The organism is Mycolicibacterium sphagni, from assembly GCF_002250655.1.
In the GTDB taxonomy this organism is placed as follows: Bacteria; Actinomycetota; Actinomycetes; order Mycobacteriales; family Mycobacteriaceae; genus Mycobacterium; species Mycobacterium sphagni.
Genome location: NZ_NOZR01000032.1, coordinates 1 through 57,671 on the forward strand (window position 1 = coordinate 1; position 57,671 = coordinate 57,671).

Annotated in this window: 50 protein-coding genes (1 of these 50 running past the window's edge); 22 read left to right on the forward strand and 28 right to left on the reverse strand. The window is 66.2% G+C overall.

From position 1 onward, the window contains the following. From CG716_RS26365 to CG716_RS26375, 3 genes are all read right to left on the reverse strand, one after another. Positions 1–3,761 (reverse strand): type I polyketide synthase (locus CG716_RS26365; RefSeq protein ID WP_094484097.1); only part of this gene is annotated, 3,761 nt, incomplete at its 3' end. Positions 3,762–3,769: 8 nt separating this feature from the next. Continuing rightward, a complete protein-coding gene (locus CG716_RS26370) occupies positions 3,770–5,380 on the reverse strand; it encodes a PfaD family polyunsaturated fatty acid/polyketide biosynthesis protein (RefSeq protein ID WP_094484098.1) in 1,611 nt (536 codons plus the stop codon). 335 nt (positions 5,381–5,715) lie between these two features. Further along, positions 5,716–6,021: a hemophore-related protein gene (locus CG716_RS26375; RefSeq protein ID WP_234818051.1), complete on the reverse strand. Its 306-nt coding sequence runs from the start codon at positions 6,019–6,021 to the stop codon at positions 5,716–5,718. 330 nt (positions 6,022–6,351) lie between these two features. Between CG716_RS26375 and CG716_RS26380 the strand changes: the two genes are divergently transcribed. From CG716_RS26380 to CG716_RS26385, 3 genes are all read left to right on the forward strand, one after another. Next, entirely contained in the window at positions 6,352–7,677 is a 1,326-nt protein-coding gene (locus tag CG716_RS26380) for a flavin monoamine oxidase family protein (protein ID WP_094484100.1), read from the forward strand. 303 nt (positions 7,678–7,980) lie between these two features. Beyond that, on the forward strand, positions 7,981–8,130 hold the full coding sequence (locus CG716_RS30380) for a hypothetical protein (protein WP_165774314.1): 150 nt from the start codon (positions 7,981–7,983) through the stop codon (positions 8,128–8,130). A 64-nt stretch (positions 8,131–8,194) separates the two neighbouring features. Continuing rightward, entirely contained in the window at positions 8,195–9,631 is a 1,437-nt protein-coding gene (locus tag CG716_RS26385; protein ID WP_234818046.1) for an MFS transporter, read from the forward strand. Here the strand turns inward: CG716_RS26385 and CG716_RS26390 are convergent. The 3 genes from CG716_RS26390 to CG716_RS26400 are packed head-to-tail and all read right to left on the reverse strand — an operon-like array spanning position 9,576 to position 12,382. Then, positions 9,576–10,253: a pyridoxamine 5'-phosphate oxidase family protein gene (locus CG716_RS26390; protein ID WP_094484101.1), complete on the reverse strand. Its 678-nt coding sequence runs from the start codon at positions 10,251–10,253 to the stop codon at positions 9,576–9,578. The genes CG716_RS26385 and CG716_RS26390 overlap by 56 nt on opposite strands. 4 nt (positions 10,254–10,257) lie before the next feature. Beyond that, the gene (locus CG716_RS26395) at positions 10,258–11,427 is read right to left on the reverse strand and encodes an alpha-hydroxy-acid oxidizing protein (RefSeq protein ID WP_094484102.1); all 1,170 of its coding nucleotides are present in this window, start codon (positions 11,425–11,427) and stop codon (positions 10,258–10,260) included. 52 nt (positions 11,428–11,479) lie between these two features. Beyond that, complete coding sequence (locus CG716_RS26400; RefSeq protein ID WP_234818047.1) at positions 11,480–12,382, reverse strand: LLM class flavin-dependent oxidoreductase; 903 nt, start codon at positions 12,380–12,382, stop codon at positions 11,480–11,482. A gap of 71 nt (positions 12,383–12,453) precedes the next feature. On the opposite strand from CG716_RS26400, the gene CG716_RS26405 reads away from it, so the two are divergent. The 3 genes from CG716_RS26405 to CG716_RS26415 all read left to right on the forward strand — a co-directional run bounded on the left by CG716_RS26405 (position 12,454) and on the right by CG716_RS26415 (position 15,978). Beyond that, positions 12,454–12,867, forward strand: a complete 414-nt coding sequence (locus CG716_RS26405; protein WP_094484104.1) for a VOC family protein — start codon at positions 12,454–12,456, stop codon at positions 12,865–12,867. 181 nt (positions 12,868–13,048) lie between these two features. Further along, the gene (locus CG716_RS26410) at positions 13,049–14,884 is read left to right on the forward strand and encodes a nitrilase-related carbon-nitrogen hydrolase (protein ID WP_094484105.1); all 1,836 of its coding nucleotides are present in this window, start codon (positions 13,049–13,051) and stop codon (positions 14,882–14,884) included. Between the two features lie 44 nt (positions 14,885–14,928). After that, the gene (locus CG716_RS26415; protein ID WP_094484106.1) at positions 14,929–15,978 is read left to right on the forward strand and encodes a cupin domain-containing protein; all 1,050 of its coding nucleotides are present in this window, start codon (positions 14,929–14,931) and stop codon (positions 15,976–15,978) included. Positions 15,979–15,980: 2 nt separating this feature from the next. Here the strand turns inward: CG716_RS26415 and CG716_RS26420 are convergent, their stop codons facing one another. Beyond that, entirely contained in the window at positions 15,981–17,105 is a 1,125-nt protein-coding gene (locus CG716_RS26420; RefSeq protein ID WP_094484107.1) for a TDT family transporter, read from the reverse strand. Between the two features lie 72 nt (positions 17,106–17,177). Between CG716_RS26420 and CG716_RS26425 the strand changes: the two genes are divergently transcribed. Continuing rightward, the gene (locus tag CG716_RS26425) at positions 17,178–17,564 is read left to right on the forward strand and encodes a VOC family protein (RefSeq protein ID WP_094484108.1); all 387 of its coding nucleotides are present in this window, start codon (positions 17,178–17,180) and stop codon (positions 17,562–17,564) included. 8 nt (positions 17,565–17,572) lie between these two features. Here CG716_RS26425 and CG716_RS26430 read toward each other — a convergent pair whose 3' ends face one another. The 9 genes from CG716_RS26430 to CG716_RS29975 all read right to left on the reverse strand — a co-directional run bounded on the left by CG716_RS26430 (position 17,573) and on the right by CG716_RS29975 (position 25,861). Continuing rightward, complete coding sequence (locus CG716_RS26430; protein ID WP_094484109.1) at positions 17,573–18,043, reverse strand: Rrf2 family transcriptional regulator; 471 nt, start codon at positions 18,041–18,043, stop codon at positions 17,573–17,575. 24 nt (positions 18,044–18,067) lie between these two features. Continuing rightward, entirely contained in the window at positions 18,068–19,093 is a 1,026-nt protein-coding gene (locus tag CG716_RS26435; protein WP_133067026.1) for a hypothetical protein, read from the reverse strand. Between the two features lie 193 nt (positions 19,094–19,286). Then, positions 19,287–20,426, reverse strand: coding sequence for a hypothetical protein (locus CG716_RS30385; RefSeq protein WP_165774315.1), 1,140 nt, complete (start codon positions 20,424–20,426; stop codon positions 19,287–19,289). A 318-nt stretch (positions 20,427–20,744) separates the two neighbouring features. Next, entirely contained in the window at positions 20,745–21,347 is a 603-nt protein-coding gene (locus CG716_RS26445) for an isochorismatase family protein (RefSeq protein ID WP_094484112.1), read from the reverse strand. Positions 21,348–21,356: 9 nt separating this feature from the next. Next, positions 21,357–22,085, reverse strand: coding sequence for a 3'(2'),5'-bisphosphate nucleotidase CysQ (locus CG716_RS26450; RefSeq protein ID WP_094484113.1), 729 nt, complete (start codon positions 22,083–22,085; stop codon positions 21,357–21,359). Further along, positions 22,082–23,932 carry a sulfate adenylyltransferase subunit CysN gene (gene cysC / locus CG716_RS26455; RefSeq protein ID WP_094484114.1) on the reverse strand — a complete coding sequence of 617 codons (1,851 nt, stop codon included), beginning with the start codon at positions 23,930–23,932 and terminating at the stop codon, positions 22,082–22,084. Before cysC ends, CG716_RS26450 begins: the two co-directional genes overlap by 4 nt. Further along, complete coding sequence (gene cysD / locus CG716_RS26460; RefSeq protein ID WP_410430789.1) at positions 23,932–24,894, reverse strand: sulfate adenylyltransferase subunit CysD; 963 nt, start codon at positions 24,892–24,894, stop codon at positions 23,932–23,934. The genes cysC and cysD overlap by 1 nt, the downstream gene beginning before the upstream one ends. Before the next feature lie 114 nt (positions 24,895–25,008). Further along, positions 25,009–25,500 carry a beta-class carbonic anhydrase gene (locus tag CG716_RS26465; protein ID WP_094484116.1) on the reverse strand — a complete coding sequence of 164 codons (492 nt, stop codon included), beginning with the start codon at positions 25,498–25,500 and terminating at the stop codon, positions 25,009–25,011. Between the two features lie 157 nt (positions 25,501–25,657). Then, positions 25,658–25,861 carry a hypothetical protein gene (locus tag CG716_RS29975; RefSeq protein WP_133067028.1) on the reverse strand — a complete coding sequence of 68 codons (204 nt, stop codon included), beginning with the start codon at positions 25,859–25,861 and terminating at the stop codon, positions 25,658–25,660. A 110-nt stretch (positions 25,862–25,971) separates the two neighbouring features. Between CG716_RS29975 and CG716_RS26470 the strand changes: the two genes are divergently transcribed. From CG716_RS26470 to CG716_RS26485, 4 genes are read left to right on the forward strand one after another with little or no spacing between them, the layout of a single operon-like run. Continuing rightward, on the forward strand, positions 25,972–26,961 hold the full coding sequence (locus CG716_RS26470; protein ID WP_094484146.1) for an oligopeptide ABC transporter permease OppB: 990 nt from the start codon (positions 25,972–25,974) through the stop codon (positions 26,959–26,961). Further along, a complete protein-coding gene (locus CG716_RS26475; protein ID WP_094484117.1) occupies positions 26,958–27,881 on the forward strand; it encodes an oligopeptide ABC transporter permease OppC in 924 nt (307 codons plus the stop codon). Before CG716_RS26470 ends, CG716_RS26475 begins: the two co-directional genes overlap by 4 nt. After that, positions 27,878–29,719 (forward strand): oligopeptide ABC transporter ATP-binding protein OppD, encoded by a 1,842-nt coding sequence (locus CG716_RS26480; RefSeq protein WP_094484118.1) that lies wholly within the window; start codon positions 27,878–27,880, stop codon positions 29,717–29,719. The genes CG716_RS26475 and CG716_RS26480 overlap by 4 nt, the downstream gene beginning before the upstream one ends. Before the next feature lie 49 nt (positions 29,720–29,768). Next, positions 29,769–31,415: an oligopeptide ABC transporter substrate-binding protein OppA gene (locus CG716_RS26485; RefSeq protein ID WP_420093229.1), complete on the forward strand. Its 1,647-nt coding sequence runs from the start codon at positions 29,769–29,771 to the stop codon at positions 31,413–31,415. Here the strand turns inward: CG716_RS26485 and CG716_RS26490 are convergent. Next, positions 31,405–32,676, reverse strand: a complete 1,272-nt coding sequence (locus tag CG716_RS26490; RefSeq protein ID WP_094484119.1) for an alpha/beta hydrolase — start codon at positions 32,674–32,676, stop codon at positions 31,405–31,407. The two genes, CG716_RS26485 and CG716_RS26490, sit on opposite strands and share 11 nt — an antisense overlap. A gap of 128 nt (positions 32,677–32,804) precedes the next feature. Here CG716_RS26490 and CG716_RS26495 point away from each other — a divergent pair, with 128 nt between their 5' ends. Next, entirely contained in the window at positions 32,805–34,016 is a 1,212-nt protein-coding gene (locus tag CG716_RS26495; protein WP_094484120.1) for an acyl-CoA dehydrogenase family protein, read from the forward strand. A 216-nt stretch (positions 34,017–34,232) separates the two neighbouring features. After that, complete coding sequence (locus CG716_RS26500) at positions 34,233–36,221, forward strand: molybdopterin-containing oxidoreductase family protein (RefSeq protein ID WP_094484121.1); 1,989 nt, start codon at positions 34,233–34,235, stop codon at positions 36,219–36,221. A 22-nt stretch (positions 36,222–36,243) separates the two neighbouring features. Here CG716_RS26500 and CG716_RS26505 read toward each other — a convergent pair whose 3' ends face one another. Both CG716_RS26505 and CG716_RS26510 read right to left on the reverse strand, forming a co-directional pair. Beyond that, on the reverse strand, positions 36,244–38,865 hold the full coding sequence (locus CG716_RS26505) for an AAA family ATPase (protein WP_094484122.1): 2,622 nt from the start codon (positions 38,863–38,865) through the stop codon (positions 36,244–36,246). Next, on the reverse strand, positions 38,862–40,013 hold the full coding sequence (locus tag CG716_RS26510; protein ID WP_094484123.1) for a metallophosphoesterase family protein: 1,152 nt from the start codon (positions 40,011–40,013) through the stop codon (positions 38,862–38,864). Before CG716_RS26510 ends, CG716_RS26505 begins: the two co-directional genes overlap by 4 nt. Positions 40,014–40,160: 147 nt before the next feature. Here CG716_RS26510 and CG716_RS26515 point away from each other — a divergent pair, with 147 nt between their 5' ends. After that, a complete protein-coding gene (locus tag CG716_RS26515) occupies positions 40,161–40,637 on the forward strand; it encodes a SixA phosphatase family protein (RefSeq protein ID WP_094484148.1) in 477 nt (158 codons plus the stop codon). On the opposite strand, the gene CG716_RS26520 is transcribed toward CG716_RS26515, so the two are convergent. After that, positions 40,638–41,156, reverse strand: a complete 519-nt coding sequence (locus CG716_RS26520) for a DUF3558 domain-containing protein (protein WP_410430792.1) — start codon at positions 41,154–41,156, stop codon at positions 40,638–40,640. It lies immediately after the preceding gene. A 26-nt stretch (positions 41,157–41,182) separates the two neighbouring features. Continuing rightward, the gene (locus CG716_RS26525) at positions 41,183–41,740 is read right to left on the reverse strand and encodes a DUF3558 domain-containing protein (protein ID WP_094484149.1); all 558 of its coding nucleotides are present in this window, start codon (positions 41,738–41,740) and stop codon (positions 41,183–41,185) included. A 165-nt stretch (positions 41,741–41,905) separates the two neighbouring features. On the opposite strand from CG716_RS26525, the gene CG716_RS26530 reads away from it, so the two are divergent. Further along, positions 41,906–43,651: an ABC transporter ATP-binding protein gene (locus tag CG716_RS26530; protein WP_094484125.1), complete on the forward strand. Its 1,746-nt coding sequence runs from the start codon at positions 41,906–41,908 to the stop codon at positions 43,649–43,651. Between the two features lie 11 nt (positions 43,652–43,662). Then, positions 43,663–45,555 (forward strand): ABC transporter ATP-binding protein, encoded by a 1,893-nt coding sequence (locus CG716_RS26535; protein WP_094484126.1) that lies wholly within the window; start codon positions 43,663–43,665, stop codon positions 45,553–45,555. Between the two features lie 42 nt (positions 45,556–45,597). Here the strand turns inward: CG716_RS26535 and CG716_RS26540 are convergent, their stop codons facing one another. Beyond that, positions 45,598–47,028, reverse strand: coding sequence for an APC family permease (locus CG716_RS26540; protein ID WP_094484127.1), 1,431 nt, complete (start codon positions 47,026–47,028; stop codon positions 45,598–45,600). Between the two features lie 37 nt (positions 47,029–47,065). Beyond that, complete coding sequence (locus tag CG716_RS26545) at positions 47,066–48,163, reverse strand: alcohol dehydrogenase catalytic domain-containing protein (RefSeq protein ID WP_094484128.1); 1,098 nt, start codon at positions 48,161–48,163, stop codon at positions 47,066–47,068. A 125-nt stretch (positions 48,164–48,288) separates the two neighbouring features. Between CG716_RS26545 and CG716_RS26550 the strand changes: the two genes are divergently transcribed. Then, entirely contained in the window at positions 48,289–49,743 is a 1,455-nt protein-coding gene (locus CG716_RS26550) for a PucR family transcriptional regulator (protein ID WP_094484150.1), read from the forward strand. Positions 49,744–49,775: 32 nt separating this feature from the next. Here CG716_RS26550 and CG716_RS26555 read toward each other — a convergent pair whose 3' ends face one another. Continuing rightward, positions 49,776–50,351, reverse strand: coding sequence for an ATP-binding transcription factor AbmR (locus CG716_RS26555; protein ID WP_094484129.1), 576 nt, complete (start codon positions 50,349–50,351; stop codon positions 49,776–49,778). 69 nt (positions 50,352–50,420) lie between these two features. After that, positions 50,421–51,539 carry an adenylate/guanylate cyclase domain-containing protein gene (locus CG716_RS26560; protein WP_234818049.1) on the reverse strand — a complete coding sequence of 373 codons (1,119 nt, stop codon included), beginning with the start codon at positions 51,537–51,539 and terminating at the stop codon, positions 50,421–50,423. A gap of 83 nt (positions 51,540–51,622) precedes the next feature. Between CG716_RS26560 and CG716_RS26565 the strand changes: the two genes are divergently transcribed. Genes CG716_RS26565 through CG716_RS26575 form a run of 3 tightly spaced genes read left to right on the forward strand, consistent with a single transcriptional unit; the run spans position 51,623 to position 53,808 of the window. Then, positions 51,623–52,543 (forward strand): sulfite exporter TauE/SafE family protein, encoded by a 921-nt coding sequence (locus CG716_RS26565; protein WP_337360779.1) that lies wholly within the window; start codon positions 51,623–51,625, stop codon positions 52,541–52,543. Between the two features lie 9 nt (positions 52,544–52,552). Continuing rightward, entirely contained in the window at positions 52,553–53,266 is a 714-nt protein-coding gene (locus CG716_RS26570) for a FadR/GntR family transcriptional regulator (RefSeq protein ID WP_094484132.1), read from the forward strand. Positions 53,267–53,310: 44 nt separating this feature from the next. After that, a complete protein-coding gene (locus CG716_RS26575) occupies positions 53,311–53,808 on the forward strand; it encodes a DNA-deoxyinosine glycosylase (RefSeq protein ID WP_094484133.1) in 498 nt (165 codons plus the stop codon). Here CG716_RS26575 and CG716_RS26580 read toward each other — a convergent pair. Beyond that, the gene (locus CG716_RS26580) at positions 53,805–55,196 is read right to left on the reverse strand and encodes an amidase (protein WP_094484134.1); all 1,392 of its coding nucleotides are present in this window, start codon (positions 55,194–55,196) and stop codon (positions 53,805–53,807) included. The two genes, CG716_RS26575 and CG716_RS26580, sit on opposite strands and share 4 nt — an antisense overlap. 36 nt (positions 55,197–55,232) lie before the next feature. Here CG716_RS26580 and CG716_RS26585 point away from each other — a divergent pair, with 36 nt between their 5' ends. Both CG716_RS26585 and CG716_RS26590 read left to right on the forward strand, forming a co-directional pair. Further along, complete coding sequence (locus CG716_RS26585; protein ID WP_094484135.1) at positions 55,233–55,664, forward strand: HIT family protein; 432 nt, start codon at positions 55,233–55,235, stop codon at positions 55,662–55,664. 10 nt (positions 55,665–55,674) lie between these two features. Beyond that, positions 55,675–56,112 (forward strand): nitroreductase family deazaflavin-dependent oxidoreductase, encoded by a 438-nt coding sequence (locus CG716_RS26590; RefSeq protein ID WP_094484136.1) that lies wholly within the window; start codon positions 55,675–55,677, stop codon positions 56,110–56,112. Between the two features lie 108 nt (positions 56,113–56,220). On the opposite strand, the gene CG716_RS26595 is transcribed toward CG716_RS26590, so the two are convergent. Continuing rightward, positions 56,221–57,264 (reverse strand): LLM class flavin-dependent oxidoreductase, encoded by a 1,044-nt coding sequence (locus tag CG716_RS26595; protein WP_094484137.1) that lies wholly within the window; start codon positions 57,262–57,264, stop codon positions 56,221–56,223. 108 nt (positions 57,265–57,372) lie between these two features. Then, positions 57,373–57,671, reverse strand: partial view of a uracil-DNA glycosylase gene (locus CG716_RS26600; RefSeq protein ID WP_094484138.1) — the end only. The gene runs 529 nt beyond the window's last position; the window shows 299 of its 828 coding nt (coding positions 530–828); its start codon lies off the right edge, out of view; its stop codon occupies positions 57,373–57,375.

Sequence of the window (57,671 nt, forward strand, 5' to 3'; positions counted from 1 at the left end):
ATGTCCACCGGATAACCCGTCTTCTCCGAAACAATCTGCAAGACAACATCACCCGCAGGCACAGACGGAGCCGCAACCGACGCCGCCACAACAGGCGCAGCTACCGCAGCAGGCCCCGCGAAATCGGCGACCGTGTCAACCACATCCTGCAGCGTGCGCAACGCCGACAGCTCAGAAGCCGGGATCTCCGGAGCACCCGGGAACTTCGACTGCAACGCAGCCAAAATCTCCACCTGCTTGATCGAATCAATCCCGAGCTCGGCCTCCATCTCCATGCCCAACCCGAGCATGTCCACCGGATAACCCGTCTTCTCCGAAACAATCTGCAAGACAACATCACCCGCAGGCACAGACGGAGCCGCAACCGACGCAGCCACAACAGGCGCAGCTACCGGCGCGGGCGCGGGGGCGGGGGCGGCAACCACGGGTGCAGCCACGGGCGGCGCGGCCACCGCGACCGGCGCAGCCACAGGTGCCGGCGCGACAGCGACCGGCGGTGTGACGACGGGCGCGGCCACCACCGGCGCCAACACCGGCTGAGGTGCCGCGCTCGGCAGGGCCCTCTGTGCCGGCGCGACGGCCGTCGGCTCGCCGACGATCTGCGCCATCATGTGGGTGGACATGTCCAGGAACGCCTGGTGGCTTTGCGTCACTACGTCCATATAGCGCTGGTGTTGCTCGGCGGTCTCTTTCTGGATGCTGTCGATGATGCTCCACACATCGCCCGACAGCGGCGCCGTGATCACCTCCGCCTGGTGCACGACCTCCGCCTGGTGGACGACCGGTGCCTGCACCTGTGCGACCGGTGCCGGCGCGGCCTGTGCCACCGGTGCCGGCGCGTGAACCGCGGGCGCCTCCATCCGCTGAACCGCCGGGGCGGGCGCGGGTGCTTGGACGACAGCGGCCGGCGCAGCGGGCGCACTCACCCGCGTGCGCTTGACCGTGATGGACGCCTTGCCATCGACGGGCGGGTACGGCTTGCCGAGGTTGGCTCCGCCGACCTTGACGGCATGCTTGGGAGCGGGAACGAACTTCACCGGCTCCGCGTAATGGTCAAACAGGGCAACAAGATCCAGCGCCACACCGTCAGCGGCCAGCGCTGCCAGCCCGCGATGCCAGCCACGCAGGTTGTCGGCCTTCGGGTCATCCAGCGCCATCGCGATATGCGGTGTCGTGCCGAGGATCTTGCCCACCAGTCCGGTCAAAACCCGGCCGGGCCCGACTTCGATGAACCGGGTGACGCCGTCGCGGGCCATCGCCTCGATCATTTCGCGGAACCGGACCATCTGCTGGACCTGGTCGCCGAGTTGAACCGCGACATCCTCGCTGTACGGCTGGGCAGTGGCATTGGCGTACACCGGGAAGTTCGGCTGCCCGATCTTCAGCGTCTTCAGGTAAGCGGTCAGCGGTGCGCTGCTCGCGGCCACGATCGGCGAGTGGAACGCCGACGCCACCGGGAGGCGCACCGAAGACCAGCCCCGAGACTTCGCGGCATCCTGTGCCCACGCGATATCCGACTCATTTCCGGCCAGCACCACCTGGGTAGGCGCGTTGTCGTTCGCGACGACGAGGGATCCCGAGTCCGGCTGGGTTTCCAACAGGGCCCGGATGTCCTCGGCGGTCGCGGTGACAGCCAGCATCGCGCCGTCTTTGCCTTGACCCGCCTCGTTCATCAGGGTGCCGCGAGTACGCGCGGTCTCGACGAGTTTCTCCATAGGCAGGACACCGGCCGCCGCCAGTGCGCTGACCTCGCCGAAGCTGTGCCCGGCGGCCGCATCTGGGCTCACACCGAGCAGGTCGAGCAGCGCGAGCTGAGCAAGACTGGTCGCCGCGATCGCCGGCTGGGCGTTCGCCATCGCGGTGAGTTCCGCCTTCTGGGCATCGACCGCCGCCGGCTCGAACACGGGCTCGGGGAACACGACGCCGGGCAGGTCGGTGAGGTCACCCTCGAGCCCGTCCCACACCGCGAGCGCCTCGGGGAAGGCGAGCGCGAGGTCGCCGCCCATCCCGACGTACTGGCTGCCCTGGCCGGGGAACAGGAATGCCGTCTTGCCTTCGCGGGCCGGCCCGAAGCCGACGGCGATGTTGGCGTCCTTGATGTCGCGGGCTGTCCCGTCGGCCAGCGCACTGCGCAGCCGTTCGGCGACTGTCTCGAGCGAGGTGACGTCGGTCGCGACCAGGCCGGCGCGCGCATGCTGCGATCCGTCGAACTCCTCGGCGGCATCGAACGCGATGCGGGCCAGGCTCTCACCGGAGCGTGCCGCGGCGACGATGTCGGCGGCCCGCTTCTGCAGATCGGTTTCAGACGCCGCGCTGAGCACGACCAGCTCGCTGGGCAGCGCACGTAGCCGCTTGGCGCGGTGCTCGCCCTGGTACTCCTCCAGGGTCACGTGGAAGTTGCTGCCGCCGAAGCCGAATGAGCTGACCGACGCACGCCGGGGCTGATCGCCCTTGCGCACCCACGGACGGGTCTGCGCATTGACGTAGAACGGCGTCTCGTCGATGCCCATCGCGGGGTTCGGGCGCTCCACCTTGAGGGTGCCGGGCAGCGTCGAATGCTGCAGTGCGAGAACAGCTTTGATGAGACCGGCGGCGCCTGCCGCGGCCTTGGTGTGACCGATCTGGGACTTCACCGAGCCCAGCGCGATGCGCGCCGAGGTGTCGGTGAACACCGACTTCAGACCGGCGAACTCGGCCACGTCGCCGGCCTTGGTGGCGGTGCCGTGCGCTTCGATGAGTTCGACAGTCGACGGCTCGTAACCGGCCCGTTCGTAGGCGAGGCGCAGGGCCTTGGCCTGCCCGTCGGAGCGCGGTGCGTAGACGCTGGATGCGCGCCCGTCGGAGGAGGAGCCCAACCCGCGGATGACCGCATGGATCTGGTCCCCGTCCCGCTCGGCGTCGGCAAGGCGCTTGAGAGCCACCATGCCCACGCCCTCACCGATGATCGTGCCATCGGCGCCGTCAGAGAACGGCCGACAGTCCCCGGTGGCCGAGAACGCCGGCGTCTTGGAGAAGCACATGTACATCATCACGTCGTTCAGTGCATCGACACCGCCGGTCAACACCACATCCGACTCGTGCAGGTACAGCCGGTGCAATGCCGACTGCAACGCCGCCAGCGAACTGGCGCAGGCGGCGTCGGTGACGAAGTTGGCACCGCCGAGGTTGAGGCGGTTGGCCACCCGGCCGGCGATGACGTTGCCGAGCAGACCCGGGAAGGTGCTCTCCTGCCACGGGACATAGTGATCCGCGATGTCCTGGCAGATCTCGTCGGTCTCGCTCTCGGATAAACCATTCTCCAACATCGCTTTGCGCCAGATCGGCCGCTGCATACGCGAGCCCATTTGGACGACGAGTTCGGTGGTGGACGCGACCCCGAGCACCACGTCCACTCGGTCCAGGTCGACCTCCGCGCCTTCGCGCGCCACCACGTCGAGCAGCTGCCTGGCCGCGATCAGGGCAAGGATCTGCCCCGTGTCGGTCGACGGTAATGCGTTGGGGGGCAACCCGAACTGCACCGGATCGAAGTTCACCGGGTCGATGAAGCCGCCGCGCTTGCAGTACGTCTTGTCCGGCGCCTTGGGGTCGGCATCGAAATAATCATCGATCAGCCAGTGCGAGGGCGGCACCTCGCTGATGGCGTCACGGCCAGAGGTGATGGTGCGCCAGAAGCCTGTTAGCCCTGACTCGCCCGGGTAGATCGCCGACATGGCGACCACCGCGATCGGAGTGGCGATGGGCTGGTGCGTGTTGTCAGTCAAGGTAACCCTTATCCGAGTGGACGTGGACGGAAATCGAAGGCGGAAGGCGGCATCGCGACGCCCGCGGCGCGAAGTTGCCCGGCGCGAGTCACGGTTGCAGCTCCCTCAAGAAGATTGAGCGCTATCTGTCGAACCGTGCGCGCCTCCACCGGCTCGAGAAAACTCCCCCGTACCCATTGGTTGAACGCCCCCATCGCTGGACCACACCAGATCTGGTAGTCAGCGCGTCGCGCGGTGTTGCCGTCGCGCGCCCACTGTGAACCGGTGAACAGATACCAGCGGAATACCAATGCCATGCGGTGTTTCGGATCCGCCGCGGCGCGCTCCACCTGATGCGGGTCGCTCTTGGCGAAGAATGCCTCGGTGTCGGCCCAGATATCGGCCACGCTGCGACCGAGCACTGTCGTCTCGAGGTTCGCGAGCACCTCCGGTGGGGCGTCTTCGAGCGAGGAGTAGCGGCGGTAGAAATCAGCCAGCCGATGGCCGCGCTGAGCGAACATCGTGCCGCGCTTGAGCACCTGAACGGTCACGCCCATCTCGAACATATCGGCGGCAGGTGCCATTGCCACGTCGGTGGACTCGGCCAGCGCCAGCAGCGTCCGTGCATCGGGCGACAGGCCGCTCTCCAGTGCCGACTGATTCACCGAGCCGGTCAGCACATACGCTGCACCGGCGGCATAGGCGGCCGCGATCGCGGCCGGTGTCCCGAGCCCGCCCGCGGCACCCACCCGAGGCAGGACCGCATAGCGATGGGCGGCAGCGATCTCGTCGCGCAGACTGATCAGACGCGGAAGCAGCACGGTCAGTGCGCGGTTGTCGGTGTGGCCGCCGGAGTCCGCTTCGGCGGTGATGTCTTCCGCGATCGGGATCTGGCTGGCCAGCGCGGCTTCCTCAGAGGTGAGACGACCGTCGGCGACCAGCGCGCGCAGCATGTCCTCGGGGGCCGGGAGCAGGAACTGCCGCGCGATCTCGTCGCGGGACACCTTGGCGAAGATGTGCCCGGCCCGGACGATCTGTCCATCCGCGCCGCGGCGCAATCCCTTGGCGGCATACAGGACGACCGCGGGAGTGAGCCGCATGAATGCCGAGGCCGACACGTAGCGAACACCGAGGCGGTGGAAGAGATCGACCGTCGCCAGTTCCATGCCGTCGCTCTGGACGTTGTGGATCAGGTTGGCGCCCCACCCGATGGAGTCCGGGCCGAGGGCACTCTGAATCTCGCGCACACCCGCTTCGACGGTAGCCAGGTCCAGCCCGGCGCTGCCGTAGAACGCCATCACGCCGGCGCGTACACCCTCGATGGTCATCTGCGGGGTGGCGATACCGCGGGCCATCTCGCCGACCACGTACGGAAACCGCACGCCATGCGACGCGGTGAAGCTGCGCTCACCGAGCCATTCGGGGTAGATCGGCGGCAAGACGGCGAGGACTTCCTGGCGTAGGAGCTCCTGCGTTAGCAGCCCTGCACCCTCGAGAAGGACGGCGCGCGGTCCGTGCACCGATCCCACGACGGCAACCGGCCTCCGGATTTCGGCGAGCGCCGCACCGACGTCAGGTCGATCGAGCAGCGCCAACGAGGCGCCATTTGTCGGATGAGAGTTAGCCAACGTGGCCTGCATGAGGAGCGACTCTAGCTTTACGCGCGCGACAAATCTGGGTTTTAGAACACGTTCACATGCCCGGCGGCCTACCAGCCGGTAACTCTGTGAGAATCTACGCTGCGGGACTCGTACCTCGTTGCCGAAATGACATGCCGACGGTCGTTTTTTAGTCACTTGGACAGACCCGGTGATCTGCGCGCAGCAACCGCAGATGCCGGTGCCCACAGCCGCGAAAGCCCGCGGCCACGACGTCGAATATTGCAAGCTACGGTTACGTAACCAGGATTATGGTGTGCGGTTGCGCCAGCACGGCCTCACCGCCGTGCTGGTGAGCCGAAACTCTAACCGGGCGTTCAGTAATTCATGCAGGTGTTGGCAACCTGCACGACCTGGGGTCCGATTTGCGCGGCGAGGATGGCCTGCAACTGTGGGTTGGCTGCTTGCTGCTGAGCGATCGACTGCTGGCGCTGGTCCACCGGCATGGCCAGGAACTGCTGGAGATTCCTCTGCATATCCGGCCGATAACTGAGCTGTTTGGCCAGGACCGGAGCTTGCGCATCCAGGGCAGCCGTGACCTGCGCGTAGCTGCAGGTCGTGTTAGCCAGCGCATCCGTGATCGGGTCGGCCGAGGCTGGTCCGGCCAGCGAAAGCGGAATCACCGCCGTCAAACTCGCCGCGATGACGACCCTTCGTAAGCACCATGCTGACTTCATGAACGGGTGCGCCTCTCTTTGCCAACGGCTTGCTGGAGACCAAGCCCGGGCAAGTTAATCACGGCGCCTTCAGGCCGTGCGGGAAACGCCCCATTTATCGTGCGGGAAACGCCCCATTTATATAGCCCTCCGCGGTCGCGGCCCAGCAGGTCGTCGGTCTCGTGCTTGGCCGATCGACGGACCGCGCCTCCTCCATCGAGTTCAGCACGTTGCCGAACCGGGGGCGCATCTGTGATTTCGCTGTGATCAACCTGGTGAAACGCTAGCGTCACCGCCATGCGTTCGGTCGGGCGGCGCGGGTTCATGCTGGGTTTTGGCGCGCTCGCCGCAGCGCCGCTCCTGCCGGGTTGCAGCGACGCGGAAGAAAAGAAGAGCAGCGAGCACGTCATCGTCATCGGTGCCGGCTTCTCCGGTCTGGCCGCGGCTCGGCGTCTCGCCGACGCCGGTCTGCGCGTCACCGTTCTCGAGGCCAGGGACCGAATCGGTGGGCGCACGCGGACCGACACCTCGCTGGGAGTACCGATCGACGTCGGCGCCTCGTGGATCCATGGCACCGAAGACAACCCGCTCACCAGGCTCGCTGCGGATGTCGGGGCCAAAACCGTAGCCACCGATTTCGAGGATTTCATCCTGATCGAGGACCACCGGATCGTCGATCACAAAGCCGCCGCCGCGTCGGCTGACGACTGGCACCGGATCGCCAAGAAGCTCGATGAGCTCAGTAGCGAGGCCGGGTCCGACGAATCGGTGGCCGACGGCCTGGCGGGGATCGCGGACCTCGACGACCCGCTGGTCGCCTGGAACGTGACGTCCCGCACCGCCGGGGACTACGCGGCCGACGCCGACCAATTGTCGCTGCGCTGGCTGGGCAGCGAAAGCCAGTTCAAAGGGCCCGACGTGCTGTTCCCCGGTGGCTACACACAGCTGTCCCAGCACCTCGCCAAAGGTCTCGACATTCGGCAGAAAACCAAGGTCAGGCGAATCGTGCACGGCGGCGAGCAGGTTCGAGTCGAAACCTCACAGGGGACCGTCACCGCGGACCGGGTGATCGTCACCGTCCCGCTCGGAGTGCTCAAAGCCGGAAACATCGCGTTCGACCCTCCACTGCCGGAGACCAAGCTGGGCGCCATCAAGCGGATCGGGTTCGGACTGCTGAACAAGGTGGTCGTCGCTTTCGACAGGCCTTTCTGGCCGGAGTCCACGCCGATGATCGGACTGGTCGGCGACAACCAGCCGGTCACGGATCTCGTCAACGGACTGTTGTTCGCCGATAAGCCGTTGCTCGTGGGGCTGCGCGGCGGGCAGGCGGCCTGGTCCCGCGAATCGATGTCCGACCAGGCGGCGGTGAGCGAGTTGATCAACGCGATCGACGCGCCAACGCCCACCGGATCACTCGTGACGCGCTGGGGTAACGACCAATATGCCTGCGGCTCATACAGTTTCATAGCCGTGGGATCCAGCCCCGACGACATGCACGCGCTCGGCGAGCCGGTCGGCGAGCAGCTGCTGTTCGCGGGCGAAGCCACCAACCCCGAGTGGTTCGGCACCGTCCACGGCGCCTACCTGAGCGGCCTGCGGGAAGCGGACCGGATCGTCGGCTAGTTGCTCCGCGGGCGCCGCCAACCGCCTGCCGGTGTCCCGAGCCGCTGGCACTTGGACTGCGTGTTTGCCTGACGTCGTCCCTGTAGTTCGATACGGTGAGGCACCGGTCGGTGGAAGCGGGGCGCATGCGGAATCCATTCGGGCGCTTCGTCGCCTACACCCTGGTGGTGGCATCTGTTCCGATAGCCGGAATATCCTGGGCGCCAACAGGTTCAGCTGACAACGGTTGCGCAGCCGGAAGGTATTTCAACGCTGAGTTCCGGCCCCATCGGCCCGGGCCGACGCTAAGCGAGGATGACTGGCATGGCTGAGCACGACGACTCCCCCGATCACGACAGACCCGGCGAACCGAACGTCAGCCCGCCGTCGCCGCGCAAGACCGAGGACGTCGTCTTCCCCGAGTCGTTTCGGAAGTTCTGGCGCACCTTGCTGGGTCCGTGGGGGCGGCGCTGACAGCACGCATCGTGCGGTGTCGTCGCATACGATGCACTCAATTGCTCTCTGAGGAGTGGCCTTTGTGAGTTCGCCTCTCGCGGCTCCGGCCGACATCGATTCTCTGTCCCGCCGACAGATCGTCCTGTTGGTGACGGCCCTCGTCTTTTCGCTGATGTCGTTCTCGCTGAACGCCACCATGCTCGCGCCGGCCGTCCGCGACATCAACCAGACACTCGGCCCGGGGGCATTCGTGGCCATGTCGACGCCGTTCTACCTGGCCGGCGCGATCGCCAATGTCGTCCTGGTCCGGTGGAGTGACTACGTCGGGCGCAAACGCATGCTGATCGGGATCGTGATCGTGATGTGCATCGGGACGGCGCTGTGCCTGAGCACGTCACTGCCGATCGTGGTGGTCGGCCGGTTCTTGCAGGGCGCCTCGAACATCACCTACGGCCTGGCCTTCCTGATCCTGCGGAACCGGCTGTCCGGCGCAACGTTCGGCATCTGCTGCGGGGTGATGGCATCCATCAACGGCGGTGTCGCCGGTGGCGACGCCTTTCTGGCCGGCATCATGACCGACACATGGGGCTACCGCTCGATCTTCGGCCTGATCCTGGTAGTCGGCCTCATCGCGGTCGCGTTCGTGTGGAAATGGGTTCCCGCCGACGAGCACAGCGCCCGCGCCGAAGGCCGGATGGATTGGATCGGTGCGGTTTTCATCGCGTTGACGGTCGGTGGTATCACGATGTTCTTGTCCAACGGCGGGCACGCCGGGTGGACGTCGACGCCGGCACTGGTGTGGCTGGCGGTGGTCGTCGTCGCGTTCATCGCCTTGGTCGTGGTGGACAACCGGGTGGAACATCCGCTCGTGGGGCTCAGGCACATCCGAACGCGAGAGGCTTGGCCGCTGATCGTCGTCACCGTCCTGGTCATGGCGTCGTTCATGGTGGTGCTCGGCTTCATCATCCCGAGCATGGCCGAGGACCCGGATTCCGGCTTCGGCCTGAACGCGACGATGACGGCGCTGTTGTTCCTCACCCCGGCCGCGGTTGTGCAGGTGCTCACCGCACCGTTCGTCGGCCGCATTGCCGTCCGCATCGGCTTCGTCACTGTGATGAGGATCGGCATCGTCGCCACCATCGTGGTGATCGCGCTGATGGCAGTCTTTGCCGACCATAAGTATGCGATCGTCGCACTGATGGTGGTCTTTGGATTCACCTGCTGCGCAACGGTTCTCACCCCACTTAGCTCACTGGGCGTGCTGCAGGCATCCGACGAGGCGCCGGGCGCGCTACCCGGCATCGCCAATGCCAGTTACGGCATGGGCTTCTCACTGGGATTCGCCTGGGCCGGCCCGATTGTGGGCTCCGGGACGGATTCCACTTTCCAACAGGCGTTTTGGACGTGCGTCGCAATCGGCGTCATCGCGTTGGGATTCAGCTTCGCCCTGCGGCCCAAACCGATCATGACCGGGGCAGCCGCCCCCGACGGTTCGACAGCTCACCAGACATCGCGCTGACCGAGGGCGGCACCGGGGTGCCGGGATCGCAGTCCGGCGCACGTTGCGGCTCGCCGTAGACAGTCGTCAACGGGACCACGCCCGCCCACGCCCCCGCGGCGACGTCGTCGTCGTCGTCCTCTGGCCAGCCGTCGCCGATCTTCAGCGACCAGTTCTCGGACGTGATCGGCATCCGCAACGCCATCGTCGCGGCGAGCTCCTTACGTGAGCTGGCGCGAAGCTCGGCGACCCGGCCGGGAATGAAGGTGTCGGTGAGCGTCTCGAGATAGCCGACCTTGTCGGTGTCAGGGATCGGCTTGAAAGTCCCGAAGAGTACCGCACTGCGGAACTGAAATGAGGATTCGAATCCACTGCGCGCCACCAGAACTCCGTCGAGTGCGGTCACCGAGACCGCGGCAGCCGCACCACCGGCGAGCAGACGCATCCACGGTGAACCTGTCGAGCCGTGGATGACCAGTTCGTCATCGATACGGGCGAAGCCGATCGGAAAGATCACCGGGTGTCCGTCGCGGATCAGGGCGATGGTCGCAAGCGGTGTCGCATCGAGCAACTCGTCGAGGCGGGTGCGAGAGGTGTTCTGCTTCTCCGGCAGGCGGCTGACCGCGGTGGATGGTTGCGACATGGGTTTACTGTCGCACGGGTCGCAACGCGTCACGAGTCAGGTCGGCCAGGGACGGGTAGCCGTCGACGGCCATGATCAGGTCGGCCTCGGCCAGCAGCGAGCGCAACACATGCACGATTCCATCGGTGCCGGCCAGAGCTGCGCCGTACGCATAGGGCCGGCCGATACCCACGGCGGCGGCACCCATCGCCAGCGCCTTGACGATGTCGGCACCGGACCGCACGCCGGAATCGAACAGCACCGGCACATCGCCGGCAGCGGCCACCACGTCGGGTAGGCAGTCGAGGGCGGGAAGTCCGCCGTTGGCCTGGCGACCCCCGTGGTTTGAGCAGTAGATGCCGTCGACGCCGGAGTCGATCGCGCGGCGCGTGTCTTCGGGATGACAAATGCCCTTGAGGATCAGTGGCAGCGACGTCAACGATCGCAGCCACGTTAAGTCGTTCCAGGTCAACGAGTTTCCGAAGTTACTGACCCAGGGCAGCACGGCATTGCGTGGGTCGGCGTCGATGTCGGTGTCGACCTTGGCGCGAAAGACCGGGTCGCTGATGTAGTTGGACAGGCACAGGCCGCGCAGCTGCGGGAAATTCGCCGTCGTCAGGTCGCGCGGCCGCCAACCCGGCACCCAGGTGTCGAGCGTCACCACGATCCCGGTGTAGCCGGCGGCCTCCGCGCGGTGGACGAAGCTTTCGGCCATCTCGCGATCGACCGGGGTGTAAAGCTGGAAAAGCCCCGGTGTGTCGCCGAATTCAGCAGCCACATCCTCCAGCGGATCCATGGTCAGCGTCGACACGCACATCGGCACACCGGTGGCCGCCGCGGCCCGTGCGGCGGCGAGGTCGCCGTGCCGGTCCGGGGTGCACAACCCGATCACGCCGATCGGCGCCATGAATACCGGGGCCGGCCAGCGTCGTCCCCACAGTTCCACGGACAGGTCACGATCGGTGGCCCCGACCAGCATCCGCGGTATCACACCCCACTGTTCGAAGGCGCTGACGTTGGCCCGCTGTGTTCGCTCGTCGCCGGCGCCGCCGGCGACATAGGACCATATCGAGGGCGAAAGAGCCTGGGCGGCACGGGCTTCCAATTCCGCGAACGACATCGGCAGGCTGGGCACCGTGCCGGTCAGGCCCTGGAAGTAGATCTCGATCTGGTAGTTGCCGTATGGCTGAGTCATGACTCCTCCTCCTGGCGCCAAACCGACGCTATGGCGACTTCTACTCGACTTTCTACGCCGAAACTCCTGTTTGGGCGGAGATCTCCCCAACAAGGTCCGCGACCCGCCGCAGCTGGCCGATGTCGGTACTGGTCGGAATCAGGTGCAACTCGCTGGTGCCGATCTCGGCGAACCCGCGTAGCACCGCGACGAGCTCCTCGTCGGTGCCCGCCCACCCGGTGGTCGGTGCGATCGAGTCGACGTACTGGCGCGGAATCCAATTCATGTAGTGGCGCAGATGCTCGATGACCTGCGTGCGTGGCGCCTCTCCTTCGCCGAGGGCGAACCAAAACGACGTTGCGAGATGCGGCGCAGGCTTGCCCGCCGTGGCCCACGCGTCGCGGGCGACGTCGAACAGCTCGTTCTGCTTGTCCGTGTCGAGGTCCATCGAGATCCCGGTAATGCCCTCGGCCCACTGCGCAGCACTACGCAGGGTCTTGGGTCCGGTGGTGCCGACCAGCAGCCGCGGTCCGCCGTCGCGGGCCGGCCGCGGGCCGACCGGCAGCACCGATTCGGTGACCTTCTCCCCCGCCCAGACCCGCTTCATGACGGCCACCCGCTCAGCCATGTCGCGCATGGTCTGGGTCTTCGGGTCGGCGCCGGCGGCGCGATAGTCCTCGTGGCGGCCGCCCACCCCGATACCGACCGTCAGCCGTCCCCCGCTGAGCATGTCCCCGGTGGCCAGCGCCTTCGCCAGCATCACCGGGTTGTGCAGCTGGGGAACCACCACGGTGGCCACCAGCGGCACCCGCTCGGTCCACCCCGCCAGGGCGCCCAACAGCGTCAACGAGTCGGGGTTGGCGAAGGCGATCCGCTCACCCCAGCACAACGAGGAGAACGGCCCCTCGTCGATGGTCCGGGCCCACTGCTTGAGGATGTTCGCGTCGACGTCCGGTTCCATCACCGGCAAGGTCATGCCAATTTGCACGTTCGCGATTCTGGCATGACGGGTGCGCGCCGCTCCGAGGTACTGACAGGATGAGGCGCATGCCCATCGCCACCACCGCCATCGCCCACGTGCGGCTGACCGTCACCGACATCGCCACGTCGCGCCGGTTTTACGACAGCGTGTTCGGCTGGCCGGTCTTTGCCGCGCTGCCGGACAACGCCGACGCCGCAACCCGCGAGCAGCTCTCGTTCCTGTTCGGCGGAGTCATCTACAACATCGGCGAGTCATTGATCGGCCTGCGGCCGACCGGCACCGGCACGTTCGACGAGGACCGGGTGGGCCTCGACCATCTGGCCTTCGTCCTGCCCGCGCTTGCCGACCTGGAACAGGCGGCCGCACACCTCGACCAGCTCGGTATCGCCCACGAACCGATCAAGGACATCGGGGTGGCCTACATCCTGGAGTTCCGGGACCCGGACAACATCGCACTGGAGCTGTCCGCCCGCAAGTAGGCCCAGATGCGCCAGAACAGTTGGCGGTCAGCACAATTGACGCTAGCCACGACCGAGTCTCGGCAGGTTCACAGGTTGGCCGGATTCCTTGCGGCACCGTCGCGGCAGCTGTTACGGTTTGGGCCGGGTTTGCTGGGGAGGGGAATGGCCAAGTCGGTCTCTGAGCGAATGACAGCGGACCATGCCTGCCCCCTTTAAGGTCGCCGCGGTCGAGTTCAATCCCGAACTGTTCGAGTTCGAACGCAACATCGAGCGCGCGTGCGCTCTCACCGAGGAAGCCGCCGCCAGCGGGGCGCGCCTGATCGTGCTGCCCGAAGCGGCGTTGTCCGGATACATCTATCGTGATCGTGCTCAGTTTCTGCCGTACATGGATACAGTGCCCGGCAAGGGCACCGAGGCGATCGCGGAGATCTGCGCACGACACAACTGCTACGTCGCGATCGGTATCGCCGAGATCGATCCCGCGACGGATCTGACCTACAACACGGGTGCACTCGTCGGCCCGGTCGGTTATATCGGCAAATACCGCAAGAACGGGCTGAACTCCAGCGACATCATGTGGTTCACCCCTGGCAACACCGGCTATCCGGTCTTCGACACCGAGCTCGGCAAGATCTGCATGATCATCTGTTACGACGACACCTACTGGGAACCAGCCCGGTTGCCGGCCATCAAAGGCGCCGACCTGATCGCGTACATCTGCTCCAGCGACAGGGTGCTCACGCAGTTGGGTGCCGAGGCCAAGGGAAACCATTCGACAATCGCTGCGGTGCAACAACTTTGCGCATGGAACGGGCTGGCGATGGTCGCCGCGGACCGCAACAACGTCGAGACCAATCCGACCACCGGCCTGTCGGTGATCTACGGGGGTTCCGCGTCGATCTGGCAGGCCGATGGCCGGCGCACGGGCCACCTGCCCGCCACCGACCAGAACCTCACCCTCACCAACCCCGGCGCCGTCCTGTACGGCGAGATCGATCCGGCCCTGTATGTCAACGACCAGAAGGCCACCTTGCAGCGCCGTCGTCCCGAGCTCTACGGCGAACTCGCCTTCTACCGGGCTCCGACCGATACCAAGGCTTCCGCCCAGTCGCACGCGATCACCGTCACCGCGGTGCAGTACGCCGTCGTCGCCGGCGACACCGACGGCAATATAGGTCGGGCCAACGAGCAGGTGCTCACGCTGCAGGACCGCGCGGGCGGCGACGGCATCGTGGTGTTTCCGGCGTTCACGCTCACCGGCGCTCCGGCCGATCCCGACGAGCCCGCCGCGATCGCCGAGTCCGGGCTGGGACGCACCGTCCAGGTGCTCAGCGACTTCGCGGTCAGGCTGCACCGGTTCGTCGTCGGAAGTCACGTCGAACGCGACAACGGCGCGCTCTTCCACACCGCGGTTTTGGTCGCCCCCGACGGAACCGTCACCGGCAGCTATCGGCAAACCCATCTGGACCCCGCATATTCCTGGGCGAGCGCCGGCGACGACCTGCCGGTCTTCGACACCTCGATCGGCCGCGTCGGACTGCTGCTGTGCGAAGACGTGCGATTCCCGGAAGCCAGCGGCGTACTGGCGGTGCGCCGCGCCGATGTGATCGCGATTCCCACCCGATGGGACGGCCGTTACGGCGGTGCGCTGCAGGAATCCAAAGGACTGTTCGCACACGGGTTTGCCCCCAACACCATGTGCCTCTGGTATGCCGTGGCCAAGACCAGCCAGGCCTACACGGTGGTCGCCAACGCCGTGGGTGACGGCTGTCAGGGCTCCAGCGGCGTGTTCACCATGAATCCGGTCGACGCCGAGGCACCCGTTGTCGCCGGCATCGACGACGCAGGGACGGTGAGTCTGGATATCACCACGCGCGGGCAGCCGGATTGGTGGATGGATCAACGGCGGCTGATCGCCGGCCGCCGCACCGATTTGGCCGTGCCGGTGACCTTGGGGACCGACTCGGCCGCGTTCCTCCGCTGGCGCGACACCCCTGGATACGACATGTCCGGCTGGACGGCGTACTCCCAATAATCCTGCTCTACTGCAATATTCGTCCAATGAGAGGATCACCGTAGATGACAAAGCTTGAGCGCAGCGAACATTCGGTGTCGTTGCTCGACGGTGAGATTGTCGAGGAATCTGATCTCGGTTCGATCCGCCGGATCACCGCCGACAACCTGCCCATCCTGTCCGGCCTGTCGATCAAACGCCTCGTGATCAACCCGGGTGCAATGCGAACACCGCACTGGCATGCCAACGCCAACGAACTGGCGTACTGCGTCTCAGGAACGTCGCTGGTGTCGATCCTCGACACCGGGAGCCAGTTCACGTCGTTCACGATTGGCGCCGGCGAGATGTTCCACGTCGACTCCGGTTCATTGCACCACATCGAGAACATCGGCGAGGAGCCCGCCGAGTTCATCTTGGCGTTCCGCCATGAGCGGCCAGAGGATTTCGGGCTGGGCGCCGCGTTCGGCGCGATGACCGATGCGGTGCTGGGCAACACCTACGACCTGCCGGCCTCGGACTTCGCGAAGATCCACCGCGACACAACCGACCGGAAACTGGCGGCCCGCGTCGGAGATGCCTCGGTGCCCAGCACCGCGTACTTCAACGATCCGCACAAGTTCGGTGTCGAGGCGCAAAGCCCGCCGGTCGGAAGTGCGGTCGGGTCGGCACGCCTGGCTCGAGTCGGGTTCTGGCCTGCGCTCAAGGACATGTCGATGTACTCGCTGCGGATTCGCGAGGACGGCATGCGCGAACCGCACTGGCATCCCATCACCGCGGAGATGGGCTACGTCGCATCCGGGAGTTCGCGGATGACGGTGATGAATCCCGATGGCTCCCTGGACACCTGGTACCTCGAGCAGGGCGACATGTATTTCATTCCCCGCGCCTATCCTCATCACATCGAGGTATTCGACGCGCCCGACCTGCATTTCGCGATTTTCTTCGACCAGCCGACCCCCGGCGACATCGGTTACCGGGCATCGGCGAGTGCGTACTCGCGCGAGGTGCTCGCCGCGACGTTCAACGTGCACATCGACGACCTACCGAATTTCCCGTTCACAAATGCTGATCCGCTGATCGTCACGCGGGTCAACCCGCTCGACCCGCGCGAATAGGGTTAGCGCGCGGGGTCTTTGTGCGCTTTGATCGGCCCGGCGGCCGGCGGGGGGTTCAGTAGATTGCCGTGCACGCTGCCCCTGGTGGTGCGGACCGCCACCAACAGCCAGGTGCTCAGCAGCCCGACGTAGGCGATCACCGCGGCGACCCTGAACGCAGGCAGTTGAGAGTGCACGGCGAGCTGCGTAGTGCCCGTGACGAATGTGCCGACCGGGAAGGTCAGGCTCCACCACGTCAGTGCGAACGGCATCCCGCGTCGCAGGGTGCGAACCGTCAACGAGGTGGCCAGCGCGATCCACAGCACGGCAAAGCCCCACACCGGCACCCCGAAGATGATCGCGAACGCATTCAGGTTCGCCGCGAGCTCAGGTCCCACCGCCAGCGCCGCGACGTGGCCGAGAAGTCCGGCCGCGGTGATGGATTGGCCCAGCGGGCCGAGCACGATCCATAGCGTGGGCACTCGGGCGGTACCCGACGTGCCATAGAGGGCGAGCCGGCTCCAGATCAGCGTGATGATGATGAATGCGGCCACCAGTGACAGCCCGAACATCGCGTAACAGCCGTAGAGCATGGTGGTGCGCCCGGTGCCCGGTGCCATGTGCGAGATGAGCAATGCGCCGTTGGCCGCCGAGACCATCGGGGGCACCACCGGCATCAGCCAGCCGCCGAACGCGGCGTCCGGCTCGACGTTGTGCTGAGTGAACATGAGGAACGGAATGCTCACCGCGGTGAACAGGCCGCCTATGGTGCCCGCGGTCCACAACACCCAGTCCAGGTCGACGGCGAGGCGCTCGCCGATGAGGTCTTTTCCGATCAGCACCGCACCGCCGCCGACGGTCAGCAGCGCCATCGGTGCCGCCCCGTAGAAGTGGGCCATCTGTGGGTTCCTGGCGTGGGTGCGCGCGACCGTCGGGTGCCGTAACCAGTGCACCCCGACCAGGGCGATCAGCACGATGAGCAATGCCGCGGCGACCACCCAGACCACCTCGGCGAATCCACGTAGCCCCCAGACATGCACGGGCAGTGTCGAGCCCGCGGTCGCAACGATTCCGGTGCCCATCACCGATGCGAACCAGTTGGGTCCGATGTTTCCCAGCACTTCGCCACGAGCCTGCGGTGTCGCCATAAGCCAGAGAGGGTACGGGCTCGCCGGCCTTCATTGCACGCGCTATCCCAAAGTGCTTGACTGATAACGGTAATGGCAATCGCGTTGAATCACACCATCGTCGCGGCGCACGACAAACACGAGTCTGCGCGGTTCTTGACGGAGCTATTCGGGTTGCCCAACGCGGTTCCCTTCGGACATTTCCTCCTCGTCGCCCTCGACCATGGGCTCAGCCTCGACTACGCGGACGTGGCGGCCGGCGAGCCCATCCAACCGCAGCATTACGCCTTCCTGGTTTCCGAAGATGACTTCGATGCGATCTACGCGAAGATCTCCGAGCGGGACATGCCCCACTGGGCCGACCCGCGTGCGTCCCGGCCGGGTCAGATCAATCGCAACGACGGCGGCCGCGGCGTCTACTTCCGCGATCCTGCCGGCCACTTCCTGGAGATCATCACTCGCCCCTATGGATCAGGATGAGGCTGGAATCAGCCGTGGCCGCGGTGGTCCTCTTGGCTCAGGTAGTCGCGAGCCATCACGGCCACATGCTCGGGCAGTTGTCCGCTGGCCACGTCGGCCAGACTGGTTTCCTCCAACACTGAGCGCATGCTGGCGCGCAGTGCCCGCCATACGTCGGTCAAGGCCGCCGTCGGCCCGCTGTAGGGCAAGTCCCCCAGGCCGATGTCGCGCACGCTGGCCAGCGGCCCGTCGATGCAGCGCAGCACGTCGGCGATGCTGATCTCGGCGGCCGGACGACCCAGCTCGTAGCCCCCGTCACGGCCGCGATGGCTACGAACCAGCCGGTCGGTGCGCAAGTCCGAGAGGATGTCGACAAGGAATTGCGCGGGGATGCCCTGGGCCTTGGCCAAATCCTCGGTCTTGACCAGCGCGCCGGTGTCGACGGATGCCAGCTGTGTCATGGCGCGGACGGCATACTCGGCCTTCGCTGACATCCGCATGCCGCGAATTCTGCCACTGTGCGGCTAGTGGTGATGCGGCCGATGTGGCGTGATCGCCTTGCGCAGGACATCGCCGAGGCGCTGCAGCGAGGTCCGCGCCTGGTTCAGAGATGCCGCGCCGCGCTGCCGCAACCCGGCGTGCGCGGCCTCCTTGCGCGGCACAGCCTTGTTGCCGTTAGTCAGATCGGTGCCGCCGTTGACCGTCGTCGGCTTGGGTGCGTCCCGTTCCGACGTGGTGGCCGCGGCCGGCTGGGTGGTGACCGCCGAGCCCCTGCGGTGCCCCAGTAGAGCCCGCGGCGACCTCGGGATTGCGCTCACCGCAGTCCGGACGGCCTGGGTTTTCGGCGGGTGCTGCACGGGCCGCCTCAGCAGATCGGCCAGCTCGGTGAGCCGCTGACGCACAGCCGCGCGAATCGCTTCGACGGTGGTCAGTGGCGCGCCGAGCGGTGTCGCCACCGCGCGCAGGGCTGCGCTGATGGCGGAGTCCACGTCACCGTGGGAGAGCAAGGTCAGGGTGTCCGACATGAGCTTGGGTTCGGCCGCGCCCATCGTGCCGGCCGCGACGGTTGCTTCGACGACCTCCGTGCTCACGTACCCGACATAGTCGGCGACCGACGTCACCGCGTGCTGCAACCGGAGGTCGTCGATGACGGGGGCGGACACCGTGGCGGCCGGCTTCGTCACCGGCTCAACGCTGAGCAGGTCGGCGACCGCCGCGGGCGACACGTGCGGCGCCGGGAGGGGCGTCGCGTCCACCGCCTCGTCCAGGAACGCTTTCTCCACCGCCGCGCCGCTGAACAGAGTCACGTCCGCCACAGCCCCGGCGAGCAATTTCTTGAAGGGGGTCGCCGGGCTCGACGCGGCGGAGTCTTGCGCGATCGCTTCCAACAAGGCCCGGTCAAGAGCCGCCGGGGACGCACTGCCGGCCGAGAGCTTCACCGCGGGCACACGAGCGTCCGACGGCGGTGCTGACACCGGATTGGCAACCACGACTGTCGCACCGACCAGCGCCACTCCGGTGGTGAAAATCGCACCAATCCCGCGCCGCAACGTGTGCTCCCTCCTGGCTATTCCAGGGCATTGCCAGCTTAAGAATACCTGAGAGAAAGCTAAGAGAGGAGTCCCAATTTTGGGACGGTGAATTCACCGAATTTGACGTGGATGAAAAGCGAAGTGCCCCTCCTCTTTGTACAAAAGGAAGGGCACCCGCCCGTGTACTGGATTACGGGGCAGACTTGCCGGCCTAAGACTTGCCAGCTGCCCTCTTGGAACCCGCAACACCATGGTTGCTACCGGTGTTGGTCGAGGCGCTCTTGGCGTGACTGCCTCCTGCGTTGCCACCGCCCGAGTTCCCGTTGCTGGCACCGGCAGCCGACGAATCCTGCACGGCCGCGGCCCGCAGCGCCGACGATGACGGGGAAGCGCTCTGCACGGCCGCGGACGGCGGCGGAACGGGCGGGGCCGATCCGGTCTGCGACAGCGCGTTCGCAATGCCCTTGACAGCGGCCTGAATCTCACCGCGAATGCTCGGCACAACCGTTGCTGGCCCGGTCTGCACACCAGCACCGACGGTCAGGTTGAGCATCGTGCCCGGGATCCCGTTCGGCCCAAGGAATCCGTCAACAGCGGCGTTCCACGCCTGCACCGCATTCCCGGCCGCCACGCCGGCGATCACGTTCTGGATGACCGTACTGAACGCGGTACCGAGCACCGTTGCTTGCCCAATGGAGCTCTGGACAACCAGGTTCACCAGCGTGGGAACCGCCGAGAGCAGGGCTGTTCCCCTGGCGACCGCGTTGTCCAGCATGTAGTTACCCGCAGCCAGGGCGGTCTGGCCAGCCGCCACGAACGGAGTCACGATCGCGGTTTGCAACGTCGTGATGGCGCCGGCGATATCCCCCGACAGTGCCTGCTGCGTGGCCGTGACGAATGCCCCGGGCAGGTTCCACAACGCTTCGCTGGCGATCAACGCGATAGTCGTCGCGGCGTTCGCCGTGCTCTCCAGCGAGGCCGACCCGTTGTAACCGAGTTGGCTGATGATCGGCAAGTGGTCGTTGATCACCTGCGGGAGCAAACCGACGGCGTTGAATCCGTAGCCTGCTTTGATCACGGCGACGCCGCCGGCATCGAGAATCCCGCCGAGGGCGGTGTAGCCAGCAGTCGTGTTATCGGCGCTGAGCACCCACTGATTGAGGGAGTTCAGAGTGCCGATGAGTTCCGACAGCGGGCTGTCGAAGCCCGCGATTGCGATGTCGGTGACCGACGAGATCCGCAGGTCGGGCAAGGCGAGATTGGCCGGAGTTACCGGCGTCATTGCGATGGCACTGGCGCCGACGACCGCGGCAGTTCCGGCAATAAGTTGTGAACGTAAGGAGATTTGCATTTCAACCCCTTCTGGGCATGGACAAATACTGATGAACCTGAACATACCTGAGAAAAACCTGAGGAAGGGCGATATTGACGCATTCGCCCGTAAATATTTCTTGGATGGCAGTCAAAATTCTGCTGGGTTAACTTCCAGTTAACTGACTAATTACCATCGAACTGGGCAAAGGCTGGCACACCGGGCCTGCCAGCAATTTTTGGTCGGTTCGCCACCGCACGGGTGCCACTTGGGTCAGCGCGCATTAGCACCGCTAGGACACGCGACTTTCTCAGATTGCGAGGCGATTTTTCTCAGGTAAGCCCTACGAAGTGCACGTCAGCTGGGGATTGCAGCCGAATCCGGCGCCACGACAGCGAACAGGTCCGCTATCCCGGCGAGGCTGGCTGCCTGCAACGCCGATGCCGGCACGGGCGCGGCCGGGTCGGGACCTGGCAACGACCGCGTGGCCGTGGCAGCGGCCACGACAGTCGGCGCGTAGCCCAGATTGAATGCTCCTCTGGCTGTCGAGTTCACGCACATGTGCGTCATGAAGCCGGCGATGATCAGGTTCTCGGTGCCGACATCCTTGAGGCGTTCCTCAAGTGGCGTCTGCACGAACGAGTTCGGGTAGTTCTTGACCACCACCGGTTCACCATCACGAGGCGCAACCCGATCGACGATGGCACCGCTCTCGCCGGTGATGTCGTAAAGCGAGCCGGGGCCGTCGTCGTGCTGGATGTGGATGACGGGGATGCCCGTCGACCGGGCGCGGTCCAGCAATAACGCGGCCTCGTCCAGCGCAGCCTGCACACCTTCGAGCTCCATGACACCGTGTGTATAGGTGTTCTGGCAATCGATCAGGATCAGGGTCGACGCAGCCAGGCTCGGCGGTTCGAGGGGCAGCCCCGCGATCGCGCGCAGGGTCGTGAGTTCACTCATGGCGCAACGCTACTGCGTTGCCGCCAGCACCGCCTCAGCGTATTCCGGCCGGCACACCACGACGTCAGGCAGCAGTGGGTCGGGACGGTTGTACTGGAGCGCAGATCCATCGATGCGCGAGGTGTGCAACCCAGCGGCACGGGCGACGGCCACCGGAGCGGCCGAATCCCACTCGTACTGGCCGCCGGCGTGCACGTAGACATCCGCCAGACCTTGCACCACTGCCGCGACTTTCGCTCCGGCAGAACCCATTTCGACCAGCACGCCGTTCAGGGCATCCCGCACCTGCAGCGCGACCGCGGGGGGTCGGGTCCGCGACACCACGATGCGCGGCACTGCCGGGGCGGGCGGCGGTGCCGGCACCGTCGGTGTGGCAAGCGTGATGGCCTGAGCCGGAAGCGCCACCGCCCCGGCGATCAGTTCCCCGTCCTGCCACAACGCCACATGCACGGCCCAGTCTTCGCGGTCGAGTTCGGAGAACTCGCGGGTGCCGTCGAGCGGGTCGACGATCCACACCCGGTTACTGCGCAGCCGGACCGGGTCGTCGGCGCCCTCCTCGGAGAGCACCGCGTCATCGGGGCGCGCTTTGGCCAGCGCCTCCATCAAGTAATCGTGAGACCGCTTGTCGCCAGCTGCTTTTCGCTCCGCGCCTGACGCATCGGCCAGTTCGGCGCGGACGCCCAGCAGCAGCTGGCCCGCCTGGGTGGCCAGCGTGGCCGCTAGTTCGTGGTCGCTCACTGCTGACCCTCCAACAGGTCCACGACCTGCTGGGCCAGCTCGTCGCAGCTGTAGTCCGGCGTCAGCCGCAGATCAGGACTCTTCGGTCGTTGGTAGGGGCTGTCGATTCCGGTGAAGTGGGTGATCTCCCCAGCGCGGGCCTTGGCATAGAGCCCCTTGGGGTCGCGGCGCTCGCAGTCTTCCAGAGGAGTGTCGATGAAAACCTCGAAGAACTCGACATCCTGATCGGCGTGCACCTTGCGAGCCAGCTCTCGGTGTTCCTCCAACGGACTGATCACCGGCACCAGCACCGTCAGACCGGCATCGGCCATCAGCGTGGCGATGTGGGCCAGCCGGCGCAAGTTCTCGGCACGATCGGCCATCGAGAAGCCCAGGTCGGCGTTGAGTCCGTGACGCAGGTTGTCACCGTCGAGAATGTAAGCGGGGCAACCATGTTCGAGCAGCTTCTGCTCCACCAGCACCGCAACCGACGACTTACCGGACCCGGACAGGCCGGTGAACCACAGTGTGCGCCCCTTGGTGAGCCGCTCACCGGCACTAACCAGCGACTGATGGCGCACCGTGTTCGGCGACGCGGTACGGCTGGCCGCCGGAGCGGTATCGCGGACCATGCCCGCGGCGACCGTCACGTTGGTGTCGGCGTCGATCAGGATGAACGACCCGGTGGCCGCGTTGCGGGAGTATTCGTCGAGTAGCAGCGGCACCTGCGTGCGTAGGGTTACGCGGCCGAGTTCGTTGAGCTTCAACGCCGTTGCGCTCTTGTCCCGGTGCAGGGTGTTGACGTCCAGGCGATAGTCCAGACCACCCACTCGAGCCCGCGTGGTGCGGGTGGTGTGCTTGATGATGTAGTCGCGGCCGGGCTCCAGAGCGGTGTCGTCGGCCATCCAACACACCATGGCGTCGAACTCCTTCGTCGGCGTTGGCTGATTCTGCGGCCGGGCCAATAGATCACCGCGTGAGATATCGATATCGTCAGCCAGGCTGATCGACACCGCCATCGGCGGGAACGCCTCCTCGACAGGCCCGGTGGGGCCGTCGATCGTGGTGATGCGACTGGTTTTTCCGCTTGGGAGCACGACGATCTCGTCGCCGGGGCGCATCACGCCGCTGGCGACGGTGCCGGCATAGCTGCGGTGATCGGCATGTTCGAGGGTCTGCGGCCGGATCACGTACTGCACCGGGAAACGGACGTCGACCAGGTTGCGATCGCCGGCGATATAGACGTCCTCGAGATGACTGAGCAGCGGCGGTCCGTCATACCAGGGCGCCTTGTCCGACTTGGTGACCACGTTGTCGCCGTTGAGCGCCGACATCGGGATGGTGGTGACGTCGTGGATGTCCAGCCGGGCGGCAAAAGCGTGGAACTCCTCGCGGATCCACTCGAAACGCTCACGGTCCCAATCGATGAGGTCCATCTTGTTGACCGCCAGCACCACGTGTTGCACGCCGAGCAGGGAGGCCAGGAACGCGTGCCTGCGGGACTGCTCGAGCAACCCGTGGCGGGCGTCGACGAGCACGATCACCAGCTGCGCGGTCGAGGTCCCGGTGACCATGTTGCGGGTGTACTGGATGTGTCCCGGGGTGTCGGCAATGATGAATTTCCGCTTGGCCGTGGCGAAATAGCGGTAGGCGACATCGATGGTGATGCCCTGCTCCCGCTCGGAACGCAGCCCGTCGGTCACCAACGCCAGGTCGGTGTAGTCATTACCGCGCTCCCGCGAGGTCCGCTCGACGGCGGCCAGCTGGTCTTCCATTACGGCTTTCGAGTCGTACAGCAGCCGGCCGATCAGGGTCGACTTGCCGTCATCGACCGAACCCGCGGTCGCAATGCGCAATAGCGTCGCCATCAGAAGTAGCCCTCCCGCTTACGGTCTTCCATGCCAGCTTCGGAAATCCGGTCGTCGGCGCGAGTGGCGCCACGCTCGGTCAGCCGCGACAACGCGGTCTCGGCGATCACCTCGTCGACGGTGACGGCCGTGGACTCCACACAGCCGGTGCACGTCACGTCGCCGACGGTGCGGAACCGCACTGAGGTTTCGAACACCGGCTCGTCGGCAGCGGGCTGCATGTATTCGTGGACAGCCAACAGCATCCCGTCGCGCTGGAACACCGGACGGGTGTGGGCGTAGTAGATCCCCGGCAGGGTGATCTCCTCGGCACCGATGTAGGCCCAGATGTCGTACTCGGTCCAGTTCGACAGTGGGAAGACGCGGATGTGCTCGCCCTTGCGATGGCGTCCGTTGTAGATGTTCCACAGCTCGGGGCGCTGGGCCTTGGGGTCCCACTGACCGAACTCGTCGCGGAAGCTGAAGACCCGCTCTTTGGCGCGGGCCTTCTCCTCGTCGCGGCGGGCGCCGCCGAAGGCGGCATCGAACTTGTTCTCGCGGATCCCGCGCAACAGTGTGACGGTCTGCAGCGGGTTGCGCGACGGGCCGTTGTCCACGACGCGACCGGCTTCGATGTCTTCTTCCACACTGGCGACCACAAGCCGCAGGCCGTACTTGGCGACCAGTTCGTCGCGGGTCGCGATCACCTCGTCGAAGTTGTGACCGGTGTCGACGTGCATCACCGGGAACGGCAGTCGCCCGGGAGCGAAGGCCTTGATCGCCAGGTGCAGCATCACGATCGAGTCCTTGCCGCCGGAGAACAACAGCACCGGCCGTTCGAACTCGGCCGCGACCTCGCGGATGATGTGGATTGCCTCGGCCTCCAGCGACCGTAGGTGGCTCAGCTCGTATTGCCCCGGTGTGGGGCTTTCGACCACCGGACTTGCCATTGGTTTCCTCGTAAAGTTGGTAGGATTGACCATAATTACAAAGCTAGCCTGGAATTTAGCGAGCCGGATAGCAGAAGTCAATACTTAAGTGCAGATGCCATCACCGCAGGTCAGGCGACGATTCACAACCTTGCGGGGAAGGACGGCCTAGAGAACGACTTCGTTCAGCCGGCCGGTCGCCACGTCGAAGACGAAGCCGCGCAGCGACTCGTGCTTGGTGACGAACGGGCTGTTGGCGATGCGACGCAGTGACTGGCGCACATCTTCTTCCAGATCAGAGAAGGCTTCGGCCGCCCATTCCGGCTTGATGCCGACCTCATCCTGGATATCGCGCTTGAATCCGTCGTCGGTGAAAGTCAGCATGCCGCAGTCGGTGTGGTGGATAAGGATGATCTCTTTGGTGCCGAGCAGTCGCTGGCTGATGGCCAGCGACCGGATCTCATCGTGGGTGACTACGCCGCCGGCGTTCCGAATCACATGTGCCTCACCGTCTTTGAGGCCCAGGATCCGGTAGACGTCTAACCGCGCATCCATGCACGCCACCACAGCGACGTGCTTACTCGGCGGCAACGGCAGCGGCCCCGTGAAGTCCTTCGCGTATTCGACATTGTTGGCCAGGTATTCGTCGGTAACGCTCACTGCGCGATGGTAACTCGGGCCAAAGCCGCTGCCATCGTGAGCGATCAGGCTGATCCAAACTGGAAGCCTAAGGCGCTTCGCGCGGTTCCGGGGTGGTGCTGTGAGACCGAAACCTCTCGACGCCGCGCGAGTCGCTATACGCGCAGGCAACAGCCGGCTATCGGGGCTCCATACTCGGCTGCGGACTGGCCGACGCAATCGACGAGCTGGGCAGCGCCGGTGGTGAGGTGTGCGCGGTCGTCGGGCCGGGGCTCGTCGTCGTCGGCTCGATAGTGCTGCCCTTGTCCTGGCAGGCCGCCGTCAACGCCGAGAGCCCCACCAGTACCGTCGCCATCAATCGCCTGGGTGTGATGCCATTCACCTCCGACTGCCTACCCGTGTTCTGTGGCGATAAACCCCCGGGTCCTCCCGTCGCTTTCCGCCGGCATCTCCTACCCTGTGCTGCATGCACCCTGCGGCCTGCGGCGTCCGATGACGCGATTTCTGGCGCGTCGGCTGCTCAACTATCTGGTGCTGTTGGCGTTGGCATCGTTCCTGACCTTTTCGCTGACATCGTTGACGTTCACGCCGTTGAACAGCCTGCTGCAACGCAATCCACGCCCGCCGCAAGCCGTGATCGACGCCAAGGCCGCCGAACTCGATCTCGACAAACCGATACCGCTGCGATACGGCCACTGGGTCGCCGGCGCGGTGCGCGGCGATTTCGGCACCACGGTCACCGGCCAGCCTGTCTCCGATGAATTGTGGCGGCGTATCGGGGTCAGCCTGCGGCTGCTGATCATCGGCTCGGTGCTGGGCACCGTGATCGGCGTGGTGGTGGGCGCCTGGGGCGCGATCCGGCAATACCGGCTGTCCGATCGGGTGATCACCTTGTTGTCACTGCTGGTGATCAGTACGCCGACGTTCGTGATCGCCAACCTGGCGATCCTGGCGGCGCTCAAGGTCAATTCCGTTCTAGGACTCCAGATTTTCTCCTACACCGGCGAAACGTCACCGGACAGCGCAGCGGCCGGGCCGCAGACATTTCTGAATCAGTTCATCGACCGGCTTCAGCACCTGATCCTGCCCAGCGTCACGCTGGCCCTGGGCGCGATCGCCGGTTACAGCCGTTACCAGCGCAATGCGATGCTCGACGTCCTCGGCCAGGACTTCATCCGCACCGCCAGGGCCAAGGGCCTGACCCGACGGCAGGCACTGTTCAAGCACGGACTGCGTACCGCACTGATCCCGATGGCGACGTTGTTCGCCTACGGTGTTGCGGGTTTGGTGACCGGCGCGGTGTTCGTGGAGAAGATCTTCGGCTGGCACGGCATGGGTGAGTGGGTGGTGCAGGGCATCGCTACTCAGGACACCAACATCGTCGCGGCCATCACGGTGTTCTCCGGCGCGGTGGTATTGCTGGCCGGGCTACTGTCCGACGTCATCTACGCGATGCTGGACCCCCGAGTGAGGGTGACGTGACGGAAACGACCGCCCGGGCCGGCGTCAAGCCCGAGGAATTCGCGTCCCGGCGCACCTTGGTGCTGCGCCGGTTCGCCCGCAACCGCGCGGCGATGGCCTCCCTGGTGGTGCTGGCACTGCTCTTCATCGGCTGCTACGCGCTGCCCCCGCTGCTGCCGTGGAAGTACACCGATCTCGACTTCTACGCGCTGCAGGAACCGCCGAGCACCGACCATTGGTTCGGCACCAATGCGTTGGGCCAGGATCTGTTCGCCCAGATTCTGCGCGGCATGCAGAAGTCGATGCTGATCGGCGTGTGCGTCGCGGTCATCTCGACGGGGATCGCCGCCACTGTCGGCTCGATCGCCGGTTACTTCGGCGGCTGGCGCGATCGCACGCTGATGTGGTTGGTGGATCTGCTTCTGGTGGTGCCGAGTTTCATCCTGATCGCGATCCTCACCCCGCTCACCAAGAACTCCGCCAATGTCGCGCTGCTCATCGTGCTGCTCGCCGGATTCAGCTGGATGGTGAGCTCCCGCATGGTGCGCGGCCTGACGATGAGTCTGCGGGAACGCGAATTCGTCCAGGCCGCAAGGTATATGGGGGTGCCGAGCCGGCGCATCATCAGCCGTCACATCATCCCGAACGTCGCCTCCATCCTGATCATCGACGCCGCGTTGAACGTCGCCGTCGCGATCCTGGCCGAAACCGGCTTGAGCTTCCTGGGTTTCGGCATCCAGCCACCCGATGTCTCGCTCGGCACTCTCATCGCCGACGGCACCAAATCCGCGACGACGTTTCCGTGGGTGTTCCTATTTCCCGCTGGTGTTCTGGTGCTGATCCTGGTGTGCGCCAACCTCACCGGCGACGGGCTTCGCGACGCGCTCGACCCCGGCAGCGCCCTCCTGCGCCGGGGCCGCAGGAGGAAGAAGAAGTCGTGAGCGACACCCTGCTGGAGGTCACCGACCTCGCGGTCAGCTTCCCGACTGGTACCGACGATCTGACCGCGGTGCGTGGCTTGACGTATGCGGTCCGGCCCCGCGAGGTCGTGGCAATGGTCGGTGAATCGGGTTCGGGTAAATCAGCGGCGGCCATGGCGGTCATCGGCTTGTTGCCCGAGTACGCCACGGTATCGGGCTCGGTCCGGCTGGGCGGGCAGGAGTTGCTCGACTTGTCCGACCCGGAGATGTCGAAGATCCGTGGCCGGCGCATCGGCACGGTGTTTCAGGATCCGATGTCGGCGCTGACGCCGGTGTACACCGTCGGCGACCAGATCGCCGAGGCGATCACGGTCCACCAGCGTGATATCGGCAAGCGGGCAGCACGTCAGCGGGCTGTCGAACTGCTCGAACTTGTCGGCATCGCCCAGCCCGAGCGACGGGCGCGGGCCTTCCCGCACGAGCTGTCCGGTGGCGAGCGGCAGCGGGTGGTCATCGCGATCGCGATCGCCAACGACCCCGACCTGTTGATCTGCGATGAACCGACCACGGCCCTGGACGTGACCGTGCAGGCCCAGATCCTGGACGTACTCAAGACCGCCCGTGACGTCACAGGTGCGGGGGTATTGATCATCACCCATGACCTTGGTGTGGTGGCCGAGTTCGCCGACCGCGCATTGGTCATGTACGCCGGGCGCGCAGTCGAGATCGCAACGGTCGACGAGCTGTACCGGGATCGCCGAATGCCCTACACCGCAGGCCTGTTGGGCTCGGTGCCGCGGCTCGACTCGCCACAGGGCACCCGGCTGGTTCCGATCCCCGGTGCGCCGCCTTCGCTGGTGAGTCTCCCGCCGGGCTGTCCGTTCGCCCCACGCTGCCCGCTGGCAATCGACGAGTGCCGAAGCACCGAACCGGCATTGCTCGACCTCGCCCCCGCTCATTCGGCAGCGTGCATCCGCACCGACCAGGTCAAGGGCCGCACCGCCGAGGAGATCTACGGTGTGTCCACCCAGCCGGAGGCCGTCGAAGACACCCCGGACCCCGAGGTGGTGATCCGGGTGCAAGACCTGGTCAAGACCTACCGGCTGACCAAGGGGGTGGTGTTCCGGCGCCAGATCGGCGAAGTCCGCGCCGTCGACGGCCTCAGCTTCGATCTGCCCCGCGGCCAGACGCTGGGCATCGTCGGAGAGTCTGGCTCCGGGAAGTCGACCACCCTGCACGAAATCCTGGGGCTGTCGGCGCCGCAGTCCGGCTCCATCGAGGTGCTCGGCAATGACGTCGCCACCCTCACCTCGGCCCGACGGCGCGAATTGCGCCGCGATCTGCAGGTGGTGTTCCAGGATCCGGTGGCTTCGCTGGACCCTCGGCTGCCCGTCTTCGAACTGCTGGCAGAACCGTTGGGCGCCAACGGCTTCACCAAGTCAGCCATCGACACTCGGGTCGCCGAGCTACTGGAGACGGTCGGTATGCGGCGCGCCGACGCCAGCCGGTACCCCGCCGAGTTCTCCGGCGGCCAGAAGCAGCGGATCGGCATCGCGCGCGCGTTGGCGCTGCAGCCCAAGATCTTGGCACTCGACGAACCCGTATCGGCGCTCGACGTCTCCATCCAGGCCGGCATCATCAACCTGCTGCTGGACCTGCAGCGCGAATTCGACCTGTCCTATCTGTTCGTCTCGCACGACCTGTCGGTGGTCAAGCATCTCGCGCACCGCGTGGTCGTGATGTACCGCGGCGCGATGGTGGAATACGGCGACGCCGACGACATTTTCGCCAACCCGCAGCACGACTACACCAGGAAGTTGCTGGCTGCTATCCCGCAACCGGATCCCCGTCGCCGTTAGCATCAGTGGCGTGACCCGATTGATCCGCCGGAACGCCGGCCGAATCGCAGTGCTGGCAGTCGTGGCAAGTCTGGTGGTGGCCGGGTGCTCGAGCAGTAAGCGCGATGTGCCGTCCGCGGGCGGCAACGCCGAACTCGGCTCGACCAGCGACATCAACCCACAAGACCCGGCGACTCTGCGTAACGGCGGCAACCTGCGACTGGCACTTTCAGCGTTCCCGTCGAACTGGAACACGCTCAACATCGACGGCAACGACGCCGACACCGGCGCGATCCTGCGGCCCACCATGCCGCGCGCATTCGTCATCGCCGCTGACGGTTCGATGAAGGTCAACACCGACTACTTCACAAGCGTCGAACTCACCAGCACCGACCCCCAAGTCGTCATTTACACCATCAACCCCAAAGCGGTCTGGTCCGACGGGACGCCGATCACGTGGGAGGACATCGCGTCCCAGATCAACGCGACCAGCGGCAAGGACAAGACCTACGCCATCGCCTCGCCCAACGGCAGCGACCGGGTCGCCTCAGTCACCCGTGGTGTGGACGACCGCCAGGCCGTCATCACCTTCGCCAAGCATTACGCCGAGTGGCGAGGGATGTTCGCGGGCAACACCATGCTGCTGCCCAAGAGCATGACCGCCAATCCCGACGTGTTCAACAAGGGTCAGCTCAACGGTCCCGGGCCGTCCGCGGGCCCGTTCTTGGTCTCCTCGTTGGACCGCACCGCTCAGCGCATCGTGCTGACCCGCAATCCGAAGTGGTGGGGCACCCCGCCGCTGCTGGACTCGTTCACCTTCCTTGTTCTCGATGACGCCGCGAGAATCCCTGCGCTGCAAAACAACACGATCGATGCGACCGGCCTGGCCTCGTTGGATGAACTGACCATCGCCCGGGGCACCGCGGGCATCTCGATCCGGCGGGCGCCCGGCTTGAGCTGGTATCACTTCACCTTCAACGGCGCACCGGGGTCGATCCTTTCGGACAAGGCGCTGCGGCTGGCCGTCTCCAAGGGCATCGACCGGCAGGCCATCGCCAACGTGACGCAACGGGGATTGGTCGACAAGCCCGTCCCGCTGAACAACCACATCTTCGTGGCCGGCCAGAAGGGGTATCAGGACAACAGCCAGGAAGTCGCGTTCGACCCGGAGAAGGCCAAGCAGGAACTCGACGCACTGGGCTGGAAGCTCAACGGCCAGTTCCGGGAGAAGAACGGCAAGCAGCTGGTCATCCGCGACGTCCTCTACGACGCGCAAACCACCCGGCAGGTCGCGCTTGTCGCGCAGAACAGCCTGGCCCAGATCGGGGTGAACCTGCAGATCGACGCCAAGCCGGGTAACGGGTTCTTCACCAACTACATCATCCCCGGCGACTTCGACATCGCCCAATTCTCATGGGTGGGTGATGCTTTCGCGTTGTGCTGCCTGAACCAGATCTACACCACCGGCGCCGACAGTAACTTCGGCAAGATCAGTAGCCCCGACATCGACGCCAAGGTCGAGGACGTGCTGAACGAACTCGATCCGGACAAGGCTCGCAGCCTGGCCAATGACGCGGACAAGCTGATCTTCGGCGAAGGATTCAGCCTGCCGTTGTTCCAGTCGCCCGGCAACGTCGCGATACGCAGCAATCTGGCCAACTACGGACCGGCCGGGTTGGGCGACTTGAACTACAGCGCAATCGGATTCATGAAGTAACGGGCTTAGGCGCACTACGCACCACCACCCGCGGGACCGTGGCGGGCAGCACCGCCTCCACGCGGGCCGCCACCGACATCGCCGACACCATCAATCGCACGGCGGGGCGACTGGGCATGGCGTCCAGCGCCGCCTCCTGCGGTGGCAACGTATCGATCCGGCCGATAGCGGCCGCCTCGGCGATCCGCAGCGCCGCCCGCTCCTTGGTGTCGAGCACGCTGTGACCGGAGGTGGGTAGCCGCACCAGTACCGATGCCGGGATGAGCCCTGCCACCCGCTCGGCCACCGCGGGCGGCGTGACCAGGTCCCGACCACCCGATATCACCACCGTGGGCCAGCTGAATTTCGGCATCTCGGCGACCAGGTCGAACGGTTCGGCCTCGAACGGCGGGGCCTTCCCGGTGGCGAACTCGCGCATCGCCACCGCGGGGTCGAGCGGCAGTCCGTCGGGGTCCGCGGCATAGTTGAGCTCGCGGTAGCCGATCCGCCCGACGAGGTCGGTTTCGTTGCGATAGGGCGCTTTTCGGCTGGCCATCAGCTCGCCGACCCGCGCCATCGCCGTCCACACCAACTGGCGACCGCCCAGCAGCAGGTCCAGCTGACGGTCCAGCAGCCGGGCTCCCCCGAACCCGTAGAGGGTCGCGGCGAGCTGAGCGGCGGCCGGCGTCATCACACCTGCGTCGGCCAGCCGCCGGACCTTGTCGGCCAACTCCTCGGTATCGGGTCGCTGGCCGTCCCACAGCACACTGCGCAGATTGCGCCGCACCACCTCGATGTCGTCACCGGCCAGCAGCGGGGAATCCAGCACCATCGCGAGCACCCGGGCCGGATGACGCACCCCGACCCCCGCGGCGACGTAGGTGCCATACGACGTGCCATAGATGACGGCGCTATCGACCTGGGCGTCGTCGAGTACCGCCGCGACATCGTCGACCACCTGCTCGACGGTCAGCGCCTCGGGCGGCAGGTCGGCGCCGGCGTCGTCATGGCGCGACATCCCGATTCCCCGGTGCTCGATCATGATCACGTCGAGGCCTTCGGCGGCGGCATGGCGGCGAAGGCGCCGGTAGAGCGCGATCGACGCGGCCCCCGGCCCCCCGGGGATGATGACAAGTGGATGCTTGGTCTTGCGGCCGGTGCGCACGTAATACAGGTCGAATTCGTCGGATCCACCAGGGGTGATCGGACGCCGAATCGGGCGAACCCCAGGCAGAGCAGCGAGCTTGTCGTGGGCGCGGCGCCGCTTCTCGTTCAACGTCATCGCCGCATGCCAACCATGGGTTGATTGTGCCTCGCCTGGGGCGGGAATGGAATGCGCCCTACCCCTCTCTTAGGTTCGGGATGAGCCAAAGCAGTGCCCGCGATCCTGGCCGTCGGTAGAACGGGGCCATGACAACAGTGGAGCCTGTCAACCGCATCCTGCCCGGCACGCCCGAATTCGCCGATCTGCTGGCCCAGATCAGGGCGGGCGCCAAAGATCGAGACCTCAACGACGAGAACCCATTTGACCAAGTCAACGCGCTCAAGAAAGCGGGATTCGGCACGCTGCGGCTGCCGGACGAGCTGGATGGTCCGAATTTCAGTGTCCGTCAATTGTTTTCGACCATCATCGACGTCGCAGCGGCTGATCCTATTGTGGCGCACATCTTCCGCACACACTTCTGGTTCGTCGAAGAGCGGCTCCGCACGCTCTCCGAAGCGCGGTCGGCCCAGTGGCTGGCCAAGGTCGCCCAGGGTCACATCGTGGGCAACGCCTTCAGTGAAAAGGGCTCGAACGCTGTCGGCAGCCTGGTGTTCAACACCCGGTTGCTGCCCGTTCCCGGCGGCTACCGGCTGACGGGCGAGAAGTACTACAGCACCGGCACGTTGTTCGCCGACTACCTGACCGTCACCGCCACCACGGACCACGACTCGGTGGCCACGGTCATCGTGCCCGCCGATCGGGCCGGGGTGCGCCTGGTCGACGACTGGGATGGTTTCGGCCAGCGTCGCACCGGGACCGGCACCACCGTCTTCACCAGCGTCGACGTGGCGCCGGACGAGGTGTTGAACGACACCCCCTATGACGCCGACCCGGTGCCGACAGTGCAGTACGCGTCACTTCAGCTCTACATCCACGCCGTCGTCGCCGGTGTGCTCCAGACGATTGTCGATGACGGTGTCGAGCTGTTGCGCTCGCGTACCCGCAGCTTCAGCCACGCCCTGACCGAGAGCCCGGTTGACGATCCGCTCTACCAACGTCAGCTCGGTGAGCTGGCCAGCACCGCCTACATCGCGCGGGCGGCGGTGCTCGACGCGGCGTCGGCCATCGAGGCGGCCACGGACTCGGTACAAGACGGCGTTCCCGACGCCGGCCTGGCCGCCGAGGCCCAGCTCAAGGTCGCCAAGGTGAAGGTCCACATCGACGACGTCGCGCCCGAGGCCGCCACCCGGCTGCTCGAGCTCGGCGGCGCCAGCGCCGCCAGCCGCCAACGCAATCTGGACCGGCACTGGCGCAACATCCGCACGATCACGCTGCACAACCCGGTGGGATACAAAGCCCGGGTAATCGGCCAGAACCTGTTGCACGGCACGCCAATCCCGGCCAACGCCTACTTCTGATCTCTTCGGCGCGGAGGGGAGACATCATGGCAGCGGCGAGGACTGTTCCGCACCGAGTACACCGGGACGACGCCGCGCGACCATCTCGGGCTGGGCAACGTCGCCGACGCGCAGGTGGTGCGTTGGGTGAGGCTTTGCCCGCCGCGAGCTGAGCATTCGCTCAGCATTTCGTCAATTTCAAGTACTTGGCACGGTGGGCGAGTAGCTTGCCTGACTATGCACACGGTGCGCAGCTTCTGCCGGGTCTGCACGTCGGTTTGTGGCATCCTCGTCGACGTCGAGGGCGACGAGGTGATCCGCGTCCGCGGCGACAAGGACCACCCTTTCTCCCAGGGCTATACCTGCGGGAAAGGCCGCGCACTGCCGCAGCTGCACCACCATCCCGACCGTCTTGAACAGCCGCAGATGCGGGTGGACGGCCAATTGCAGGACACCTCGTGGCACACCTGCCTGGACGACCTGGCCACCCGACTGAAGGCGATCATCGACGAACACGGACCCTCGGCGGTCGGCTTCTACTTCAGCACCATGGAAAGCGCAGGCTTCCGGATGGCCGAAGCCCTGCACGCCGCCATCGGCACCCCGGCCAAGTTCAGTCCGCTGACCATCGACGGCACCGCCAAACCGTTGATCTCGGACCTGGTGGGCGGATTCATGGGCCTGTCCGGGCGAACGGACCTCGACAACTGCGACTTTCTGATGCTGGTTGGCGTTAATCCTGTTGTCTCCCATGGCCATGCGATCTCGATGCCGAACCCGACGGGCACGGTGCGCGACATCGCCAAGCGCGGACAGGTCTGGGTGATCGACCCACGACGGACCGAGACCGCCCGGCTGGCCACCGGCCATCTGGCGCCGCGCCCCAGTACCGACCATGCGGTGCTGGCGTACTTGGTCCGCGAGATCCTGATCGACGGCAGGAAACCCGATGTGCCCGTGCAGGGCCTGGAAGAGCTGACCGCCGCTGTCGAGCCGTTCACCCTCGAGCACACCGCGTCGCTGACCGACGTCCCCGGGCACGAGTTAGCGCGGTTGGCGACGGCTGTCCGCGAAGCCGGTTGTGTCGCAATCGAAACCGGCACCGGCGTGACGATGACAGCCGATCGCGGCAACGTCACCCAGTGGCTGGCGTGGGTGCTGATGATCCTCACCGGCGCGATGAACCGGCCGGGCGGCACCTGGTTCCACCCCGGCTTCGCTTACCAGCTCGAAGTTTTCGGCGATCTACTGCCGATCACGCCGGTCGAGGGATCGTTCGGTCCCGGCCCCCGCAGTCGCCCCGAGGCTCAAGCGTTCATCAACGAATGGCCGTGCGCCGTGCTGCCCGACGAGGTCGCGGCCGGGAACATCCGCGCGCTGATCAACGTCGGCGGCAGCCTGGTGACGTGCATGCCCGAGACGGGCAAGTTGATCCCGGCCCTGCAGAACCTCGAGGTGTTCGCGACCACCGAGATCATCAACAACGAGACCACGCAATTGGCCACGCACGTGCTGCCGACTAAGGATCCGCTGGAACGGTCCGACATCACCCTTCACGACGTGCTGAGTTCGCGGGTCTCCGTGCAGTACACGCCTCCCGTCGTAGCCCCGGTCGGCGAGCGGCGATCGATGTGGTGGGTGTTCGCCGAACTCGGCCGACGACTCGGCTACGACATGGGCAATCTGGGAGATCCTGACACGAGCACCGACGACGACGTGCTCGCAGTGCTACTGGCGGGCGCCCGGTCCACCTTCGACGACGTGGCGGCCACGGGTTGGGCCGAGGCGCCGCAGCCGCTGCCGGCGCCGTGGGTCGATGAGCACATTGAGCGAATGGGTGGCTGGCGGCTGGCTCCCCCGCTGCTGGTTGACCAGCTCACCGCCCTGCAACCGGCGTCCGCGCCACTGATGATGGTGCCGCGCCGACAGCGCAACAAGCTCAACGGCCAGCTTGATTTTCTGGGTGAACGCGCCGACATCCTCATCAGTCCGGCGGACGGCGAGGCCGCTGGGATTGTCAACGGCCAACCGGTGACCGTGCGTAGCGCCAGCGGCGAATTGACCGGTGTGGCAAAGGTTGACGACTCCATCAGGCGGGGAGTCGTGTCGATCCCACATGGCCATCACGACGCCAATGTCAATCGGTTGACCAACAAAGACGACATCGACCGAGTGACCGGAATGGTGCGCTACTCGGGCATTCCTGTGAGCCTGCACCCCGGCTGATTGCGATTCGGCGCGGAATCGCTCAGGCGGTCAGTTCGATGACGTGCGCGTCCTGCACGCCGATGTAGCGAGTGGGTGTGCAGGTGAGAACGATGACCTGCCCGTTGTCGCCCACGGTGTCGAACACGGCGCCCATCTTGGTCAACCGGTCGGGGTCGGTGAAACCCAGCGCGTCGTCGATGACCACCGGCACGGTGTCCTCGGTCGCGACCAGCGCCGCTCCGGCCAGCCGGGCCAGAATACCGAGTTGCTCCTTGGCGCCACCCGACAGAGATTCGTAGGGAACGGTACGACCGTCCAACGTACGGTTGCAGATTCGCAGATCACTGTCGATCTCGACTTCGAAGGTCGGTCCGAACACCGGGCGTCCCAGTCGCTCGATCTCGGTGCGGAACGGCGCGACATAGCGCTGCCTGGTGTTGTCCCGGTGACGTGTCATCACCGACCGCAGCAGCTGGGCCGACCTGGCCCGGCGGGACACCCGCGAATGCTCGGCGAACGCGTGCTCCCAGGCGATCTGGGCGGCGTCGAGGCTGCCCTTGCGTCCCTCGTTGCCCATCACCCCGAGCTCGACGCTGATGTCGTTGAGCGCCTGCCCGATTCCGGTGTGTTCGCGTTCCAGCTCCGCAGCCGCTGCGGTAGCTGCATTCAATTCCGCTTGCACCGCAACGGGATCCGCCGCAGCATAACGCTGTGCAAGCTCGGCGACCGCGCCGTCGGCCTGACGGCGCGCCTCGATGTCGGCTGCGGCTTGTTCGGCGATCTGCTCATCACCGGCAATCGCCCGCTGGTCGGCGAGACGCCGGGTCGCGGCCTCGAGCTCAGCACTGGCGTCGGCGAGCTTCGAACGCAGAACCGTTGCCTGCGTGCTCTTTTCGGTCAGTTGGACGTTGGCACCTGCAACGGCCCGCTGGTGCAGATCGGCTTGGGCGCGTGCGCTCTCGCGCGCCTCGACGGCCGCGACGAACGCGGCCCGCGCGGCACCACCGTCGACACCTGCGGCGACGAGCGCGGGCGAGATCGCCTCGCGCAGGGATGCCAACCGCGCGCGCATCTGGGTGACGCCCTCGTCTTCGCAGAGGCCGGCCAGGGTGGCGGCCAACTGATCGCGGGTGCTGGCCAGCGCGCGGCGGCGCTGCTCGATCAGCCGCGCGGAATCCAGGTCGGCAGCCCCACCTTGCTGCAGCGCTTCGGCCAAAACCCGTTGCGCCGCTTCGAGCTTGGCCTGGGCTCCCGAGGTAGTGGCGCCCGGGTCGATCCGCACACTGACCATCCCCGGCAGCTCCACGGTGGTCGGTGACGAACTCGCCGGCGCCCAGCGCTGGCCCGCCGACAACCGGACGGTCTGCTCCCCTACCGTCAGTTCGAGGTCGGTCGCCGCGGTGAATTCGACCGTCGCGGCGGTCAGCGCGAGCTGAGCCTCGATGCGTTCGACCAGCGCCGAGGCCGACTCGATGTCGGCCATGACGTCGCTGGTCAGCGTGATCTCGGCGAGCTCGCGGTTCAGCCCGGCCAGCTGTTGCTCGGCCGACTCGATGCGTTCCAGGCGCGCGGCCAGCCGTTGCGCCTGCTCATTTCCGGCCAGCGCGTCCACCACCCGGCGGGTCTCATCGACTGCTTCGGAGGCAGCGTTGAACGCGGTGGCCGATTCTCCCGTTGCGGCATAGGCCATTTCGACCACTTCGCGGGCGGTGTGCTCAGCCTCGATGGCGGCGGCCAGTTTGGATCGCACCTCGGTGACGGCCACGGTGCGTGCGGCCACGTCATCGCGCAGTCGCACCCGTTCGGTCTGCGCGGCGCTCGACGCGGCGCAGGTTCCCTGCGCCGCGGTCGCGACGAGCTCGGCCTTCCGCAGCTCGCCGGCGAGCTCGCCCAGCGCGCCGGCCGCCGCCAGGGCGGCGGCCAAGCGCTGGGCGATGCCGTCCCGGTGAGCCGTCAACCCGGCCAGCCGCTCCGCCAGCTCCGCGTGCCTGTGCACCCGATCGTCGACTTCGGCCACAGCGGCCGCGCAACGGGCTACGTCGTCGTCGGCACTGCGCAGTTGGGCGATCGCCGCCGCCCACTCCCCCGTCGGCCGGCCCGTCGCGGTGAAGTACCTGCCGAATTCGGCGTCGATACGTTCGATCAGCAGCGGTTCGGTACCCGACAGCGCCGCGTCGTCGCCCGCCGCCAGATCCAGGGCGCGCGACAACGCATCACACTCAGACAGGTCGACCGCGGCCGTCGAGCTGGTCTGCAATACCCGCTGCGCGTGCCACAGCGCTGTATCGACCGTCTCGGAGAGCATGGCCAGCACCCGGTCGTGGGCCTCATCCCCGGTCAGCTGCTCGCGGCGCGGCGCCAGGACGGTCAGTTCGGTCTCGCACTTCTTGTGGAAGCGCTTGCGATAGTGGAAACGGTATGGGCCCGTGCTGATCTCGGCGGTGACCTCGGAACCGACGTCCGCGTGCGTCGGCTTGACCTGCTTGACTTCCTTCTTCGTCGAGCGATCCTTGGACTCCAGCAGCAGATCGAGTGCTTCGATCATCGACGTCTTGCCGACTTCGTTGTCCCCACATACGACGACCACACCGTGATCGGGAAATTCGATGTCGCGGTGTGCGATTCCGCGGTAGTTGGTCAGGATCAGGCGGTGCAGTTTCATGCCGCACTCCCCCCGGCCAGCCGCAGCAACAGCCCCAGCGCACCCTGGGCGTCGTGGGCTGCGTCGCCGTCGCCGGAACGGGCCGCGGCGACCAGCTCGTCGACGGCAGCCGCGGCGAATCCCCCGATTCCGAGATCGTCGAACTCGCCGTCGGCAGGCATCACCGCGATGCTGGTGTGCCGCTCCCACGTACCCAGCCAGGCGAACAGCCGCACGTACTTGTCCAGGCAGGCATCGAGCGCGGCGCGGTCGGTGACGGTGAGCGAACCCGTCAATCCCAACCGCACCACCGTGCGCTCCTTGTCCGGCAGCAGGTCGAGATTGAGGTCGAGGTCCGCGATGTCACGGCTGTCGTCGACCTGGCGGTGCAGGGTGACGAACCGCCAGCGCCCGACGTCGTACGACTCGACGGTAACCGGGTGGGCCGGGTCAGCTTCGTCGATGTCGACTACCAGCACGTGACCCGGGTCCGCCTCGACGTCGTCGAAGTTGGTCACCTCGGGCGAGCCCGAGTACCAGACCCGTCCGCCACCTCCGACACAGGTGCGAGAGTGCTTGTCCCCCAAGGCGACATAGTGGACCGTGCCATGGTTGACAGCCTCGGACAGACCAGTCATCCGGATCAGCGACGGCTTGCCCGGATCCGGATCGAGCACGTCAACCCCGCCGTGGGCGACCAGGATGCGGGTGGTGCCGTCGGCGGGCAGATCGGCGAGCACGGCGGCCACCAGGTCGGTGGTCGGCGCCTTGGTACGCCAGGGGGCGACGACGAGTTGCACCCCGGGACGCACCTCCCACACCCCGTCGCGGTCCAGGACGATCACGTTGTCCGGGCATTCGGCCGTGAACAGCGCGCTGGTGTACACCGACGACGCGTCCAGCGGGTCGTGGTTGCCCGGCAGCAGATAGACCGGAACGCCGATGGCGCGCATGGCTTCCAGCGACTGGCTGATCACCTTCGGCGCGAGCTGGTTGTGCTCGAATACGTCGCCGGCCACCACGACGAACTCCGCACCGGTCCGCTGGGCCAGCGCGCCGAGCCCGGCCACCGCGTCGCGCCGGGCGGCGGAGTACCGAGGCTGGGCTTCACCTTCCAGGAAGTGCCGCGTCATGCCGAGCTGCCAGTCGGCGGTGTGCACGAATCGCATTTCCCTGGTGTCCCGTTCTCGTCTCGTCGTCGAGTGCTGCGGCGAGTGTAGGGCGCAGCGCCGACAACTCTGCGGACCTCGACCGGCATGTGCGCGTAAGGATCTACCCTTACGTCCGTGACCGCGCCACAACGCACCTTGGTGCTCATGCGCCATGCCAAGTCGGATTACCCGAACGGGGTGCCCGACCATGACCGGCCGCTGGCCGCCCGCGGAATTCGGGAAGCCAGTCTGGCCGGCGACTGGCTGCGGGCCAACGTCCCCGCGATCGATCTGGTGCTGTGCTCGTCGGCGACCAGAACCCGTCAGACCCTGGACCGCACCCAGATCAGCGCGCCGGCGACCTACTCCGAGCGGCTCTACGGTGCGACCGCGGGAACGATGATCGACGAGATCAACAACGTCGACGACGATGTCGCCACCCTGCTGGTGGTCGGCCACGAACCCACGATGAGCCACGTGGCGCTCGGCCTCGCCAATCCGGACGGATCGCACACCGGCGCCGCCGAACGCATCGCGGTGAAATACCCGACGTCGGCCATCGCGGTGCTGAGTGTTCCGGTCGGCTGGGCCGGCCTGCAGCTCAACGGCGCCGAACTCACCGCATTCCACGTGCCCCGGTAGTTAGGAGTTGGTCGCCAGCGTCAGCTCCATCAACTTGATGGCCTGACCACACGCATCGATGCCGGGCGCCTGCGGATTGACCCACCAGCCGACGACACCGGCGGCGTCGCTGGCGACTCCGCATCCACCGTTGGGATCATTGGTCCGCATCACGATCGACGGCACACCGGCGATCGCCCGGTTCTCGATCTGGTACTTGAGGAACTGGGCCACCGACTTCTCGTTGTCGAGGCTGCCCTGCTCGTACCAGAACCGGGTGATGTCGACCAGACCGGCGGGGTTGGCAGCCTGCCAGCGGCACACCGCACCGACGAACGTGCTCTGGATGTCCAGCGGATCAGCACCCACCGTCTTGGCCAGGATGTCGTTGGTGAGGACGTCGCATTCCTTGAGCAGGTTCGGGTACTGCTGCGCGGAATTGTCATTGCGCGACGTACTGCCCGAACCCGACTTCGCCGCGGTTCCGTCCACCGTCTTGGCGCAACCGCTGACCACCGCCAACGCGGTGAGGACCGTCATCGCCAGCGCAGCGGACCGGCGCGGGCTCATTTGGAATTCACGATCGATTGCCGGGTCAGTTCCTTGGCCACGTCGCAGGCCGGCGGGAAGGGCTTCTCGGCGAAGCTGACCGACCACTCGATGAAATCGTCGTTGAACTGGATGCCGACCTCGCACAGGTTGTCCCCCAGAGTCGGATCGGTGCCGACGGCGATGAATCCGCTGTGGCCCTCGATATTGATGTCCTCGACGCTGGTGCGTGACAGTTCCTCGGTCTTGCGCTCACGCCCGATGGGGCTACCCCGGTACCAGGTGAAGGAGAAGTGCGGCCCGAGAATGCCGCCGCCGGCCAGCCACTGACAGCCGATGGAGTTCTTCGCCGTGTTCACCAAGCCGGTGACCCGGGTCTGCTGGGCCATCGTCTGGTCGCTGATGCCGCCGCACTCCGGAAACATCGGGCCGTGTTTGGCGTTGCCCGGCTGCGGGGTGCTGGGCTGCGACGCTTGGTTTTGACCGGGGCCGCTGCCCGAGCCGGAGCATGCGCCGAGCGCTGGGATGGCGGCCACGATCGCGAGGGCCACCGCGAGTTGGCGCGTCGCTGTCATGCGCACCTGCTGCGAGTCACAGCATGCACTGTAGCGGCCACCCACTATCCCAACCACCGACATGCCGCTTGACCTGCCACTTTATCGCGGTTTCCTGCGGGGCGCGGTGACAGGACGCGACGCGACCCGGCCATCGCGGAATCCGGGGTGTGCGACAGTAGCGAAATGCTCCTGGCGCTGCTGAGACGGTATATCCGGCCGTACCGGCAGCTGGTCGCGGCGGTGATGACGCTGCAGACCATCAGCACCCTGGCGTCCTTGTATCTACCCACTGTCAACGCCGCGATCATCGACGACGGTGTGGCCAAGGGCGACACCGGGCTGATCACCGAATTAGGCATGGTGATGCTGGCGGTGACCGGCCTGCAGGTGGTCTGCGCGGTCGGCGCGGTCTACTTCGGCTCCCGCACCGGTATGGGCTTCGGCCGCGATCTGCGGTCGGCGATGTTCCACCAAGTCACCACGTTTTCCGCGCAGGAGACCGCGCGGTTCGGTGCGCCATCGCTGCTGACCCGGACCACCAACGACGTCCAGCAGATCCAGGTGCTGATCCAGATGACCACCACGACGCTGGTGACCGCACCGATCATGTGCATCGGCGGCATCATCATGGCGATCCATCAGGACGCCGGGCTGTCCTGGCTACTGCTGGTCAGCATTCCGGTGCTGGCGCTGTCCAACTTTTGGATCGTCTCGCGCATGCTGCCGATCTTCCGCGGCATGCAACGGCTCATCGACGGCATCAACCGGGTGTTGCGCGAACAGCTCTCCGGCATCCGGGTCATTCGCGCCTTCGCCAGGGAGCCCTTCGAGCGGGAGCGCTTCGCCGTCGCCAACGTGGCGGTGTCAGGTACCGCGCTGGCCGCCGGCCGCTGGCAGGCGCTGATGCTGCCGGTCACCACACTGACCATCAACATCTCCAGCGTCGCCCTGATCTGGTTCGGTGGGCTGCGCATCGACAGCGGCCACATGCAGGTCGGCTCGCTGATCGCGTTCCTGTCCTACTTCATGCAAATTCTGATGGCCGTGTTGATGGCCACCCTGATCCTGGTGATGCTGCCCCGCGCCGCGGTGTGCGCCGAACGGATCAGCGAGGTGCTGGGCACGCAATCCGCGGTCAGCAGCCCGGCTTCGCCGCAGCACCCGCCCGGAGGTATCCGCGGTGCGATCACCCTCGACCATGCGACGTTCCGCTACCCCGGCGCGGAGCGTGCTGTCCTGGAGGATGTTTCGCTGACCGCGCGGCCGGGGACGACGACGGCGGTGGTCGGCAGCACGGGATCCGGCAAGTCCACCCTGATCGCGCTGATCTGCCGACTCTACGACGTCACCGACGGCGCGGTCAGTGTCGACGGCATCGACGTGCGAGACTACGACACCGAAACTCTCTGGTCGACATTGGGTTTGGTGCCGCAGCGGGGTTACCTCTTCTCTGGAACGGTCGCCGACAACTTGCGCTACGGCAAAGCCGACGCCACTGAGGACGAGATGTGGTCGGCACTGCGGGTGGCAGCCGCCGACGACTTCGTGCGCGGCCATCCCGACGCACTTGATATGCGGGTCGCCCAGGGCGGCATCAACTTCTCCGGCGGTCAGCGCCAGCGGCTGGCGATCGCGCGCGCGGTGATCCGGCGTCCGGCGATCTATCTGTTCGACGACGCGTTCTCGGCCCTCGACGTCCACACCGACGCCCGTGTCCGCGCCGCTCTGCGCGAAGTGTCCGCAGACGCGACGGTGATCATTGTCTCCCAGCGTATTTCGACGGTCGCGCACGCCGACAACATCGTCGTCATCGACGGTGGCCGGGTCGTCGGGTCCGGCACCCACGGCGAGCTGCTGGCCGACTGCGAGACGTATGCGGAGTTCGCCGATTCACAGTCGGTCGGTGCCGGCGTCGGAGGCGCGCAGTGACAGGGCCCGGAATGCGCGGGGGCGGACTGCGCACGTTGACCCAGGATCCACGCCAGGCCCGCTCGCGGGACTTCACAGGGTCCGCGCTGCGGCTGATGCGGCGGCTGACCCCACAGCGGTGGCTTACCGCAGCGGTGATCGCACTGTCGATCGTGGGCATCGCGGTCGGCGTCATCGGCCCGCGCATCCTCGGGCACGCCACAGATCTGTTGTTCAACGGTGTACTCGGCCGGCAGCTGCCGGCCGGTATCACCAAGGAGCAGGCAGTCGCGGCCGCCCGGGCACGCGGCGACAACACCTTCGCCGACCTGTTGTCCGGAACCAACGTGGTGCCGGGCCGCGGTGTCGACTTCACCGCGGTAGGCCATACGCTGCTGCTGGCGCTGGGGCTGTATGTCGTTGCCGCGCTGCTGGTGTGGACGCAAGCCCGGCTGCTGAATGTGATTGTGCAACGCACCATCACGGCGCTGCGGGCCGATGTAGAGGACAAGATCCACCGGCTGCCGCTGTCCTACTTCGATTCCCGGCAACGCGGCGAATTGTTAAGCCGGGTCACCAACGATGTCGACAACATCCAGTCCTCGGTGTCGTTGACGATCAGTCAACTCCTGACGTCGGTGCTGACCGTCGTGGCCGTTCTGGCCATGATGCTGAGTATCTCGCCGCTGCTGGCGCTGCTCACTGTCGTGACAGTTCCGTTGTCGCTGTGGGTGACTCGGGTGATCGCGCGCCGTTCACAGCGGATGTTCATCGCCCAGTGGACCAATACCGGCCGGCTCAACGCCCACATCGAAGAGACCTACAGCGGCTTCACCGTGGTCAAGACGTTCGGGCACCGGGCCGCTGCCCAGGAGAAGTTCCGCGATTTCAACGAAGACGTCTACCGCGCGAGCTTCGGCGCGCAGTTCTTTTCCGGTCTGGTGTCACCGGCGACGGCGTTCATCGGCAACCTCAGCTACGTCGCGGTGGCCGTGGTCGGCGGGTACCAGGTCGCGACCGGCCAGATCACGCTGGGCAGCATCCAGGCGTTCATCCAATATGTCCGCCAGTTCAACCAGCCGCTGACCCAGGTGGCCGGCATGTACAACACGCTGCAGTCCGGTGTGGCCAGCGCTGAGCGGGTCTTCGACTTCCTCGACGAGCCCGAGGAATCACCTGACGTCCCGATGACGCTGCCGGACAACGCTATCGGACGTGTCGAGTTCCACAACGTGTGGTTCAGCTATGTACCGGGGACCCCGGTGATCGAGGATCTGTCGCTGGTTGCGCAGCCGGGTAGCACCGTGGCTATCGTCGGCCCGACCGGCGCAGGTAAGACCACCCTGGTCAACCTCCTGATGCGGTTCTACGACGTCGACTCCGGCCGGATCCTGCTCGACGGCGCCGACATCCGAGACGTAAGCCGGGAATCACTGCGCTCCCGGATCGGGATGGTGCTGCAGGACACGTGGCTGTTCGGCGGGACCATCGCCGAGAACATCGCCTACGGCAAGCCCGGGGCAGGAGAGGACGAGGTGATCGAGGCCGCACGGGCGGCCTACGTCGACCGATTCGTCCGCACTCTGCCCAACAGTTATGAGACCCGGGTCAGCGATGACGGCGGCAATATCAGCGCCGGCGAAAAACAGCTCATCACCATCGCCCGGGCGTTCTTGGCTCAGCCGCAGTTGCTGATCCTCGACGAGGCCACCAGTTCAGTGGACACCCGCACAGAGCTGTTGATTCAGCATGCGATGACCGAATTGCGCCGGGAGCGAACCAGTTTCATCATCGCGCACCGCCTGTCGACGATCCGCGACGCCGACAGCATCCTGGTGATGGAGGCCGGCCGGATCGTCGAGTCCGGTAGCCACGCCGAGCTGATCGCCCGCCGGGGCGCCTACTACCGGATGACGATCGCCTGACGACCACGCCGCCGCCCGCCCGGAGTCGGGCAATCGGCTCCGTCAGCCGACACCTTCGAGGATGTCGGTCTCGGTGTGGCCGATACGGTCGATGACCTCAGGGCTGACCCGCTTGACCCGGAAGAACCACGCCAGCGCGATGGCCACCGTGGCGAGGAAGAGATAAGGAATGACGTTCAACGGGAACGCGGGCACCGGGTAGACGTTGGCAAAAAAGGTATATGCCATCGCCACCACCGCGACAATGGCCGCGGTCCACACCAGCCGGTTCGGCATGCCGGCGCGCTTGGTGTAAGCCACGCACGCAATGGCAACCAGTGCATAGGCAACCATGTAGCCGTAGGTCCCGTACGTGTCGACCCACACGACGATGTCCATCGGATGGACACCGAGGCAGAGCAGCACAATGTCCAGCACGACGGCGGCCGGCCCGGCGATGAGCAGGACTCGGTGGGGGGTGAGATGCCCCTCGTGCGTGCGGCCAAACCGCTCGGCGACGACACCCTCCTTGCCCATCACGTAGACGATCCGGCCGACGACGTTCAACGGTGCCACCACGACCGCGAAGAACGATGCGCCCACGCCGAAGGTCAGAATCGGCGTGAACCAGGACGGCATGCCGATCATTGTGGCGATGTCCTGCAGCGGACTTGCACTGCTTGCCAGGCCTTCGTGTAGCAGTGCGATCTGCGTGTAGGCGGCGAAGACGTACAACACGCCGACCACGACCGCGCTCCAGATGATGGCTCGGGGGATCGCGGTATAGGGGTTGCGTGCTTCGCGGCCTAGCGCATCGGCAGACGAGAACCCGACAAAGCCCAAGATGCCCAGGACCATGCCCGCGGCGACTCCCTGCATCGGGACGCCGGTGAGGGAGAACTGCGACGGGTCCCAGCCGGCCGGCCCCGCCCACACCAAAGCCAGGACAAGCAGGATCGTGATGATGGTGACCGAGATGAGCTCGAGCACCAGCGACACTCGCGCGGACAACCTGATTCCCCGAATCGTGAACAGCGTGGCTAGTCCGCCCAGAACGATCGCGAGCGCGACTTGCCAGCCGACGCCGTTTGCCGGCAAGCCCAGCAGCACCAGAAAGTCGCTGGCGTAGGAGACCGCACCGCCGAGTGAACCCGCCGCGATTCCCCAACAGCCGATCAGCAAGGTCACACCGGCCAGGTAGGCGCCGAACGGTCCGAGGCCCTTGGCGACGTATGTGTAGAGAGAGCCGGCCGACGCGTTGCGTCGCGCGAATACCACCACGCAGTACCCGACCGCCAAAATCACCACGGTGGCAAGTGCGAAGGACAGCACGGTGCCGTTACCTGCGCTGACGTAGATCGCAGCGGCGGTGAAGGCGATCACCGCGCTGGGTGCGATGTTGGCGATGGCCTGGGCGGCGAGTTCGGGACCCGACATGACGCCGTGGCGGAGTCCCGCATCGGTAGGCGTTGCCGCGCCGGTGGTGTTCGACATGATGGACGCTCCAGCAGTTTTCGGTGAAGGGGGTGAGTTAGGGGATGAGCAAGGTGCGAAGTGCTTCGCCGGACTCCAGGTCGTCGAAGGCGGCGGCCGCTTCCGCCAGCGGGCGCCGGGCCCAGATCAGCGGGTCTAGTTTGAGTTGGCCGTCCATGTACCGGTCGACCAACGCCGGGATGTCGATCGAGGGACGTACCGACCCATAGTTGGACCCGAGAATCCGCTGGTCGGCCTCGGCCAGCACCAGAGGTTCGAACGCCGCTTTGGCCCCGGTCCGCGGCAGACCCACGATCACCGCGGCTCCGCCGAGGCCGAGCATCTGGATGGCCTGTTCGGTGGTGCTCGTATGACCGAACGCGTCGAAGGCGTAGTCGACCCCGTCCGGAACGAGGGCGAAGAGTTGCTCTACGGGGTCGCCGAGCGACGCGTCGATGCGGTCGGTGGCACCGAATTGCATTGCGAGCCGGGTCTTGTCGGCCAGCACATCGATCGCGATGATGCGCTCGGCGCCGGCCAGCCTGGCCCCTTGGGCGACGTTGAGTCCTACTCCGCCACAACCGATCACCGCGACAGTCGCCCCCGGTTCCACCGCGGCGGTGTTCAGTACCGCACCGACTCCGGTTGCGACCGCGCAGCCGACCACAGCGATGACATCCAAGGGGGCATCGTCGCGGACCTTGACCGCGCCGGATGCCGGGACCACGACCTCCTCGGCAAAGGACGAGACTCCCAGATAGTGGTGGAGCGGGGTGCCATTGCGGGACAGCCGCGAGGTGCCGTCGAACAGGACGCCCTTCGGGCCCACGATGGTCGCCACTTTCTGGCAGCGCGCCTCGTGCCCGGATCGGCAATAACGGCATTGACCACACGGCGGCACCCAGGACAGCACCACGTGGTCGCCGACAGCCAGCGAGGTCACGCCTTCGCCGAGTTCGACAACCACCCCTGACCCTTCATGGCCCATCACCAGCGGCGCCGGCGCGTCCCAGTCACCCCGCTTGACGTGCAGGTCCGAGTGGCAGACGCCGGCCGCAGCGATCCGCACTCGAACTTCGCCCTCGTTCGGCCCGGCGAGGTCGACATCGGTGTGCTCGATGGGGCTGTGTTGGTCTCGAAAGACGATTGCTTTCACGAATTTCCTTGTCGGCGTATCGACGTGCAGCGAACGCACCGAATGTTAGGGAACCGGCGACCGTCCCGTCACTGTGAAAATTTGTGGATCTGTTCGTCGATTTCATCATTCTGTACACTCCCCCAATGGCCTACGACGTGCGCGCCGTGGCGGCCTTCCTCGGATCTGAACTTGCGGCGGGCACGGTCGATGCCGGAGTCACCGTCGGGGAAGCAATCACGCTCGACCGGCTGGTGGTCGGCAGTCCGCCCGGTTTCGCGAGCCTGGTGATCGGCACTCCCGGGGAGTTTGCCGCGGCCCTGGACAACGAAGAACGGTTGGCGCCACTGGCCACCTGCGTCGCCGTTGTGGCAGGAGCGGATTCTCAGCTCGACCTTGCGGCGCGGCTGGCCGAGGCACGGATCAGCGCGATCTTTGTTCCGGACACCCCGGCCGAAGTCGTCTACCCAACCGTGGCCGCCCTGATCGCCGCCGATCAAGCAGCCGAAGACCGCCGTGTCACAACGGGCACCAAAGTCCTGACACAGGTTGCCCGGCGTGGCGGTGTGGTCGCGGTCGTCGCGGAGATGGCTCATCGAATCGACGGCTGGGCAGTGTTACTCGACGCGCGCGGTGAGGTCATCACGACCGCGGGGGCGGGAAGTCTGCATGTGCGGGACGCCGTTGCCGTGGCGTTCCACCGGCAGGTGCGAGTCCGGCACGCGGGATTGCAGGTCCACCCGGTCGGGCAAGGCGAGGACATCAGTGCCCACCTGGTCATCGGCGCCCGCGGACCGACCAGTCGCAGTCGCGATCTCGCCTCGCAGGCGGCCGCACTGTTGGATCTCCTGCTCCGCACCGCGGACAACCCAGCTACCGAGCGGCTCGGCCGGGAGGTGATGCTGGCGACATTGCTGCGGGGTGGCTCGGACGCATCGGCGCTACTGCGGCGGTGGGGTGTGCACGAACGATCGCTGACCGCGTTCGCGGTGGCGTCGCGATCGAGAGCCATTGACCCAGAACGCCTCGCGATCCGCTGGCTGGACGATCTCGGGGCCACTCATGTCATTGCCGAGCAAGGGGGCAAGGTGCTGGGGTTCATTCGCGACGAAAGCGCCGCCGACCTGGCGGCGATAGTGGAAGGGCTGAGCACCGATGCCCGCACGCCGCTTCGGCTGGGCCTGGGCTCCCCCGCCAAGGCGCAGATGTTGGCACGCTCGGCGGCAGAAGCCACCCAAGCGCTGGAAGTAGCGGTGGTGGATGCCCGGCCGGTCGTCTGGTATCGCTCGCTGGCAACAGTGAGCTACGTACTGGAGAATCTGGGCGACGGCCCCATAGCGCGTATCGCAGCGGTGCTCGACCCGCTTCGAGATGAGGAAGGCCGGCACGGCACATTGATCCGGACGCTCGAGATCTACTTGGCCGAACACGGTGTGTGGGGTGCGGCCGCGACCCGGTTGGGAATTCACCGCCAGACGCTGACGAGCCGAATCCAGCGGGTCGAAGCGCTAACCGGAATGTCGATGGCGAACCCCGACGACCGCGCGACCGCCTGGCTGGCCATCCGCGCCCTGGACACCGACAGCGAAGCGCGCCAATGACGTTCGCGTCCCGTCGCCGATGACGAGGTGACCTACAGCCCGGGACCTTCGGCGCGTAGGTCGTCGACCTCGGCCATCGCCGAACGCAGCTTGGCCAGCCACTCGTCGGCATGCTCACCGACCAGACGTACGCACCACGCCAACGCATCGGAGCGCGACCGGGCGACCCCGGCGTCTACCAGGGTGTCGAGCACCTGACGCTCGGGCTGCTTGAGTCGCGTCATCACCGGAACGGCGATGTGGGTGAACAGGATCCGCTCAAAGCCGTCGTCGCCGACCGCCCCGACTTCGACGCCCCAGGAGACCTTGCGGCCGTACCTGTCCTGGGCCTCGTCAGCGATGTGCATCCGCTCGGCACGGGTGTCCTCGCGGAACCGCGCCGCCCGACCGGAGGCTCGCGCCTCGCTGTCGGGCTTATCGGCGGATTCGGGCAGCCGCCCGACGACGGTGATCTCCTCGCGATCGACGATCACGGTCGGGTCTGCGGTGAACCAGCCGTCGGGAAGCCGCCCGGCGAACCATTCGCCGGCGTCGGTGGCGTCGGGTTGATCGGCCTGCTGCCAGCCACCGGGGCGACCGGGCCGACGATGCATGTGACTGTGTTTCATGAATTACATGATTACATCGTTGCAGCATGAGAGCCAGCTATTCGCTGAGGGCGAACGACTGGAGCTCAATCAGTGCGGGGCGCGACGGGCGCGGAACAACTTGACTTCGCCGGTGATGCCCTTCAGGCGACGCGCCTTGGCGAAGGACCACATGAAGTGCTTGTCGTCCCCGATCTGCTCGCGGGCGGATTCCGAGAGCAGCACCGAGCCTGGACGAGCGACGGACGTGACCCGGCTCGCCAGGTTGACCGGGCTGCCGAACCAGTCGCCGGCGCGACTCACCGCCGGGCCGTAGGACAGCCCGGCCCGCAGTTCCGGTAGTGCCTCATCAGAATCGATAACCGCGACGAGGGTGAGCATCGCGTCCAGCAGCGCCGCGGTATCCGTCGACACCAACATCACCGCGTCGCCGATCGTCTTGATGAATCGCACGGGCGGGACGGCCAGATCGCGCGCCGCTTCAGCCAGCCGGTTGGCCAGCTGCTCGAGTTCCTCCGGGGGCACTTCCTCACCCAGCCGGGTGAACCCTACGAGGTCGGCAAAGGCAATCGCCACCAACCGCGCGCCGGCCAGCGGCGCCCCGGCGGCACGCTCGTTGGAGTTGACCGCTTCGGTCTCCATCGCGTGCCGCAGCTGCAACATCAGCATGTCTTGGATCATCGGGCCGAGCAGCGGCCCCGCAGCACGCACGAATTCCTGTACACCTTTGGCCATCTCGAGCTCGGAACTGCCGGGATGCAGTGTCGCACTCAGCGCGGCGTAGCGCATCACTTCCGCAGCATGCGAAAGACCTTCTGCCAGAACGCGAATGACGGTGAGCATCTGGTCGGGATCGATGCCAAGATCGAGGAAGCGCTTGAAATGCAGCGCGGTGTCGCCGTCGGGCCGCATGAACACCGGGGCATCCGGGTCTTCGACATACGGAAGTCCGCTGGCGCGCTGAAATCTCGTCAACTGGTCGATGTCCAGGCCCGTCCGCTCGCTGATCTGACGGGTGGACAGATAAGTGCCGTCATCGCCGATGACCCGGCGGGCCGGTAGCAGCATGGGCGCAAACGACGCCCGAATCTCCTCGGTGGTGATGCCCTGGTCTAGCAACCAGGCAATCAATTCGGCCCGCTCGGCGCGAGCCTCACCGGTCAACCCGTCGAGCAGCCCGGACGCCTCCGGGTCGAAGGCTTCGGTCACCGACCCAACGTATACGGCGCGCACCGCGGGATCGGTCCCGCGGCACATTTCGCACGGTCGCGTCACCTCAGACATTTACTTGTCTGACATGTGCTACTTTGGCTCGCGTGAGCACGCGATCAATGGGAAACAAGAACACGACGGGTTCTGCTGCGACCCCGAAGACCAAGACTGAACTGGGGATCGGATTCACCGGTGGAGTAATCGGCGGCCTGTTGGGCGGAGGAAGCGGTGTCTTCTACGTCCCAGCTCTGGAGAAAGTGGCCACCCTGTCCAGACCGTCGCTGCACGGAACGGCGGGAGCGGCCAACATCGCCGTAACAGGTGTCGGCGCTGCGACGTTCGCACTGGCCGGGGGCTCCATCGATTTCCGCGCTGGGATTGGACTGGTCATCGGGGCGACGCTGGGAGCGTTTCTGGGCGCCAAGCTCATCTTGCGCATCCCCCACCGGTTGTTGCGTTGGCTGTTCGTGACAATTTTGCTCGCGACCGGCGCGAAACTGCTGGTGGACGCCGCGGGTGTGGGATCGCTGGCCGGCGCGACCATAGTGCCGGCCTCGCTGATCGCCAACCTGTGGTTCACCGGGCCCACCTCGCTGGTTCTCGGCTTCATCATCGGCGCCTGGGCAGCGGGCATGGGTCTGGGCGGAGGACTGCTGGCCGTCCCTGTGCTGATGGTGCTGTTCGGCGCGGACCTGCCCACCGCCGAGGGCACGTCGTTGCTGATGTTCTTCCCCAACGCGATCGTCGGCACCATCGTGCACGCCCGACAAGGCACCGCCGACACACGTCTCGGGGTGATCTTGAACATTGGCGCGCTACCTGGGGCGATCGTGGGCGCGCTGGCGGCCCTGGCGCTCGACGTGCGGGTTTTGAGCATCGTTTTCGCGGCATTCGCGCTGCTGGTGGCCGTCCGCGAGATGTACCGCATGCACCGAACCCGAGCCATGACGACGGCCGCTGCCGATAGCATGGCATCAGACAAGCGCTTGAGCGAGGAGTGAGACACGGCGGTGGAGGCACTGACCCGCATCCCGTTGTCGGAGAAGGCCGCTCAAGCACTGTTGAGCGAAATCACCAGCGGAAGATGGCAAATCGGCGACCAGCTCCCCGGGGAAATGGCTTTGGCCGCCGAGCTGCACGTCGGACGCTCGACCATCCGGGAAGCCATCAGACTCCTCGCCGCCCGCGGAGTGCTGAGCACCCAGCAAGGCGTCGGCGTCTTCCTGACCGCCACCGCACCCCATGAACCCTGGGACCGACTCGCCCAGATAGCGGCGATCGCCGAAGTGATGCAGGTCAGAGTGGCCATCGAATCGCGCGCCGCAGCACTGGCCGCGCAGTGGCATCGCGAGGATGACGCCACCGCGATCGGTGACGCGCTCGCCGAGCGCAACGCCCTGCTCAATGACACCGCCAGCAATCTCGCCAGCGCCGACATCAGACTGCACCGGCGAATCGTCGCCGCCTCGCACAACACGCTGTTGCTGTTCTTGTTCGACAGCATGGAGCAACGCCTCATCACCAGCATGACCGAGCTCCTCACACTCATGCCCGTCGACCAACACGACGCCGACGACCACACCGCAGTCGTCAACGCGATCCTCAACCGCCAACCGCGAGAAGCCGAGGACCTGGCCCGCCAGCACCTGCTCGGCCTAACCGAAGACCTTGCAGGGCTGCCGGCGGTCAGCGAGGGGATCACGCCTGCCACCCGAGGAGAGTGAACAACCCACGTGAACGATGCACACGAGCTTCTTGATCTCCTCTGATGCCCGAGTTGCCACTACTACAGGGGTTTTCGCCGATAATCGGCGACCGCCCCGGCACGCTGATCCTCGGCAACATGCCCAGCGTTATGTCACTGGCCAGCGGAGAGTATTACGGTAACCCGCGAAACGTGTTCTGGCGCTTGGCTGCTGAGCTGTTCGGGTTCGACGCCCACGATCCATATCCGCAGCGGACCGCATCGCTGTGCGGGAGCGGCATTGCCGTGTGGGATGTGCTCAAGCACTGCCGTCGAACGGGCAGCCTCGATTCGGCCGTCGAACGAGACAGCATGGTGGCAAATGACTTCGCGACCTTCTTCGCCGAACACCCGTCGATCAAGCGCGTCTACTTCAACGGTGCGGCTGCCGAACGCAACTTCGTGCGGCTGGTCGCATTGGACGCGCCTCTCACCTACCTTCGGCTGCCGTCGACCAGCCCCGCTCAGACCATGCGCTACGCCGACAAACTCGCGGCATGGCGAAAGGCGTTGTGCGGCTAAGACACCGGTGGCCGGCGGTGCGCCCACGGGCGGGCGGCCTCGATCTGGTGGCTCAACGACAGCAACGTCGCCTCGTCGGAAGGCCGTCCGACCAGTTGCACCGACACCGGCACGCCGTCGTTGTCCAGCCCCCAGGGGACGACGGCGGCGGGTTGACCGGTCGCGTTGAAGATGCCCTGGAAGGGCACCCGCGAGGCCACCATCGCCAGCGTAGACAGCCCGCCGCGGTGCTGATATTGGCCAATCCTGGACGGCCCCAATGCGGTACCGGGTGTGACCACCACGTCGACGTGGTCGAAAATCGACTGCACGCGCGCGGCCAATGCCGGCTCGGCGGCGCGTACCCGGGCGATGCGCGATTCGGAGATCAGCCGGCCCAACCGCGCAATGCCCTTCGTCCGCGCCTCGAGCCGTTCGCGGTGCGGCAGCCCGGCGACGTCTCGATAGGCGCCATGCCACATCCGCGGCAGCAGATGACCGTAGACCGCCCACGCCGGATAGTCCGGATCGCGCCAGAGCACCTCGTGGCCGAGGTCACGCAGCAGCGTCTCGACTCCGTCCAGCGCCTTCTGCTGCGCTGAGCCGATGCGGCCCACCACCGTCGGTGGGATCTTGGTACTCAAGGCAATTCGTAGCCTGCCCGGCGCCCGGTTCGCGGCCGCAACGAACCCGCCCGGCGGTGCCGGCAGCGCCGTCGTGGCGTCCAGGAACAGTGCGGCGTCCTCCACAGTGCGGGCCAGCGGGCCGTTGACGGACAGCCCGTTCCAGGCGTCGTCGTGCGGCGCCATCGGCACCCGGTCGCGCTGCGGTTTGAGACCGAAAAGCCCGCACCAGGTGGACGGGATGCGAATGGACCCGGCGCCGTCCGAGCCAAGCGCCATCGGCGCCAAGCCTGCCGCCACCGCGGCACCGCTGCCGCCGCTGCTGCCACCGGGCGTGCGGGCCAGATCCCACGGGTTGTGGGTGGCGCCGAAGGCGACCGTCTCGGTGAACGGCCACAGCATCATCTCCGGCACCGCCGTCTTGCCCAGAATCACCGCACCGGCCTCACGCAGCCGGCGCACCACTTCAGCGTCGGCCGTCGGCGCCAATCCGTATGCGCTGCTGCCATAGCAGGTGAACTCGTCGGCGACGTCGACGTCATCCTTGATCGCGATCGGCACCCCCAGCAGGGGTTTGCGTTCGCCGGCGTCCAGCAGTTCCTGGGCGGCGGCGGCTTCCCGCCTCGCGCGTTCGGCGAACACCACCCGATACGCGCGCAACTCCCGGTCCACCCGCGAGATTCGCTCGAGGTAGAGCTCCAACAACGCCGGGGCGGTGATGGTGCCGTTGACAAGCATGCGGGCCTGCTCGGCGGCGCCGGCGAAGGCAATGTCGGTGGAGTCCATCTCCGGCAGCGTAGCGCCGCCCGCTACGGTGGCGAGATGGCATGCGTGTTCTGCGAGATCGTCGCCGGTACGGCGCCGGCCATCCGCGTCTACGAGGACGACGACGTCCTGGGCATTCTCGACATCCGGCCGTTCACCCGTGGTCACACCCTGGTGCTCCCCAAACGGCACAGCGTCGACCTGACCGACACACCCGCGGAAACCCTGGCCTCGATGCTCGCCGTGGGACAACAAGTTGCGCGCGCAACGCGACTATCAGCACTCGGCGCGACGGGTAACAACATCGCCATCAACGACGGCAAGTCAGCCATGCAGACGGTGTTTCACATCCACCTGCACGTGATCCCACGGCGTGACGGCGACAAGCTCTCGGTTGCCAAAGGAATGCTGCTGCGCCGCGATCCCGATAGGGAGGCCACCGGGCGGATTGTGCGCGACGCCCTGGCCGCACTCGATACGACCGCATGAGAGTGGTGACATGACCTCGCTGTCCAACCGGGCACTGATGACGTTCGTCAAGGTGCACGACGCGATCTACCGGCGCACCAATGGGTGGATAGGGCACCGGATGCCCGGCGTGCCGCCATCATTGATGTTGCACACCATCGGCGCGAAAACTGGTGCGCCGCGGTCGATTCTGCTGGCGTACTATCGCGACGGCGCTGACTATCTGGTAGTCGCGTCCAACAACGGCGCGGACCGCAATCCGGCCTGGTACCACAACCTGCGGGCGCAACCGAATATCGAAATAAACCTCGGCAGAAGGCGTTTGGCGGTCACCGCACACATCCTGCTGCCCGGCGATCCGGACTACGCACGATTGTGGCAGATCTGCGACTCGAACAACTCCGGCCGATACGGCGCCTACCAGAAGGGCACCACGCGGCCGATCCCGCTGGTGCGCCTGACGCCGTAAACGCCTGGCCTAGAACAGCTCTGAATCGAGATCGACGCTAGCGCGGGAAAGTTCGAGTAGGGACCGCGCTGGTGTCGATCTCGATGAAGTGGCCACGAATTCCAAGCCCTAGAACAGCTCTTTGGCCAGCAGCTCGAGCGTGGCCTCGCGCGCGGGAGCGGTCGCCGGGTCCGTTCCGCGATGCGCGGAAGCCACCGGGTTGACCATCACCTCGTCGACGTCGAATTCTGACGCCACCGCGCGGACCTGCTCGGCGGCCTCGGGCGGCGAGCCGACGACGGCTTTGGCCCGCCCCGAAGCGATGATCCCCTCCGCCTGCGGGTGCATGGTCAGCGCCGCCGCGTCTTCGACGAGGTCCAGCGGGCCCAGCGGCTGACCGGTGCGCAGCCGAGCCATCATCTGCAGATTCGGCAGCAGTAGCGCCTCGGCCTCGGCACGCGTGGGCGCCACCACCGCGTTCACGGTCATGAACGTCACCGGTTCGGAGGCCACCGCGCTCGGCCGGAACTCCGACCGATATGTCGCCAGCGCCTCGACGGTGCCCTGCCCGGCGAAGTGATGGGCGAACACGTACGGCAAACCCTTGGCGGCGGCCAAATGCGCTGAATACATCGACGAGCCCAGCAGCCACAGCCTCGGCTCATCGACCGCGGCCGGCGTGGCCTTGAGGATGTAGTCCTGGTTGCGAATCGGGATGCGCACCCCGTGCGCACTCATCAACGCCGCGACATCGTCGAGGTATTGCGGGAAGTTCGCCACTGCGTCCCTGTCGGCGCTGTCGTCTCGTGCGCCGCGCAGCATGATCGACGTCACCGGGTCCGAGCCGGGCGCCCGGCCGATGCCCAGATCGATGCGGCCGGGTGCGGCGGCTTCCAGCAGAGCGAACTGCTCGGCGACGGCCAGCGGCGCATGGTTGGGCAGCATCACCCCTCCCGAACCCAGTCGCACGTGCGTGGTCTGGGCGGCCAAGTAGGCCAGGATCACCGGTGGACTGGTGGCCGCGACCGCGGGCATGTTGTGGTGTTCGGCCACCCAATAGCGGGTGAAGCCCAGCCGGTCGGCGGTCTGCGCCAGCCGCACGGTGGCCGCCAGCGCGTCGCCGGTGGTCTGGTCGGTGCGCACCGGGACAAGGTCGAGAACAGAAAGCCGCATAGCACCCTCAACGATACGACCGCCGTACTTGTTTCCCGGAGGGCAGGAGCGAAGCGACCCGGGAAAAGGCGGAGGGCAGGAGCGCAGCGACCCGGGAATTGGCCGAGCTCAGCCGCGCAGGCCGGCCCGCTTGGCGGCGTCGGCGAACACGTCGTCGAGCATGGCTGGGGTGAGCCGCCCGGTGAACATGTTCTGCTGACTCGGGTGATAGCAGCCCAACAACGTCCGCCCCGACGGCAGCGCGACGACCGCCCCGTGCCCGAACTTGGGCTTGGCCATGCCGCGTATGTCGTCGGCGAGTAGCCGCAACGCTGCCTGCCAGCCGAACCCGCCCAGGGTGACGATCACCCGAACGGACGGAGCGATCATCTGCCACTCGGCGCTCAGCCACGGCTCGCACGTCGACC

Excerpts from the sequence above, each read along its gene's own strand:
- CG716_RS26370 (WP_094484098.1), bottom strand. The coding sequence starts at position 5,380 with ATGCAGGCCACGTTGGCTAACTCTCATCCGACAAATGGCGCCTCGTTG.
- CG716_RS26380 (WP_094484100.1), top strand. The coding sequence starts at position 6,352 with ATGCGTTCGGTCGGGCGGCGCGGGTTCATGCTGGGTTTTGGCGCGCTC.
- CG716_RS30380 (WP_165774314.1), top strand. The coding sequence starts at position 7,981 with ATGGCTGAGCACGACGACTCCCCCGATCACGACAGACCCGGCGAACCG.
- CG716_RS26390 (WP_094484101.1), bottom strand. The coding sequence starts at position 10,253 with ATGTCGCAACCATCCACCGCGGTCAGCCGCCTGCCGGAGAAGCAGAAC.
- CG716_RS26395 (WP_094484102.1), bottom strand. The coding sequence starts at position 11,427 with ATGACTCAGCCATACGGCAACTACCAGATCGAGATCTACTTCCAGGGC.
- CG716_RS26400 (WP_234818047.1), bottom strand. The coding sequence starts at position 12,382 with ATGACCTTGCCGGTGATGGAACCGGACGTCGACGCGAACATCCTCAAG.
- CG716_RS26405 (WP_094484104.1), top strand. The coding sequence starts at position 12,454 with ATGCCCATCGCCACCACCGCCATCGCCCACGTGCGGCTGACCGTCACC.
- CG716_RS26410 (WP_094484105.1), top strand. The coding sequence starts at position 13,049 with ATGCCTGCCCCCTTTAAGGTCGCCGCGGTCGAGTTCAATCCCGAACTG.
- CG716_RS26415 (WP_094484106.1), top strand. The coding sequence starts at position 14,929 with ATGACAAAGCTTGAGCGCAGCGAACATTCGGTGTCGTTGCTCGACGGT.
- CG716_RS26420 (WP_094484107.1), bottom strand. The coding sequence starts at position 17,105 with ATGGCGACACCGCAGGCTCGTGGCGAAGTGCTGGGAAACATCGGACCC.
- CG716_RS26425 (WP_094484108.1), top strand. The coding sequence starts at position 17,178 with ATGGCAATCGCGTTGAATCACACCATCGTCGCGGCGCACGACAAACAC.
- CG716_RS26430 (WP_094484109.1), bottom strand. The coding sequence starts at position 18,043 with ATGCGGATGTCAGCGAAGGCCGAGTATGCCGTCCGCGCCATGACACAG.
- CG716_RS30385 (WP_165774315.1), bottom strand. The coding sequence starts at position 20,426 with ATGCAAATCTCCTTACGTTCACAACTTATTGCCGGAACTGCCGCGGTC.
- CG716_RS26445 (WP_094484112.1), bottom strand. The coding sequence starts at position 21,347 with ATGAGTGAACTCACGACCCTGCGCGCGATCGCGGGGCTGCCCCTCGAA.
- cysC (WP_094484114.1), bottom strand. The coding sequence starts at position 23,932 with ATGGCGACGCTATTGCGCATTGCGACCGCGGGTTCGGTCGATGACGGC.
- cysD (WP_410430789.1), bottom strand. The coding sequence starts at position 24,894 with ATGGTCAATCCTACCAACTTTACGAGGAAACCAATGGCAAGTCCGGTG.
- CG716_RS26470 (WP_094484146.1), top strand. The coding sequence starts at position 25,972 with ATGACGCGATTTCTGGCGCGTCGGCTGCTCAACTATCTGGTGCTGTTG.
- CG716_RS26490 (WP_094484119.1), bottom strand. The coding sequence starts at position 32,676 with ATGACGTTGAACGAGAAGCGGCGCCGCGCCCACGACAAGCTCGCTGCT.
- CG716_RS26495 (WP_094484120.1), top strand. The coding sequence starts at position 32,805 with ATGACAACAGTGGAGCCTGTCAACCGCATCCTGCCCGGCACGCCCGAA.
- CG716_RS26500 (WP_094484121.1), top strand. The coding sequence starts at position 34,233 with ATGCACACGGTGCGCAGCTTCTGCCGGGTCTGCACGTCGGTTTGTGGC.
- CG716_RS26505 (WP_094484122.1), bottom strand. The coding sequence starts at position 38,865 with ATGAAACTGCACCGCCTGATCCTGACCAACTACCGCGGAATCGCACAC.
- CG716_RS26510 (WP_094484123.1), bottom strand. The coding sequence starts at position 40,013 with ATGCGATTCGTGCACACCGCCGACTGGCAGCTCGGCATGACGCGGCAC.
- CG716_RS26515 (WP_094484148.1), top strand. The coding sequence starts at position 40,161 with ATGCGCCATGCCAAGTCGGATTACCCGAACGGGGTGCCCGACCATGAC.
- CG716_RS26520 (WP_410430792.1), bottom strand. The coding sequence starts at position 41,156 with ATGACGGTCCTCACCGCGTTGGCGGTGGTCAGCGGTTGCGCCAAGACG.
- CG716_RS26525 (WP_094484149.1), bottom strand. The coding sequence starts at position 41,740 with ATGACAGCGACGCGCCAACTCGCGGTGGCCCTCGCGATCGTGGCCGCC.
- CG716_RS26530 (WP_094484125.1), top strand. The coding sequence starts at position 41,906 with ATGCTCCTGGCGCTGCTGAGACGGTATATCCGGCCGTACCGGCAGCTG.
- CG716_RS26535 (WP_094484126.1), top strand. The coding sequence starts at position 43,663 with ATGCGCGGGGGCGGACTGCGCACGTTGACCCAGGATCCACGCCAGGCC.
- CG716_RS26540 (WP_094484127.1), bottom strand. The coding sequence starts at position 47,028 with ATGTCGAACACCACCGGCGCGGCAACGCCTACCGATGCGGGACTCCGC.
- CG716_RS26550 (WP_094484150.1), top strand. The coding sequence starts at position 48,289 with ATGGCCTACGACGTGCGCGCCGTGGCGGCCTTCCTCGGATCTGAACTT.
- CG716_RS26555 (WP_094484129.1), bottom strand. The coding sequence starts at position 50,351 with ATGAAACACAGTCACATGCATCGTCGGCCCGGTCGCCCCGGTGGCTGG.
- CG716_RS26575 (WP_094484133.1), top strand. The coding sequence starts at position 53,311 with ATGCCCGAGTTGCCACTACTACAGGGGTTTTCGCCGATAATCGGCGAC.
- CG716_RS26580 (WP_094484134.1), bottom strand. The coding sequence starts at position 55,196 with ATGGACTCCACCGACATTGCCTTCGCCGGCGCCGCCGAGCAGGCCCGC.
- CG716_RS26585 (WP_094484135.1), top strand. The coding sequence starts at position 55,233 with ATGGCATGCGTGTTCTGCGAGATCGTCGCCGGTACGGCGCCGGCCATC.
- CG716_RS26590 (WP_094484136.1), top strand. The coding sequence starts at position 55,675 with ATGACCTCGCTGTCCAACCGGGCACTGATGACGTTCGTCAAGGTGCAC.
- CG716_RS26595 (WP_094484137.1), bottom strand. The coding sequence starts at position 57,264 with ATGCGGCTTTCTGTTCTCGACCTTGTCCCGGTGCGCACCGACCAGACC.